The sequence below is a fragment of the Nonomuraea sp. NPDC049695 genome, from assembly GCF_040674955.1.
Lineage (GTDB): Bacteria > Actinomycetota > Actinomycetes > Streptosporangiales > Streptosporangiaceae > Nonomuraea > Nonomuraea helvata.
The window spans coordinates 1-54,985 of sequence record NZ_JBFANV010000042.1 but is presented as its reverse complement, the minus strand read 5'-3'; the positions used below and the strand labels follow the sequence as shown (position 1 = coordinate 54,985).

The window sequence follows — 54,985 nt, the reverse complement described above, 5'->3', positions numbered from 1 at the left end:
TGACGCTGCTGGGAGTGCTGCTGCTGGGTTCGGGGGTGGAGGCGAGCCGGTACGTGGCCGAGCACGCCCCGCCGGGCTGCCCGGGGCCCGCCGTGGCGTGCGGCGATCTGGCGGTGGCGCTCGGGCAGCGCTACGACGCGGTGTACTCGATCTTCGGCTGGATGCCGCTGGTGGCGCCCGCGCTGATCGGGGCATTCTGGGGCGCGCCGCTGCTCGGCCGCGAGTACGAGCGCGGCACCCACCGCCTGGCCTGGACCCAGGCCGTGCCCGTGTGGCGGTGGCTGGCGGTCAAGCTGTCGGTCCTGGGCGCGGCGGTGGTGGCGGGCGGGCTGCTGCTGTCGCTCATGGTGAGCTTGTGGCGGCCGGTGTTCAGGGCGGGGGCCGACTCCACGTTCGGCAATATCGGCGTGTTCAACATGGTCGGGGTGGAGCCGGCGGCGTGGTGGCTGTACGCGTTCGCGCTGGGCACCGTGGCCGGCACCCTGTTCCGGCGTACGCTGCCCGCGATGGCGCTGGTCGTGGCCGGTGTGACGGTGACGATGTTCACCCTGTTCCAGCTGAGCGACTACTACGCCGGGCCGGCGCGTACCGAGCTGTCCGGCACCGTGCTGCTGGACGATCCCGACGCCAGGTTCGTGAGCGCCGCCTGGGTGGAGCCGTCCGGGAGGGAGGTCGCCGAGCCGTCGGTCAGCGGCTGCCCCCGTCGGGTGGACGTGGGGCAGAGCAGCAAGAACGCCGAGGCGTGGCAGGCGTGCCTGTTCGGCAAGGGTTACCGGTACGCGGTGTACTACCACCCGCCGTCCAGGTTCTGGCGCTTCCAGTGGACCGAGGCCGGGATCCTGGCGCTCGCGTCGGCGGCCCTCGGCGGCCTTGCCGTGCGCCGCACCCTCCGCCGCCCCGGCTGACAGGCCGGTCCTGCCAGAAGGCGGTCCACTTGTGCGGGTCCGGGCCCGGCTCGACATGATCCTGAGCCGGGCCGGGTTGTACGTCCGGCTGCTGATCACGCGGCAGCCACTGACACCCGCCTACTGCGATCGCCTGCTCCAGGCGGTCTTCGTCGGCATGGGAGCTCAACCACAACGCCGAGAGAAGCTGTGAGCTAGATCACGGTTGAGGTTGACCTTGGGTCAGGGTGGAAGCTCGTCGCAGCGGCGCGACGCCGACCGGACATAACAGATTTTTAGGAGCAAACCACCATGTCCATCACCCTTTCCGACCAGGACAAGAGCACCCTGCGGACCGCCGCGTACGGCGCCGTGTCGCTGATGGCCGCGGCCGGTGCCGCCGGAAAGCCCCACAAGATCGCCACCAACGGCAGCATCGCGCTGGGCTCGGCCACCGGCCTGGTCGGGCACGTGCTCGCCGAGTACCCCAAGGGCAAAGACCTGGCCGGCACGTCCGTGGCCGAGATCGCCGACCGCGTGCTGCCAGCCCTGACCGCGGCCATGAACCTGCTGAAGAAGCAGGACCCGGCCGAGGCCGAGAACTTCCGCAGCACCGTCCTCGTCGCTGTCGAAACCGCCCAGATGCACCAGGGCCGGCCGAGCCCCACCACGGCCGAGATGGCCCGCAAGATCACCACCGCCCTCGACGCCGCCGGGGTGGCCGCTGCGGACAGCGGGCCCGTGCCGGCGGCTGCTGCTGGGCAGGATCGCCCCGAGCTGCAGAAGGCGATCGAGGAGATCGTCGATTCCGGTTTCGTCGGGGTGTCGCTGCGTGTGAACGACGAGCTGGGGGAGTGGGCCGGCAGCGCCGGGGCGGCCGAGCTGGGCGGGACCGCGAAGCCGCCGACGAACGGGCATGTCCGGATCGGCAGCAACACCAAGACCTTCACCGCGACCGTGGTGCTGCAGCTGGTGGCCGAGGGCAAGGTCGGGCTGGACGCTCCGGCGGCGGACTACCTGCCCGAGCTCGGGCTGGACGAGCGGATCACGGTGCGGATGCTGCTGCAGCACACCAGCGGGGTGTTCAACTTCAGCGGCGAGGTCAACGACGACGGGACGGTCACCCCGGGGATCCCCATCCCCTACAGCACCACGGGCAGAGAGTGGATGGACAACCGGTTCAAGATCTACCGCCCGCAGGAGCTGGTGGAGCTGGCGCTGTCCAAGCCGGCGCGGTTCGAGCCGGGGACGGGCTGGAGCTACTCCAACACCAACTACGTGCTGGCCAGGCTGCTGATCGAGAAGGTCACCGGCCGTTCGGTCGCCGAGGAGATGCAGCGGCTGATCCTGGGGCCGCTCGGGCTGTCGGGCACCGTGGTGCCGGACGCCTCGCCGGAGATCCCCGAGCCGTACGCCCACGCCTATTACCGGTACGAGGACGCCGGCGAGCAGAAGACGATCGACATCACCCGCCAGAACCCCTCCTGGATCTCCAGCGGCGGTGACATGATCTCGACCACCCAGGACCTGCACACGTTCATCTCCGCGCTGATGGGCGGCAAGCTCCTGCCGGCCCCGCTGCTGGCCGAGATGTGCACCCCGCACCCGACGGGCATCCCGAACATGGACTACGGCCTGGGAGTGTTCGTGCTGAACACGGACGGCGGCGGCACCGTCATCTCCCACAACGGCGCCGCCGTGGGCCACGCGGCGTTGATGTACAGCACACCCGACGGCAGCAAGACCCTGACCGCCGCGCTGAACTGCGTGGACGACGCCGACCTGTCGATCGCAACAGCATTCCAGATCGCCCAGCAGAGGCTCGTCAACGAGGTGTTCTGCGGTGGGCAGGCCGATCCGGCTCGGCCGACCGACTGAGCACCTGTGACCCGTACCCCTCGAGGGGCGACCCCTTCCGGTCGTGCATCAGGTAGAACCCGAACCGGGACCACGCCGAGCTCAACGGGCTCGGCGTGGCCCGTCCATATGCTCGGCTTTTGTGTACGTAGTCGCCGAGCTCGAACACAAGGCAGGCTGAGCAGATGAGGAACGGAGTCACGATCGGGCAGGCGGCGGCATTCGTCGGCGTCACCGTGAAGACGGTGCGGCACTACCACAAGCTCGGCCTGGTCAAGGAGCCGGAACGCGACAGCTCCGGCTACCGGCGGTACGGATCGGACGACCTGTTGCGGCTGGTGCAGGTCCGAACGCTGGCCGCCGCCGGGGTGCCGCTGGCCGAGATCGAGCCGCTGCTCGACGCCGATGCCGCGCTGTTCGCCGCCGCGCTCGCCGACGTCGAGCGGCAGCTCACCGAACGGATCGAGGAGTTGATCGTGCGGCGTGACACGCTGCACCGGCTCGCCGATGGTGACCGGGCTCTGCTGCCCGACCGCGCTGTGGCGCTGCTGGAGCGGATGCCCGGCCTCGGATTCTCCGCGGACGAGGTGGCGGCCACCAGAGAGGGCTGGGTGCTGGCCAGGGCCCTGGTCCCAGAAGGCTTCGACGACTACCTCACCCATTTCGAGCACGCCCTCGAAGACACCCGGCTCATCGCCTTGGGCAAGCGCGTAGCCGAAGCCGCGGCCTGGGAACCGGACGACCCCCGCATCGCCGAGCTCGCCACCGCCGCGGCCGACCACTACCTCGCCGACCCCGTACTGCTGAAGACCGTGACCGGCCTGCAAGCCCGCACCGATGCCGCGACGCGGTACACGCTGATCGCCTACCACGGCGAAGAGCAGACGCCGGCCGCGGCGCGGCTGACCGCGCTCTTCGAGACCAAGCTCCGCGCCGCCGGCATCCATATCCCCAGACCAGACTCCCACTGACCGCGCCGCGCTCCGGCCTTTCCGCCCGGCGACCGGCCGGCGGGACGGCCGGCCGCCACGGCTGATCGGTGCACACGACCAAGAGGTCGGAATGCCAGAGGCCGGCCTCGGCGAGCACGAGGAACACCAACGGCAGGTCGACCCCGTAGCACTCGCGCATGACCTCCGGCACGGACAGACTGTGCTCGTACAGCGCGTGCGCCGGACGAAGTAGTGCGGGAAACAACAACGGAGCAGCTGTGCCACTTGAAGACCGTCGGTGCCGCCCCGCGGCCGAAGGATCGGCTCGCGGGGCGAAGGGCGTCTTGGTGGGTGTCAGCCCACGAAGTCGGTGGCGTGGTCGTGAGCCCAGGCGGCGAATGTGCGGGCGGCGTGGCCGGTGAGCTCTTCGACGGTGCGGGTGAGGGGGACCGGACGGCCGTTGTAGGACCACCAGTAGTCGGGGCCGGTCAGGTGGAGGTGCCGGCCTTGATGGGCGAGGCCCAGGCGCGTGCGTTGCCGGCGAAGGAGCCGGGGCGCAGGAGCGTGGTGGTGAGCGCTGAGGTCAGCAGCGCGGTCTCGACGTCGCGATGGGACTTGAACGGCCCGGTCTCGATGTGGCGATGGGACTTGGCCAGTGGGTTGCGGGCCGGGCGGGGTCGGGGGAGGTCTTGGCGGCGTCGGCATCGACGCCACCGTCCTGCCCACCTGGCCCGCCCTTCCGGGCCCCAGCAAAGGGCTGGCCTCAGTCGAGATCACCGCAGGTTGGCACCACTACGGCGGGCGTGTGCCGCCCGCACGGCGGCCGAAGGAACGGCGGTAGGCGGCGGGTGTGGTGTGCACCATCGCCTGGAAACGTCTGCGGAGGTTGACGGCAGAGGACAGGCCGACCCTGGTCGCGATCGTCTCCACAGGGAGGTCTGTTTCTTCCAGAAGGGTCCTGGCCGCCATGATGCGGTGCTGGAGGAGCCATCGGCCAGGGGCGATGCCGAGCTGGTCGGTGAACCTGCGGGCGAGCGTGCGCGGCGAGAGCTTCGCCTGCGCGGCGAGGTCGTCGACCGTGAGGGGCTCGTGCAGTCGTTCGACGGCCCAGTCGAGGAGGGCGGCCAAAGACTCTGGCGGGTGACCGGAGAGGGCGGGAGGGGCGTACTGCAGTTGCCCGCCCTCGCGATGCGGCGGCATGACCATGTGCCGGGCGATCTGCGCGGCGTAGGCGGCGCCTTGGTCGGCGCGGGCCAGATGCAGGCACAGGTCGATTCCTGCCGCGGTGCCAGCGCTGGTGGCGACGTCGCCCAGGTCGATGTACAGCGTGTCCGGCTCGACCTGGATACCGGGGAAGCGAGCGGCGAGCTCCGCGGCCATCCGCCAGTGGGTGGTCGCCCTGCGGTGATCCAGCAGCCCCGCCTCCGCCAGAAGGAAGGCGCCGGAGCAGATGGCGACGATGCGGGCGCCGCGCCGGTGGGCTTGCCGTATGGCGTCGATCACGGCGGGCGAGGCAGGTGGCTCTCGGCGCTGCCAACCGGGGATCACCACAGTGTCGGCGGTCTCGAGCGCGGGCAGCCCCTGGCTGACCACCATGTCGTAGCCCGCCAGGGTCGGCACGGCGCCAGGGTTCTCCGTGCACACGCCGAAGTCGTAACGGCCGGGCAGACCGGGTCGGCGCATCCCGAAGACCTCGGCGGCGCACGCCAGCTCGAACGTGGACTGTGGCGGCAGTACCAGGGCGACCACTCGATGAGCACTCATGGCAGAAAAGTACTCGTAAGCGTCATTCCAGACACTAGGCCGGTACGGTCGGCGCTGCGACGATGTGTCCATGACACACGAGTCCAGTGATGTTCAGATCCTGCACGTTGACGAGGTCGAACCGGTGGAGGTCGTCCCTGGGATCATCCGGCGGCGCCTGCCGGTCACGGAATGGGCGCGCGGGTGGATGTACGACTTCGCTCCGGGAACCGAGTGGCCCGAGGTGGACGTGCACGAGGGAGAGGAACGCTACTACGTGATCTCGGGAGAGTTCATCGACCGAGGGCAACGCCTGGGGCCAGGCAGCTATGTGGTGTTCGCGCCCGGCAGCACACACCGCCCGCGCACCGAGTCGGGCGCGCGCATGCTCGGCATCAGCATTCTCACCCAGTAGCCTTGGCCGGCCCGCCCGGGATTGACCAGACGGGGGAGCTCGCTGACTTCGTCACCGGTCAGCGGGGCCGGCGGCGGGCGAGGGGAGCGCGCGAACTATCCGCAGCAAGGTGTCCTGGTCACCGGCAGCCTCAGCCCAGCCGCCAGCCTGACCCTGGCACGCGGCCGTCGCCACCGCGATCGACCTCAGCATCGTACGCAGGTCGCCCAGGGCCACCTGACAGCCGTGACAGCCTGGGAAACGCCCACACCCTGGGCCTCCTGGTCTGTGGGCACACTGCGCCTCAGGACCCCGCCCGGCACGTCCGATCGAGCACCAGATGGCACGGCTGGTGATGGTTCCGATCGCCGGCAAGCAGATCGCCCGCCGCTCGCCGGAAACGGCCCGGATGATCAAGTTCCTCGGCGGCCCCTACGCGCCCGCCGCCTCCTGGCAGCACCACCTCGCCACGCTGCGCGAGCTGTTGGACGGATTCGCGGCGCTCGGTCTACCCGACGGCGTCGCCGCCGGGCACGCCTACCTCGACCTCGTGAAGGAGACCCTCGACTGACGCCGCTCCGGTCACCGAGTACGCGGCCAGGCCGGCACGCGTGCTTGCGCTCCACGCGTACAGGTGCATGTCGTGCCGGCGGTCGAAGTGGACGGCGGCGCTGCGCTTGCTGTCCTCCAGGCGGAATCCGCATGTGACGGCGACGCGGGCAGGAGGCATTGTTGCGGGTCGAGTGATCCACATGGAGACGGGCGAAAAAGCTCAGCGAATGTCGGCGGGGCCGGTGTCAAGCCCCGTCATTCGAGTTCTCCGATCGCAGCCACGGCGTGCCCGCCTCCGCCCTTGCATGTCCAGAGCGCGGCCCCGCCCGCCTGCTTCGGATGCAGCCCGAGGGAGTGTGCTGGACAGGTCGGCCAGATCTTTCCCTCCTGCTCGCCGATCACTGCCTGGGCGAGATCGGCGATCAGCACGAGGGTGGCAACTGGCTCATGCGCGTCGTCACCACGCAGCCCGAGGCTGGAGTATCGACCCTTGTACTCGACGCGCAGGTAGCCGAGGTCGTCCCACTCGGGGGTATCGAAGCCGAGTCGTCCGGCGAGGCCGGTCGCGTCCATGTCGCGCTGAACGGCGAGCACCGCGCTATCCAGTACCTTTTTGCTGGTCATGTCCGTCATCCTGGCGGAGTTCTGTGAGTTTTTCACCGCCATATCCGTTGTCTGCCGGTCACTGCATGATCGCGGTGGTGCGATGCGGACTAGCAGTGCAGCTTGGTCAGAATCTTCCAGCTTTTCAGGGTGACGACGGCGTGCTCGTCGATGGCGCGGACGCGGGCGTGAGAGCGATCGGCCGCCCGCTGCCGGCCAGACGGCTGGGGCCGGTGCCGGTGGCGGTTGAACGGGGTGCGGATGGTTCCGCCCGCGCCCTGGGATCCCTTGTCGGGGGAAGGGCTGCACTCCTGCCGTGGTCAGGGCATCGATCAGGTCGTGGGACTCGGCCTCGGCGCGTGGCCCCGGTCGGGTCGCGGCAGTAAGTTGGGCCGATGACCGATTCCCTCCCGCCCGGCGGCGCTGTGCTCGATACGGACGAACTGAATGCCCGGTGGGTGGACGCCTGGCGGCCGGAACAGGTCGCGGAGCGGTTGGGTGGAGTCGGCGCACCCTGGTGCATCGCGGCGGGATGGGCGCTGGATCTGTTCCGCGGTGGGCAATCACGGCCGCACGGCGATCTGGAGATCGCCGTGCCCGCGGCGGGCTTCCCGGAGATTCGGGACCGCTTCCCCGAGTACGTGTTTGACGCGGTGGGTTCGGGACGGGTCTGGGCGGGGGCGGGAGCCGAGGCGCTATCGGCCACGCATCAGACCTGGCTGCGGGATCCGGCAAGCGGTCAGTTCCTGTTCGACGTCTTCCGCGAGCCACATGAGGGCGGGACGTGGATCTGCCGACGGGACGAGCGGCTGCGGCTGCCCTACGACGCGATCATCGAGCGGACAGCGGACGGGATTCCGTACCTGGTGCCGGAGTTGGTGCTGCTGTTCAAAGCCAAAGCACGGCGGCCCAAGGATCAGGCGGACTTCGACGGGGTGTTGCCACTGCTGGGCCGAGCACGGCGGGACCTCCTTGGTGAGTGGCTGGAGCGCGTGCACCCCGGGCATCCGTGGCTGGCGGAGCTGGCGGGGTAAGTGCTCGGGCCGTGCCTGGATCGCCCAAGACGATCCGGCTGCCGAGGACTGCGTTGCCGATCCACGTCGTCGGTCGCACCATCGCCACCGACAGTCCGTGACCAGGGTCGGCGACAGAGCCATGATCATCGGCATTCAGGGAACTCGTGGACTGCTCTTGAGATCACTCAGAACAGCCCCTACGGGAAGGGCTCACTCATGCGCACCATCTACGCCGTCACCCATCCGGAGGCGACGCACCACGTCGAGGGGGTTGTCGGCGGCTGGCATGATTCGCAACTGACGCCGGCCGGCCTCAGCGCGGCGGCCTCCATTGCCCAGGCCCTGCGGGCCCAGATCCCGGACGGCGCCGATGTGGAACTGTTCTCCTCGGATCTGCGGCGCACCCGGCAGACGGCCGAGAAGCTTGCCGAGCTGTTCGGCGTGGAACCCATCCTGGACCGCAGACTGCGAGAGAAATCCTACGGAGAGGCGGGGGGAAGGCCACAGGCGTGGCTGGAACAACGATTCATCCCGCCGCCGCCTGCCGGGGAGCGATTGGAACACGACGAAGGGGTGGAGGGTGCCGAGACCAAGGCGGCGGTGGCGCAGCGCGTCTACGCGGCCATGGACGAGATCTTGCAGCGCCCCTGCGAACACCAGATCATCGTGACGCACGGTGGCTCCCTGACATTCGTCGTGGCGTCCTGGATCAAGATGCCGATCAAGGCGGTCGGCCATGTCGCTTTCCGGGTGCGATCCGGGAGCATCACCACGCTGCGCGAAGACGACTTCTTCCACAACCGACAGGTCATGAGCCTCGGTGACACCCGCCATCTCGACTCCGCCAAAGCCGGCTGACCTCTGCCTGGCGCGCTTCGACGGCTGACGAGGCGAGGTGCCACCGCTCGCTGAGCACCATGTTTCTTGGTGTTCGAGACGTCGACAACGGTTGTAAGTGGCATGTTGTTGCGAATATCCGGTTACAGCGATGGCGGTGAGCGGAAATCTGATGGCGCTCGGGTCGGGTGAGACGGGCGTCGGCTCTGTACCGGGATGGGCCTCTGGCAGGCTGATCATGTGACAGGAAGTGCATCGGATACTGGTGACCGGTTCCGAGATCGGCGCGAACGGAAGTACGGGTACGATTTCATCGACGAGGTGTTGGTGCGCTGTCCTCGGTGCGACGGGTGCGCTGTCGTCATTGCGCATCCAGAGACGCTTAAGGACGGCGAAACGGCTCCCACCGGGACCATGAACTTCCGTCGCCGCTTGCGCTGCAGGGAGTGTGGCTACTTCAAGGACGAAACGGTCAGCTCCGCCGTCGTCGGCGGTCCTGTTGATCCCTTCTTTCAGCGGCCGGTGTGGTTGCAGGCGAGTTGCTGCGGACATGTGCTGTGGGCCTATAACGTGCGGCATCTCGACCTGTTGGAGGCCTATGTGGCAGCGAAGCTGCGTGAACGTGGCGACCTTGTGGCGGGGGCTCCAGCAAGTCTGGTAGAGCGCCTGCCCACGTGGCTCAAGACCGCCAAGAACCGTGCCGAGGTCTTGCGGACGATCGGGCGCTTGCGCTTGACCCTGCCTGCTGACGAATAGCGGGGTCACGAGCCACCCACCCCGTCTGGCTGGCTTCTGAGAACGCGCAGGCTCTCCCTCACGGCCGTGAGAGAGAGGAAGGCGCTGTTGCCGCCGAGCTCGTTCGGGGTGGGTCCGGCCAGCGCCGGGGGTGTCGGCGAGACGTTCGGCGAGGGTCGCGACTGCGTCGCGGTCTCCTTCGAGAGCTTCGCGCTCGTCGTCGGTGAGATCGAGTTGCTCCAGCATCTGCTCGATGCCGTCCTTGACGGCCAGGAGCTGTCCCACGTGCGAACGTTTGGGCAGATAGAAGGGGCAGCGGGCGCAAGGCGAGCCGGTGTGGGCATGTGGCGAAGAAGTCGTAGCTGCAGTAGCCGTCGCCCAAGTCGTAGTACTTCCAGGGTTGTCCGTTGGCGGCGGCGCCGTTGCGAATGCTGTCGCGGTCGATGAGGACTTCGATGGTGCGGACGTTACGGGCGAAGTAGTCGGCCTTCTTGCAGGCGGCCTGGCGAACACCGCGACCTCGCCGTCCGAGTCCTCGCGAATCCACCGGCCATCCCCCGAAGGAGTGCAGGAGACGCCGTCCGGGCCCCATTTGAGGCCAGGGTAAGGCGAGCCGCACGCAGCTCTGGGAGTGGAGGCTTGAGAAACGACGGAGGAACATCTGGACATCCACCGCGTATTTGAGCAGATCGCCGTCCCGTCGTCCTCGCCGGTCCACAGCTCGGCTCGTCTGGTGGCGTAGCCCGGTATCTCCGGTGCGAGCGGCGGGATGCCCGACCGCTGCAAGGCCAGGGCCTCCTGCCATTCGTGCAGCGGATCCCGCACCCGGCCCGAGATCACATGCACCGACAGCAGCAGGCCGGTCACCGTGATCGCGATCCACCGATCGGGGACCCATCAGGCTGCCGCCACGTACCCGAGCACTCCAGCGACGACCCATACCCCTGTGGTCCACATCTCGTCGAAGCCGAAGAGGTAGAAGCCGGGGATGACGCCCATCAGCGCCGCAGTGATCGGATGCGTTGTTGCACCGACGGGTGGCCGCCGTCCTGCACTGCCTGGGTCCCGGCTGACCGGCCCGGGCGGCCCAGCCGGTCCAATAAGATCATCCGCATCGTAGCCTTACTCCGGGCCGCCGTCGCCCGCTACCGCTTCGGGCGTCTGGCCGCCGTCGCCGTCGCGCTCTACCTGGCTGCCGCCGCCGTCGCCGCCGGGTACGACGGCGGGCGGTGGTTCGCCGTAGTCGCGACGGCCGATTTCTGGCCGTGGGACGACGGGGCCCGGCTCCTGCCCGCGGCGATCGGCGTGCTCAACGCGTGGGCGCTGTGGCAGATCCTGCGCGGGCCGGCCTCGCCGCGCGCCGGGGCGCTGCCGCGTGATGTGGCGTGGCTGCGGCGCCTGCTCTACGCGGACGTGGCCGGCGACTTGCTGCTCTGGGAACTCCTCGACGACGTGTCCGGCGTCGCGGAGTACGCCGCGAGCTGGGCCGTGTGGACCGCCACCATGTTCCTGCTGGTGCGGGCCCTGGCCGGGGTATCGGCCCGGTTCCGGATCATCGCACTCGGGCTCGGCTTGACCGGGGTCCTGGCCGCGGCGCTGCGGCCGTTCGCCGAGGGCCCGCTGCTGACGGCGTCACTCCTGGTGGCGATGGCGACCCTCGGCTGCAAGGCGATGATCATCGCCGGGCAGGGACGCGACGGGCGGTTCAGCGCCGTCACGGTCGCCATCGGCTGGACCGCCCTCCTCGTTCCGCAGGTCTACTCGCTGCTCCAGGTCGGACGGGTGACGTTCGACAGCCTGTCACTTGCGGTGCACGCTCTCGACGGGCTGATCGTCGTGTGGGCGGCGCGCACCGCGCACGAGCTCGCCGCGACCGGCAAGGGCGTCGCGGTGACCGGAACCGGGCGGACGCCGCGGCTGCTCGCCGCCGTCGTCGGGCTCGTGCTGCCGATGGCCGCGGTCGGCGCCGAGGGGGACGCCCGGCTCACCTACACGGCCGCGGACGAGGGCTGCCGCGACCGGCTTCGGCCCGCGACCGGCCTCGGGCCCGAGGAGCGGCGGCGGTCGTTCCTCTGCCTGGCCAGGGGTGAGACCTTCGCGGCGGACGCGATGTTCCCCGAGGACCTGGCCGACCAGCGCATCCTCGCCTACGGCGCACAGCTGTGCGCGCTGCCCGGCGATCGGGAACGGCACGTGCTGCACAAGCGGGCGGGCGGCACGGCGGACGCCATCGAGCTGGCCGCGGCTCTGGAGTACCTGTGCCCCGGCATCGTCGCCCGGCAGAACGCCGACGCCCATCGCCGGCAGGCCGAGCGCGACCGGCAGGAAGCCGCGTGGAAGGCCGAGGCCAACGCCCGGTGCGCCGACCCGTGGCCCAGGGTGCGGGCCAGGCGGCAGGGCACGGCCGCGTACATGCTGTTTGAAGGAGGTGGCTACGCCGTCTTCGACGACCGCGACGACAGCGCAGGCGATCCTGGGGACATCTACGGCGGCGATGGCGAGGCCGCCGACATCTTCGACGCTATCGAGGACGGGTTCATCGACGCCGCAGGCAGTAGCGCCGCCATCGTGACTGACGAGGAGAACGCGGCGATGTGCCTGACGGTCAAGGCGTTCGACAGCGCCCCTCCGCTCCGGCTCACCGGCTGGGACCAGGTGGTCGAGGTGGGCATCGCCAGCCGCAGCGGCCGCCTGATCGTGCCGACCTACCCCGAGGGCGGTGACAGCGGGGCGGCCGGGCCGCTGCCCGACCTGGCCGTCGCCGGTCCAGGCCACTACCGCCTGCGCGTCCACGCGCGCACGCTGCCATGGGACGAGAACGACCCCGACGCGCCGCTGGAGGAGCACCTGCTCGTCGTCTATCCCGGCCGCTCGACGGACAAGGTCGTCTACCGCCCGCCCGGCTGACCTCGCGGAGCGCGTGCGTTCAGCTCGGCGGCGAAGCGGACCGCACCGCGTTGAATGAGGAGGGCCGGGATCCGACAGCTCAAGCTGAATACGTCCGCACTGACCCTGCGACGGAGAGACCTACCTGTGACCAGGCGCGAGAGGAAACGACATGGCTAACACGAAAGCTCAGGACTACTTCCGCAGGGCGGAAGAGACGCTCAAGGTCGCTAACGCCCGCTCCGGTGCCGTGATGATGGAGCTCCTGGCTCTGGTCCAGGCGTACGCAGCTCTCGCTGTCGCCGCTGAAACACTCGACGTGCAGGACTAAATGGCCGCGAACACCGAGGCACGCGGCGGCGCTGCAGCGTAGCGTCATGAAGCGACCAGCACGTCCCTCAGGCACTACCGCGGCCTTCGTGTGCACGTTGCCGGTCGCGGAAAATGCAGGGTTAGCCCGGACGGCCGCAGGCAACGCGTCCGGACCTGCTTTGTGAGCCGCGGGTCAGAGCGATGACGCGTCGCAAGGTCAGTGCGGTCAAGACAACTGCCGTCCCGTCCGCGCCTCCATCGTTATCTGAGGGTAGCCAAGCGAACTGGCTGGTCCGCCGCTTGAGGGGCGTTCATGCACGTAAGGCAAGTAGGTTGCTCGCGTTCGGCGCGCAGATGGATGGTCGAGAGGTCTATGAGCCGCGTGAAAAGACCCCGCCGGACGTGCCGGACGGGGTCGTGGTGTGCGGTGCATGTCGGCCGCTGGGTCAGCGGTGTCGCCGGTACTGCAGATAGACGATCCCGTTGCTGGAGGCGGTGCTGGAGACAAGGTCGAGCTGGTAGGACTTGGGGACGCCGTCGAACAGCCGGGTGCCCTCGCCCGCGACGTAGGGGAACATGCTCAGGTGGAGCTCGTCGATCAGGTCGAGCCGCATGAGCGACCGCCAGAGCCTGACGCCGCCCCAGACCACGATGTGGCCGTCGCCGCCCAGCCTGAGCTTGTCGATCTCTTCTGCCGTGTCACCAGCGGCGATGGTGGTGTTGGCCCAGTCGGCCGTCTTCAGGGTCCGGGAGAAGACGACCTTGCGTGCGGCGTTCAGGATGTCGGCGAACGGGTGGTCGGTGGAGGTTGTCATGGCCTCGGCGATGCCCTCGTAGGCGGTGCGGCCCATGATGTGCGCGTAGGCGCTCTGGAGAAAGTCGAGGTGTGCCTGGTCGTCGGGCTGACGATTTTCGGGCAGGCTGAAGCAGAACTTCCAGAACTCGGTGCCATCGTCGGCGAGAATGCCGTCGAGGGAGTAGTTGAACACTGTCGCTATCAGCTTCCGCATGATCGTAGCTCCGTGGTCTCGGGTTGTCTGGGGCCTGTGCTTGCCAGGGGACGTGCGTGTTCCGGGCCGTAGCGCTCGCGTGGCCGCGGTGTCTGTGGCCTGTTGCCAGTGTTCAGACGCCAATGCCGCCCGGAAGTCATCGGTGCCCGGTCAATTGATCGATTGCGGTCAGGTACGGGGGCGTCTACTCGCGGCGATGTCGCCAGTCTCGCTGGTTGGCTCGGGGAGGTCCTGCAGGAGGGCGATCACCGGCTCCAGGAACTCCATCGTGGCCTTCGACGTGATGGCGTCGTCGGAGCTGAGATCAAGCGGCCGCTTCGGCGCCGTCGCCGAGATCGGCGATGGCTGGGCGCGATCGGCGGTGAATCGGATCTGCTGCTTGTGCAGCAGCGACAGCGCCCGCGAGGCGGCCATGCGGATCTCGGCCATGGCGACCGGTGCCTGATCCGCGGGTCGAGGGCGGCACCGACGGCAGGATCGCCGAGATCGACATCCTCTCCGCCCCCGGCCGAACGGCCGGCCCGCCTCGACCTGGCCGGCCTGGAGTCGTGACGCCGCCTCGTCCTGGGGGAGTACTCCCGGCGTCGTAGTCCGGGCGGCGGTGGGTCCCGATGTGGTAGTGGCAGATCACTCCGCTTGTACGACGCCTCTGAGCAGTTGCTGGACGACGATTGCGGTCATGAGAACCCCAGTCGGTACACCCGGAAGCGCAGCCATCGAGTCGGGTGCGCGGCCGGGGCTCACCCTCGCCGCGGTGGCCGTCGTGCAGTTCATGGTCTCGCTGGACCTGTCGGTCGTGAACGTCGGACTGCCGCAGATCGCCGCGGGCCTCGGCTTCAGCGCAGTGGGCCTGACCTGGGTGATCCACGCCTACGCGCTCACCTTCGGCGGACTGCTGCTGCTTGGCGGCAAGGCCGCCGACCGGTACGGCCGCAAGCGGATCCTGCTGCTCGGACTCGGCCTGTTCGGCCTGGCCTCACTCGTCGGCGGCTTCGCCCAGGAGCCCGGTCACCTGGTCGCCGCCCGAGCCGTACAGGGCATCGGGGCCGCCGCGCTGGCTCCGGCCGCGCTGGCGCTGCTGACCACGACGTTCCCCACGGGCAGGGCCCGCGTCCGGGCCTTCGGGATCTGGAGCGCGATGAACGCCGCCGGAGGCGCCCTCGGCGTCCTGGTCGGCGGCCTGCTCACCGAGTACGCCGGCTGGCGCTGGGTGATGTTCGTGAACGTGCCGATGGTCGCTTGCGCGCTGGCCATGGTCTGGCGGGGTGTCGCCGTCGCCCCGACCCCGGTTCGCGGCGGCCGTCCGGACATCCTCGGCGCCGTCCTGGCCACGGCGGGCATGACCTTGCTGGTGTTCGGCATCGTACGCACCGACCAGTATGCGTGGACCTCGCCGATCACCCTGACGACCCTGGCAATCGCCGCCGCGCTGCTGGCCGCGTTCGTCCACCTCGAACGGACCACCGCCCGCGAACCGCTGATCCGGCTCGGCCTGTTCGCCAACCGCTCAGTCGCCGGCGCGAACGCCTACAACCTCCTGGTCGGAGCGGCCATGGCCGCCTCCTTCTACTTCGTCTCCCTCTACCTGCAACGCGTACTCGGAACCGGGCCGGCCCTGGCCGGGATCGAGTTCCTGCCGTTCGCCCTCGGTGTGATCGCCGGCTCCGTGCTCGCCGTCAAACTCGGCTACCGCCTTGCGCCTCGGACCCTGCTGGTCATCGGCGGACTGCTGACCGCGACCGGCTTCGCCTGGTTCGGTCTGATCAGTTCGGACGGCTCCTTCGTTGCCGACGTCCTGGGACCGTCGATCGTCGTCGGCGTCGGCTTCGGGCTCTGTCTCGGACCGGTGGTCTCCACCGCCACCGCAGGTGTCGCACCCCATGAGACCGGCACCGCTTCGGGCCTGCTCAACAGCTCACGCCAGATCGGCGCCTCGCTCGGACTCGCCGTGCTCGGCACCGCGGCCCACCACCGCACCGGCCAGATCGCCACGCCCGAGACCCTCAACGACGGATACGCGCTCGGCATGACCCTCGGCGCCGCGCTCCTGGCCGCCGCCGTCCTCATCGCCCTGACCGTTCTGCGCCGGACCAGCCCGCCGTCACCAGCCGAGCAGGTTGAGCAGGCTGAGGAGGCTGCGCAGACCGATGACCGCGATCCGCTCCACGCCAGTTGAAAGATCACCCCTCAGGAAGGTCGTTCCGGCATGACTGTCACCCCGATCGATCTGTTCGCATCCTCGTTCCGGCTTCACCAAGGCGGCGAGATCCACGCCGGAAAGAGACCAACGGGCTCCGACCAGGACGGCTGGCAGGTGAGGGCCTTCCATGCGAAGACCGACGCCGACGTCCACGCCGACCACTGGGAAGTCCACCCCGAGGCCGAGGAGGTCGTGTCCTGCATCATCGGGAAGATACGTCTCTACCTCCGCCCGGAGCGGCCGGGACAGGAGGAGGAAGAGATCAGGCTGACGGCCGGAACCGCCGCCGTCGTCCCGCGCGGGCGATGGCACCGCATCGAACTGGACATCCCCAGCAACATCATGGCCGTCACCCTGCCGCGCGGCAGCCGGCTGGAGAAGCGGACCGAAGCCTAGGCCGGACCGGCGTCGTCAGGGAAGTACAGCAGAACCATCTCGACCAGCGCGGTGACGTCGGCGTCGGACATCGGCTCGCCGGTCATGCCCATCCGGTGGAGCAGGGTTCCGACGACGACGTCGATGAAGAACAGGACCCGGTCCTCCGGCTCGCCGAGCGCGTCCTGGAGCGCGAGCCGGTACGGGTCCTGCAACCGCGCGGACAGGACCTCGCGCAGGGCCGGATCGCTGACGGCGTCACTGAACACGCCGGCGAACGCGTCGCCCACCCCCGGCTCGCCGATCTTCGCCGCGATCCAGCGGATGGCCGAGGACATGAGCTCCGCTCGACCGGCGCCCTCCAGCGGCACCGGGCCGAACGCGTCAAGGAGGCAGTCCACGATCAGCGCGCCCTTCGTCGGCCAGCGGCGGTAGATCGTCGTCTTGGCGATGCCGGCCGCGGCGGCGATGCGGTCGACGGTGGCACGCGCGTAGCCGAGCTCGTGGACCGTGCTCAGCGTCGCGGCGAAGACCACGGCGTTGACGCCGGTACGCGGGCGACCGGGTGGTCTGGCGGAGGTGGTCGCTCGGGTCATGCCCACACGATAACCGATTGCGCTACCACTGGTATCGATACCTTGAGGAGCCCCATGGGCGAGGGGAGCGGTCCGTCGCGCCTGGTGGCGGGCCGGACGATGGTGATGGTGGCGCATCGGCTGCGGACGGTCCGACGCGCCGGTCACATCGCCTTCCTGGGCGAGCCGTCCGGGGTCAGCAGGGGGTTTCGAAGAACTCCGCGTACGACCCGCGCCTGCCCACCCACGACTCATCGCCGACGCAGTTCTCGTACTTGATCCCCACCAGCGTGGTGTGGTCGGAGTCGCTGTAGTAGTACGTCTCGCAGTGGAAGTCGATCCTGCAGGCGCGGGCGTGCGCGGGTGAGCCGATGACGGTGAGGGTGCCGAGGGCGAGCAGGACGGCCAGCGATGCGCGGCGAATCATGAAGATCCTCCCGGGGGGTTGAGAAGCTCTGCTGCCCTCGATGATCGTTCCCCGAAGCGAACAGATCAATAAGGTCAATACCGGTACTCAAAGGGTCATAGCCACTGTCAGAGTGCGGTCCGGGGGAGCGGCACTACTTCGCGATCGCCTCGCGTACGGACGGGACGATCTCCTGGGCCCAGCGGGCCAGGACGGTGAGGTCGGGAGCGCCGTGGTCGGCGGAGAAGAGCGTGAAGCCCGACGCGCCGTGCTCCAGCACGGCTCCGGTCAGCTCCTCGACCCACTGGCCGACGGAGCCGCCGAGCCAGCGGCCGTCTCGGTCGCGGGTGGCGGGCAGCGGCCGGTCGGTGATGCGTCCTGGGAAGTTGAAGACCGTGCGGATCTCGCTCGGGTCGCGACCGACGGACGCCGCCGCCTCGTCGATGATCGGCCGGGAGGCCCGATAGCGTTCGCTGAGCCAGTCGGCGGCGTGGCCGGGGATCCAGCCGTCGGCCACGCGGCCGGTGGCGGCCAGGGATTTCGGGCCGACCGATCCGGTCCACACGGGAGGCGCGGCGACGGGAGCGGGCTCGATCCGGTTCACCTGGTAGTGGTTGCCCTGGTAGGTGACCGGAGGGCCGCCGCCCGACAGCTTCTTGACCAGGACGATCGCCTCCTCGAAGGCGTCCACGGCGTCGCCGGCCGTCAGCCGCGGCACTCCCATGTCGGCAATGCGATCCCACAATCCGCCCGCGCCCATGCCGAGCACGATCCGGCCACCCGACAGCGCCGACAGTGACGTCACCGTCCGGGCCAGCATCGGGGCGGGCCGGGTCGGCAGGTTGGTGACGTTGGCGAAGCCGGCAATGTGCTGGGTACGCCCGAGGATGAAGCCGAGCGCGGCATAGGCGTCCACGCGCCCGCCGATGTAGGGATGGTCCGACAAGGTGAAGATGTCAAGCCCGTCCCGGTCGGCCTGCTGGGCCATGCGCAACAACTCGGGTATGTCGTCAATGTCAGAATGAGCGCCAAAACCGAAGACGACATTATGTGCGGACAATGCTCTGCCTTTCCATATAACTTTTCCTGCAAATCTTCTCGTACGCCTGCCCGGTCCGTGGCGCCGGGTCACGGGGAGCACCTCAGGCGGCGGCGCCGTACTCCTCGGTGAAGCGCCCGGTGAACAGGTCGGCCCCCTTGTACGCCGAGACGGTCTCGGCCGGGACGACGGCCGGGCCGTCGGGGGTGGGCAACTGGCCGACACCGCCGCGCGGGCCGAGCGGGAGCAGGATCATGGGATGGGGGAGCGGCTGGTAGGTGGCCGTCGGCTGCTCGCCGCGCAACTGGGCGATGATGTTCTGGGCCACCACCTCGGCGTGCTGCATCGCGTACCCGGCCATCTTGGTCTCGGCGACGTCGGTGATGTCGCCGATGGCATAGACGTGGTCGTATCCACGGACGTTGAGGGCGTCCGTGACGGGCACCTGTCCCTGCGGCGTACGGGTCGTCAACCGGCCGTCGGCGAGGTAGTCGCTGTTGACACGTACGCCGTGCGCGCGGAACCAGATGTCGGCGGTGATCTTCTCCCCGCCGGTCGTGGTGACGGTGAACGTCGCCGCCTGGCCGGGCTCGGTCGCCGGAGGCGCGGTCAGGCCGGTGCCCAGCCGCAGGTGGACATCCAGCTCGTCGAGCTGGCGGCGCAGCTCCTCGCGCATCTCCGCGGGGAAGGCGGTCAGCAGCTGCTCGGCCGGGTCGACGATGGTCACGTGCTTGTGCGGCCAGACCTCCTTGATCTCGCCGGCCAGCTCCAGACCGACCGGTCCGGCGCCGAGGATCAGCACCCGCTCGGATCCCGCCAGTTCCTTGTGGGTCCGGAGCAGGTCGTCCAGGACCTCGTCCGTGGAGTCGGAGGCGGGCTTGGCCGGGTAGGCATAGCTGGAGCCGGTGGCCAGGACCAGGTAGTCGGCCTCGATCCGCCGGCCTGAGGCCAGGGTGACACCGCCGGGATCCACCGAGGCCGCGCGCTCGCGCACCACCGTGCCGCGCCTGAGCCACTGGTCATAGGGGAAGAACATGTTGTGCGCCCAGTCGGGCTGGGTAAGCGCCCGCAGCGAGCCGGCCGAGTTGACGAACGCGTCACGGGGGTCGATGAGAACGACGTCAACCTCGGGGTCCAGCGCCTTGGCGACCGCTGACCCACCGTAACCTCCGCCGACGACCACGACCGTACGACTCATGATTCACACTCCAACGCGAGAAAGGGTTGAGTTCGTATCCCGAACCATATTAGTTCGTAGCCCGAACCGCAACTCCTCCTCGAGGGGTCGGCGATCGCGCGGTGCGTTCGATCAGGCCAATCCGGCTCACCAGCTCACGGCCGAACTGGAGGAGTTCTTCGCGAAGGTGGACGATGAGCTCTGCCTCTGCCTAGTGATCGCCGCAATGCCCTCCTCGAGGGTCACGTGGGTCAGAGGCTCTTCTCCACTCCGTGTTCGGCGGCGATGCGGGCGATGTCGGACGGGGTGCCGGCCATGATGGTGCGGGCGTGCTCGGTCACCAGGTCGGCGGGCCAGTCCCACCAGGCGGCCCGCAGCAGTCGTTCGACGTCGACGTCGGCGAAGCGGCGGCGGATGGTCCTGGCCGGGTTCCCGCCGACGATCGTGTACGGCGCGACGTCGGCGGTGACCACGGCGCCGGCCGCGATGACGGCGCCGTCGCCGATGGTCACCCCGGGCATGACGGTGGCTTGATAGCCGAACCACACGTCATTGCCGACTACGGTGTCGCCCCGGCTGGGCATGCCGGTGACGATGTCGAGGGTGCGTTCGGCCCACTCGCCGCCGAACATGGCGAACGGGAAGGTGGACACACCCATCGTCGGGTGGTCGGCGCCGGCCATCAGGAAGCGGGTGCCGGAGGCGATCGCGCAGTATTTGCCGATGATCAGTTGCTCCGGCCCGTAGGCGTACAGCACGTTGCGCTGCTCGAAGCCGGTCGCGCCGTCGGGATCGTCGTAGTAGGTGTACTCGCCCACCGTGATCGTTGGCGAGCTGACCAGCGGTTTGAGGAAGACCACTCGCTCGTGGGCGGGCAGTGGGTGCAGGGTCATCGGGTCTGGCGTCAAGAGGAGTTCCTTCCTGGGGGAAGCCGGGCGACGAGGTGGGCGGGCCGGTCGTGGTGGAGGGAGGAGGTGACCGGTGCCGCAGCCGGGCCGGAGTCAGAGATAAGGCCTGATGATCATTTCGATGGCGTGCCCGGTGCGAACTGGAGCAGCACTCCCTCATCCAGCAGGACGTTGGCGAACGGCCCCCAGGTGCAAGGGAGAAGCGACGTGGCGAGTGCGGGCAGCGGCGTGTCGCCCGTGGCCGGATCGGGCGACACGCCTTTGGGACCTTTGCCGTGGGGGCAGGTCAGCGGTGTTCGGGGGCGGCCCATTCGACGAATTGGACGATCACGCCGTTGGGGTCGGTGACCTGGAACAAGGCTTCGCCCCAGGGCTCCTGGCGCAGTGGCATGGTGATCTGCGCCCCGGCGTCGCGCAGCCGCTTTTCCTGCTCGGCCAGGCCGCCGTCGAGGGTGAAGGCGAGGATCAGACCGCCGGCACGCTGGTCGCGCTGCTCGGGCGGCAGCACCTCGATGCCGCGGGCGAGCAGGACGATGTCGACCGCGTCGTCGCGCGACAGGGAGGCGAAGCCGGCGGCGGCGTGCTGGACGGTGTAGCCCAGGTAGGTGGTGAAGAACGCCTGGGAGGCGGCGACGTCGTCGACGGTCAGCGAGACGGTGGAAGCGATGAACTGCAGGGGATTCTCCTCTGGTGCGGCGGGGTGGGGTGGGGTCAGTAGCTGCGGCGCCGGGGGACGATGCGCATGCCCCGGACTTGCTGCGACGCACGGATGCGGTGGTCGGCCGGCGGACGACGCAGTTCGGCACCGTGCAGCGGCGCCCGCTCGGGCTGCTGCGACCCGGGCACACGAAACTCGATCACGGGCGCGGCGGCGTCGTGGGTGTACTTGCCCATGGGCGTCTCCTTTGGACTCGGCGTTCCATCGTCATAAACTTACGACGGAGGTAAAATTAGCCCAGAGCGCCCGAGAGTGTCAACATAAAAATGCTATGAGGGTAAGATTGCGTCATGGCTACCCAGACTCCCGCCCCGGCCGCCGGGCTGCGCGAGACCAAGAAGCACGAGACCAGGCAGCTCATCTCCGACCACGCGACCCGGCTGTTCATCGCCGAGGGCTTCGAGCAGACGACCATCGCCGAGATCGCCGCCGCCGCCCGCGTCGCCAAGAAGACCGTCACCAACTACTTCCCGCGTAAGGAAGACCTGGCCCTGGACCATCAGGAGGAGTTCGCCGCCTCCCTTGCCCGTGCCGTCACCGCACGACGCCCGGGGGAATCAGCGCTGGCCGCGCTGCGCCGCGCGTTCACCGGCGCCGTGGCCGCCCAGGACCCGGTCGCCGGATTCTCCGGCCAGGAGTTCGCCCGCATGATCGCCGACAGCCCCACCCTGACCGCCTGCCTGCGCGGCCTGCACGACCAGCGGGAACACCACCTCGCCCAGGTGCTCGCCGACGTCACTGCCGCCCAGCCCGACGACATCACCGTGCAGACCGCCGCCGCCCTGCTGGGCACCGTCCATCGCGTGCTGTTTCAGCGTATCCAGACCCTCACGCTCGCCGGACACCCCAACGACCAGATCGCGAGCACCATCGCCACCGAAGCCACCCAAGCCTTCGACCTGCTGGAGCCCGCCCTGGCCGACTACGCCTCCGCCTGATGTGAGTCATCGGGCCTGCTGTCCGGGCAGGCCCGGCGCCGCGCCCCGGCGAGGGGTATCCGATCGAGTCGCTGCCGCATCGCCTCGCAGAACTGGTCATATCTGCGAACCACACGAGCTACATCCGGGTCCGCGCGTACGCCTGGAGCGCGTCGCGGACGAACCTCGCCCCGGCGGTGTCGTCGTACATGGCGGCGAATCGGGGGTCGTCGACGTACATGTCCCCGAGGCAGCTCACCATCTCGATCGAGCGCTCCCGGTCGCCCTCGGCCGTGGGCGTGCCCGGGATCAGGCTCAGCCACCGGACGTGCCGGGCGGCCAGTGCCTGAGCGTGTTCCGAGGTCGGAGAGACCCCGGCCTTCGCCGCGGCGACCCACGCTGCGACCAGGTCCTCGGCGGCCTGCTTCCAGGCCCGCTGCTGGTCGAGCGTCTTGCCGTGCCACCAGTCGTTGCTCTCCTGGAACGCGCGCTCGCCCCAGCGTGAGATCACGTCGTCCTTGTAGTGGTCGTTGAACCCCGCCAGCATGACGTCCATCCGCGGTTCCGCCCCCGCCAGCAGGGCGTCGAGCGTGTGACGCACGGACCGGATCTGCCGGTCGATGCGGTCCCGTTCCTCCTCCAGCGCGGCGATGTGGGCGCGCAGCCCGTCACACGTGTCCACCTCCTCGGCCAGGACCTCGGCGATGGCCGGCAGGCCCATGCCGAGCCGGCGCAGGTGCAGGATCCGCTGCAGCCTGAGGACCGCGGTGGAGTCGTAGTAGCGGTACCCGTTCGCGCCCACCCGGGACGGGGCCAGGAGCCCGACGCGGTCGTAGTGCCGCAGGGTGCGGCTGGTGACGCCGGCCCTCGCCGCGAGCTCCTGGATCGTCCACTCCATCGTTCCAGTGTCACCCGCGGCGGAGCGTGGTTGCGATGATCTCCGCGCTGTCGGCGTGCAGGGCCTGCGCCGCCGTCTGCCCGGTCGCCGCCAGGTAGGTGTCGACCAGCCGGTTGCCCGCGGCGTACCCGGCGCCCATCGGCAGCCCCACCGGGGTGACACCGAGGTGCTCGGCGCCGGGGTCGCCGTGCACCCAGGCGGTGAAGTTCTGCATGCCTGTCACGTCGAGCCCGGTGAGCACCTTGTCGAAGATTTCGTCGTCGTGCAGGTGCGGCACGCCGATGCGGGCGTGGCCGAGCTCGTCGCCGTAGAGCTGGCGGGCGAAGGCGTCGGCCAGGCCCTCGCCGACGACGTGCTCGCCGACCGTGACGGTCATCGGGTCCCACACCACCCCGCCCGGGCTCCACCGCAGGTTGTGGTGGAGTTCGTGCACGGCGGTGGCCTCCAGCCGCTCCACGTTCTCGGGGAAGGGCCAGAACGTGATGGCGATGTTGCCCGAGATGCCGCCGAACCCGGTCAATCCTAGGCAGGGACCCATGAAGTGCTTGTCAGCCGGATCGCCGAGGACGAACAGCACGGTGATGTCCGGGGCCTCCAGCCCCGGCGTCGCCTCCAGCAGTACGGCGAGAGCGTCGTCGAGCGCACGTTGCATCCGCTCCCAGGCTCCGGCCGCCGCCAGGGTTTCGAGCGCGTCGAGGCAACGCTCCTCGTCGCGGTCGATGGGGAACCCGGACGCTTGGAGGTGCATGGCCACCAGGTCGATCTCGCCGGGGTAGTAGCGGTACATGCCGCTGTTGGGCTCCAGCATCGAACGCAGCAGCTCAGCGCGCTCCGCGACCGGGGCCAGCAGGATCCGCCGCATGGCGGAGTAGGTGTCAAGAACAGTGATCGACATGGCCTCGATGCTAGAAGTTGACGCAGCGTCAACGTCAAACCAGCCTTCGTCGAGGCACGGCCGGCATGCCGTCACCAGTCCCGCCATGACGAACCCCGCTGAGACCACGACCCCACAGGTCCAGCGCACGTGAAGAACGGTCAGGAATCGAGAAGCGCCGGCCCTCGAGCCGCGCCTAGCGTGATCGCCATGGACATCACCATCCACTGGACCTTCCTCCCGCACGATGGCCCGGACGCCTCCCTGGCCTTCTATCGCGACGCCCTCGGCTTCGAGGTGCGCAAGGACGTCGGGAACGGCGCGATGCGCTGGATCACGGTCGGCCCCACCGGCCAGCCCGGCACGTCCATCGTCCTGCATCCGCCTGGCGTCGAACCGGGCATCACCGAGGACGAGCGCCGCACCATCGCCGAGATGATGGCCAAGGGCACCTACGCCGGCATCGTGCTGGCCACCTCCGAGCTCGACGACGTCTTCGCGCGGCTGAAGGCCGGCGGCGCCGAGGTCGTCCAGGATCCGACAGAGCAGCCGTGGGGCATTCGCGACTGCGCCTTCCGCGATCCGGCGGGCAACATGATCCGCATCAACGAGCTGTCCTGAGCCGTCCGGCCGGCCCGGCGCAGGAGCCGGCGACAAGACCGATCAGGAATCGAGAAGCGCCGTCACCCGAGCCGCGGCTAGCGTGAGCTGGGCCGGGTCAAGACGAACAACCATCCGAGGCGATCGGTTCCTGGACTTCCCGTTCGTCTTCAAGCCCGGCCGATCCTCACCAGATTCAGGACTTCAGGAGCGACCATGACCGGCTCTTCCACCCAGGGAATCAAGACCGTGCTGCACCCCGTCTCCGACGTGGCGAAGGCCAAGGCGGTGTACGCCGCCCTGCTCGGCGTGGAGCCTCAGGCCGACGAGCCCTACTACGTCGGCTTCGAGGTCGAGGGCCAGCACATCGGGCTGGTGCCGGGCGGTGGGCAGCAGGGCATGACCTCGCCCGTGGCCTACTGGCACGTGCCGGACATCGAGGCGAAACTGGCCGAGGTGACCGCCGCGGGGGCCACCGTGAAGGAGCCCGTGCGCGACGTCGGTGGCGGCCGCCTGGTGGCCACCGTCCTCGACCCCGATGGCAACGTTCTCGGGCTGCTCCAGGACCGATAAGAGCGAAAACGGGACAAGTTGCTCGCAACTGGTTAAATCTAGCCACCGACGCCGATGGGGACCGCGAAGGCGGCCTCACGTACAGATGGAGACACGATGAGCACGGCCACGAGGACGGACACGGATCCGCCTGCGGCGCACGTTGCCGACAGCCACGATCTGATCCGCGTGCACGGCGCGCGCGAGAACAACCTCAAGGACGTCAGCATCGAGATCCCGAAGCGCCGCCTGACGGTGTTCACCGGTGTCTCCGGCTCCGGCAAGAGCTCGCTGGTGTTCGACACGATCGCCGCGGAGTCGCAGCGGCTGATCAACGAGACCTACAGCACCTTCGTGCAGGGCTTCATGCCGACGCTGGCGCGGCCCGAGGTCGACGTACTCGAAGGGCTGACGACGGCGATCATCGTCGACCAGCAGCGGATGGGCGCCGACCCCCGCTCCACGGTCGGCACCGCCACCGACGCCAACGCGATGCTGCGCATCCTGTTCAGCCGCCTCGGGCAGCCGCACATCGGCTCGCCCCAGGCTTTCTCCTTCAACGTCCCCACGGTACGGGCGAGCGGCGCGATCACGGTCGAACGCGGCGCGCGCAAGGCCGAGAGAGCGACTTTCACCCGCATCGGCGGCATGTGTACGCGCTGCGAAGGCCGCGGCACGATCTCCGATCTCGACCTCACCCAGCTCTATGACGACTCCAAGTCGCTCTCCGAGGGAGCGTTCACCATCCCCGGCTGGAAGTCCGACAGCTTCTGGACGGTGCGGGTCTACGCCGAGTCGGGCTTCGTCGACCCGAACAAGCCGATCCGCGAGTACACCAAGAAGGAGCTCCAGGACTTCCTCTACAAGGAGCCGACCAAGGTCAAGGTCGACGGCGTCAACCTCACCTACGAGGGTCTGATCCCCAAGATCCAGAAGTCGTTCCTCTCGAAGGACCGGGAGGCGATGCAGCCGCACATCAGGGCATTCGTGGACCGGGCGGTCACGTTCACCACCTGTCCCGAGTGCGACGGCACCCGGCTCAGCGAAGGGGCCCGCTCCTCGAAGATCAAGGGCATCAGCATCGCCGACGCCTGCGCCATGCAGATCAGCGACCTTGCCGAGTGGGTCCGCGGCCTCGACGAGCCGTCCGTGGCGCCGTTGCTGGCCAAGCTGCTGCACTCCCTCGACTCGTTCGTGGAGATCGGGCTGGGCTACCTGTCACTCGAGCGGCCGGCGGGCACGCTGTCGGGCGGTGAGGCGCAGCGCGTCAAGATGATCCGCCACCTCGGCTCCTCGCTCACCGACACCACGTACGTCTTCGACGAGCCCACCATCGGCCTGCACCCCCATGACATCCAGCGGATGAACGACCTGCTGCTGCGGCTGCGGGACAAGGGCAACACGGTGCTCGTCGTGGAGCACAAACCGGAGACGATCGCGATCGCCGACCACGTCGTCGACCTCGGCCCCGGCGCCGGTACGGCGGGCGGCACCGTCTGCTTCGAGGGCACCGTCGAGGGGCTGCGGGGCAGCGGCACCATCACCGGCCGCCATTTCGACGACCGGGCAGCTCTGAAGGAAACGGTGCGGAAGCCCACCGGCATGCTGGAGATCCGCGGCGCCGGCACCAACAACCTGCAGAACGTCGACGTCGACATCCCGCTCGGGGTGCTGGTCGTCGTCACCGGCGTCGCCGGCTCCGGCAAGAGCTCGCTCCTGCACGGGTCGCTCCCCGCCGGCGCGGATGTCGTCTCGGTCGACCAGGGCGCGATCAAGGGCTCGCGACGGAGCAACCCGGCGACGTACACCGGACTGCTCGAGCCGATCCGCAAGGCGTTCGCGAAGGCCAACGGCGTGAAGCCGGCGCTGTTCAGTGCCAACTCCGAGGGCGCCTGCCCCAACTGCAACGGCGCCGGGGTCATCTACACCGACCTGGCGATGATGGCCGGCGTCGCCACCACCTGCGAGGAGTGCGACGGAAAGCGGTTCCAGGCATCGGTGCTGGAGTACCACTTCGGCGGCCGTGACATCAGCGAGGTGCTCGCGATGTCGGTGACCGAGGCCGAGGAGTTCTTCGGCACAGGCGAGGCGCGTACGCCGGCCGCGCACGCCATCCTCGGCCGGCTCGCCGACGTCGGGCTCGGCTACCTCAGCCTGGGTCAGCCGCTCACCACGCTGTCCGGTGGCGAGCGGCAGCGGCTCAAGCTGGCCACCCACATGGCCGACAAGGGCGGCGTCTACGTCCTCGACGAGCCGACCACCGGCCTCCACCTCGCCGACGTCGAGCAGCTGCTCGGCCTGCTCGACGGGCTGGTTGACGCCGGCAAGTCGGTCATCGTCATCGAGCACCACCAGGCGGTCATGGCGCACGCCGACTGGATCATCGACCTCGGCCCCGGCGCCGGTCACGACGGCGGCCGGATCGTCTTCGAGGGCACACCCGCCGACCTCGTCGCCGCCCGCTCGACCCTCACCGGCGAGCACCTCGCGGCCTACGTCGGCGCCTGACCTCGGCATCACGACGAGTACCGGCATCACATGCCGGCATCGGCCGGTCAGCCGGCCGGTGGAACGACCGTACACAACTCCTCGGTCTGGGGGGTCGCTCCTGTGACGTCCGTGAGCAGTGCGGCCGCCCAGAGGAACACCTTGGGGTCGCCGAGACCTGAGTCGGTGAGCCACTGAGCGGCCCGCCGCGCGTCCTGCTCGTCCTGGATCAGCCCCCAGCGTCCCGGCTGGACGCCGGTGGCCCCGTGGACATCGGCGACGAGGCCTCCCAGGCAGGTCCAGGTGTGCCAGCGCCCGCTGTCGAAACCGACCAGTTCGAACCCCAACCGCTGTTTACTGGGGCAGGGAAACCTCTCGTGCCGGGCCAGCCGTTCGGGGAGGGTCCCGGCTGATATGTCCCAGCCGCCATCGGCGATATCGGCCAGCAGCCCGGGAACGTCGGCAGTGGCGAATCCGACCCCGAGCACGTGCAAGCCCGGCTTGTCCGCCCTGTCGCGCGCGACCTCAGCCTCCTGAGGGCCGGCGAACCAGTGATCCCAGCCACCGGGATCTACTGGCACCAGATCCACCACGCAGTCACTCAGCGACACCAGATCAGCACCAGGAAGGCTCACGTCCTGCCAGTCCTGTCGATCAGCGCGTGTGGCGACCAGATAGCCGGCAAGGACGTAGCCGGATTCCATCGCGCTATCGCCTCTCAAGATCAGTATTTGTGGTTTGGCCGGGCGCCCACGAGGTGAGGATGCGCAGCGCGTCGTCCGACGGCGAACCAGGCTCGGCGGTGAGGACCATGAGGCGCTGTCCCGAGCCGTCGGGGCTGCTCCACGTGTCGCAGTCGAGGGTGAGATCGCCGACCAGCCGATGCCGGTAGCGCTTGGTGCCGTAGGCGGCGTTGTTGACGCGATGCTCCGCCCACCAGGTACGGAAGTCGGCGTCCCGCACGGACAGCTCACCGACGAGCCGGGCGAGCTCGGGGTCGCCGGGATTGGCCGCGGACTCCATGCGCAGGGCGGCGACGGCGTCGCGGGCGTCGTGCTCCCACTCAAGGTGCAGGTCCCGGATGATCGGCTCGGTGAACAGCAGATGCAGGTAGTTGTGCCGGTCCGCGGGGAGCTGCGAGAAGTCGGTGTACAAGGCGGCGGCGCCGTCGTTCCACTCCAGGATGTCCAGCCGTTTGCCCAGAACGATGGCAGGGGTTGCGGTGAGCTGGTTGAGCAGGCGCCGCATGGCAGGGCGCACGCGCTGCGTGGGCCGGCGCCTGCGCGGCCGGGCATCGGTCTTGCCGGCCAGTTGGTACAGGTACCGCTGCTGGTCGTCGTCGAGGCGCAGTGCGCGGGCCAGCGTGGCCAGCACCGATGCGGACGCTCGGACACGGCCCTGCTCCAGCCGCGTGTAGTAGTCGACGCTGATCGCGGCGAGCTGGGCGACCTCCTCACGGCGGAGCCCCGCGACCTTGCGCCTCGAGTCCTGCTCAGACAGGCCGAGGTCCTGCGGGGCCAGTTGCGCCCGGCGGGCCTTGAGGAAGGCGCCCAGTTCGCCGGGGCCGGATGTGGTGGTCATGTCGTCCATTGTCGGACCTGGAGTGATGAGGGTGAGGGGGCAGGTCTTTTCCCAGGCAAGAACTCGCCGCTTCTGCCTGCCCACGGTTGCGACGACTGTGGACACGTGCCCGGCACCGCGCCGGGCAAGCTGACCACTGGACGGAGCATCCCATGGCGAAGATCGACATCACCTTCCACAGCGCCGGCATCCCACTCGCCGGCCACCTCCACCTTCCCGACGCGCCGGGCAAGGGGCCGCGTCCGGCGATCGTCGTCGGACACCCCGGCACCGGTGTGAAGGAGCAGGCCGCCGGCCTGTACACCGGTCAGCTGGCCGAAAGGGGATTCGTCGCGCTCGCCTACGATGCGGCCTATCAGGGGGAGAGCGGCGGCGAACCTCGCGGCCTGGAGGACCCCGCGCAGCGCGTCGAGGACCTCAAGGCCGCCGTCTCCTTCCTGACCAGCCGGGGCGAGGTCGATCCGGACCGCATCGGCGTGCTCGGCATCTGCGCCTCCGGCGGCTACGCGCTCTCGGCCACCGCGGGCGACCGCCGCGTCAAGGCCGTCGCCACCGTCAGCGCCGTCGACGTCGCCCGCCAGTTCCGCCTGGGGGCCGACGGCGCCCAGGACCCGGCCGTGTTCCTTGGCATGCTGGACACCGCGGCCCACGCCCGCACCGTTGAGGCCCGGGGCGAGGAGCCGCCGGTGCTGACCCTCTTCCCCGACACCGTCGAGCAGGCCTATGCGCTCGGTGGAGAGCACGGTGCCGAAGGCTTCGAGTACTACCGCACCGAACGTGGCCGGCACCCCCGCTCGGCGGGCTTCCTTACCTGGAACAGCCTCGACAAGATGGCGTCCTTCGACGCCTTCGCACCGATCCCGCTGATCGGGCGCCGGCCGCTGCTCATGATCGTCGGCACCCGCGCCGTCACGTCCTGGATGAGCATCGAAGCCTTCCAGCGCGCCACCGGCCCCAAGGAGCTCCACTGGATCGACGGCGCCAGCCACGTCGACCTCTATGACAAGAAGCAGTACGTGGATCTCGCCGTCGAAAGGATCGCCGGCTTCTTCGGCGAGAACCTGAGCAGGGCAGCCTAGAAGGTTCTCATGCGGCGGCTGTCCAGGCGGCAAGGTCAGTGCGAATGAGCCATTTCGTGAGCCTCTTCGAGGGAACATCCCGCCAGGAACGCCGCGACCCCGCCGGCGAAGTTGGAGCACTCGAAGATGTCCTCGTGCGGGCAGGCCAGACCATGGGCGATGGCGGTGCGTGCCACCTGAGCCCGGGCAATCCGTTGATCCAACTCGGTGAGCTTGCGCTGGTACAGCTCCCGCCAGCCGTCGCCGGCCGGCGAACGAGACGTGATGAACGCTTTGACCTCGCGCAACGTGAAACCGACATCTCGCAGCAACAACACCACACCGACCAGCTCGACCGCCGATGGCGGATAACGCCGTTGGCCTGAGACCCGAGCCGGCGCCGGGAGCAGGCCGAGCTCCTCCCAGTAGCGCAGAGCGGAAGTGGCGACACCCGCAACATCTGGGCGGTGTCGTTGCTGGACGTGCAGCCCACCGACCGGGTGCTCGAGATCGGCTTCGGCCCCGGCGTGGCCATCGCCGAGTTCGCCGGTCGCGCCACCCGCGGCCACGTCTTCGGCATCGACCACTCGCAGGCCATGGTCCGGCGGGCCACCCGCCGCAACGCCGCCGCCGTCCGCGCCCACCGCGTGCACCTCACGCACGCCTCCGTCGAGCAGTTGCCGAGCTTCGGCGATCCGCTCGATGCCATTCTCGCCGTCAACTCCGTGGGGTTCTGGCCCGATCCGGTGGAGCGGCTTCGCGAGCTGCGCCGCCTGCTCCGCCCCGCAGGACGCATCGCGCTCGTCAGCCAGCCCCGCTGCCCCGGCGCCACCCGGGACACCACGGCGCGAGCCGCCCAAGAGCTCCAGGACATGCTCAGCCAGGCCGGCTTCGCCCATCTCCGGGTCGAGACCCTCGAACTCGACCCGCCCGTCGCCTGCGTGCTTGCCGCCAATCCGACCGGCATGCCGTCATGAAGAGGGCGAGGGCGAGGCTCAGATCGGCGGCGTTGCGGGCCAGGCGCCCTACATCGGTGATCTTGGGGGTACGGGCGTGGCCTGGAGATAGGTCAGGACCGCCATGACGCGCCGGTTGTGATCGTCCGACGGAGGGAGGCCGAGCTTGGCGAAGATGTTGTTCGTGTGCTTGCCGACTGCCTTGTCGGTGACCTGGAAGCGGGCGGCGATGGCCAGGTTGGACATCCCCTCCGCCATGAGCGTCAGCACCTCCCGCTCCCGGGGCGTCAGCGCGGCCAGCGGCTCGTCCCTGCCGTGGCGGGTGAGCAGCTGGGAGACCACCTCCGGGTCCATCGCCGTCCCGCCCTCGGCGACCTGGCGTACCGCGTCGACGAAGCGGTCGACGTCGCCCACCCGGTCCTTCAGCAGGTAACCCACCCCGCCGGAGCGGTCGGACAGCAGTTCCCTCGCGTACAGCTGCTCCACGTACTGCGACAGGATCAGCACGGGCAGCCCCGGAACCTGGGCGCGCGCCTCCAGCGCGGCGCGCAGCCCCTCGTCGGTGAAGCCGGGCGGCAGCCGTACGTCGATCACGGACACGTCCGGGCGGTGCCGGACCAGCGCCGCCAGCAGCATGGGGCCGTTGTCCACCGCCTCCACCACGGTGAAACCGTTCGCTGTCAGCAGGCGGACGAGCCCGTCCCGCAGGAGTGCCAGATCTTCGGCTATGACAACGCGCACGGAACCTCCATGGTCAGTTCGGTCGGGCCGCCCGGAGGGCTGCTGATGGTGAGCGAGCCGTCGAACGCGGACAGGCGGTCCTCGATGCCGCGCACGCCGGTGCCCCCGTCGCGGCGTACCGTACCGTGACCGTCGTCGCCCACGGTCAGACGCAGCACGCCGGCGGTGTGCCGCAGCCGCACCCATGCACGGGAGGCGCCGCTGTGCTTGGCCACGTTGGCCAGTGCCTCGGCTGCGGCGAAGTACACGGCGGACTCCACAGGCGGCTGCGGGCGGCCGGGCAGGTGGAGGTCGAGATCGACCGGCATCGGGCAGAGCAGCGCGGACGCCTCGATGGCGCCGTCCAGGCCCCGGTCGGTCAGCACCGGGGGATGAATGCCGCGCACAAGGTCGCGCAGGTCCGTCAGAGCCTGACCGGCGACTTCCCTCGCCTCGTCGATCATTCGCACCATCTCGTCGGGGTCGCGGGAGCCGCGGGCCAGCCCCAGGTGCAGGCGGATGGCGATCAGCTTGGCCTGCGCGCCGTCGTGCAGGTCGCGTTCGATACGGCGTAACTCGGCCGCGCGCGCGTCGACCACCGCGGCCCGGGACGCGGTCAGCTCCCGAATCCGCGCATCCGGTGCGGGGCCGGCGTCCAGCAGCCGTCGCGTCAGCCGTGCCTGGCCGCTACGGAGCAGGGGGATGGCGATGAGAACGACCACCGCGATGGCCACGATGGACAAGCTGAGGGCGAAGGTGTTCAGCCTGCTCGTCTCCATCGGACGCAGCCGGAACCAGACGTAGTTCAGGGCGGACAGCATCGCCCACACCGCCACCACGGGGGCGGGGCCCGTGACGCCGTGCAGGGCCAGCCAGGCCAGCTCGCGCAACGTGCCGGGGTTGCGCAGCGCCGACGCCAGACCGGCCCGCCGCCTCCTGCCGGTCTCGCGCGAGCAGCCGGGGTCGCCGGCCATGGCGCTGTCCATGGCGCTGTCCAGGCCGAGCACCTGGCCCGCCCACCGGCGCTGGAATCCGGCCAGGCGGCGGACGAGGACGAGCACGCGGGCGAGCGGTGCGAGCCCGAGACCGGTCACCGGCACCAGGGCAACGCTCGCCAGCACCAGAACGAGCAGCACCAGCGCCGCCAGACCGGTGACCGCGTTCAGCGCCAGGCCGGTCACCCCGTTCAGTGCGTACGCCGCCAGACCGGTCACCGCCTTCCGCGTCGGCCCGCCGGTCGCGGGTCGTATCCCCATCACAGATGCAGTCTGCCCTGCCGGTGAGGAGAAAGGCGGTGGGGCCGGCCCTACCCCCGGGAGTGGCAATTTCCCACCCGGCCGGTGGTGCCGCACCCATGGAGGCCGAGGCTGCGGACCGCGAGGCTGGCCAGGCTCGACCAGACAAGCGAATGAGGGTGAGACGTGATCGAAGTGAGGGGACTGACCATGCGGTACGGCCGCACACTCGCCGTGGACGACCTGACTTTCACCGTGAAACCGGGCCTGGTGACTGGATTCCTGGGCCCGAACGGCGCCGGCAAGTCCACGACCATGCGGGCGGTACTCGGGCTGGAGATCCCCGCCGCGGGCGCGGCGCTGGTGGACGGGCGCCCCTACGCGTCGCTGCGCCGGCCCATGCACACGATGGGGGCGCTGCTCGATGCCGGGGCGGTGCACGGCGGCCGCACGGCCCAGGCCCATCTCGGCTGCCTGGCACGGAGCAACGGCATCGGCCCTCGGCGGGTGGCCGCGGTCCTCGACCAGGTCGGCCTGGAAGAGGTCGCGAACCGGCGGATCGGCGGATTCTCCCTCGGCATGAAGCAGCGGCTGGGCATCGCGGCAGCGCTGCTCGGCGACCCGGCGGTGCTGATGTTCGACGAGCCGCTGAACGGGCTGGACCCGGAGGGCATCCGCTGGATCCGCGACCTGCTGCGCTCGCTCGCGGCCGAGGACCGCACCGTCCTGCTGTCCAGCCATCTGATGAACGAGCTGGCGCTCACCGCCGACCACGTCGTCGTCATCGGACGCGGCCGGCTGATCTCCGACACGACCACGGACGCGCTCGCCGCCCGCTTCCAGCGTGACGTGCTGGTGCGCGCGACGCGTCCCGAGCGGCTGGTAGAGATCCTGCGCGAGCACGGCGCGACCGTGACGGCCGAACACGCGGACCCGACGACGCCCGACAGGCCCGCGCCCGACAGACCCGAGGAGGGCCTGTCCGTGCGGGGCATGGACGCCGCCGGGATCGGCGACCTGGCGCTGCGGGCCGGAATCGCGCTACGGGAGCTGACGCCGCGCAGCGCCTCACTGGAGGAGGCGTTCATGGAGCTCACCGCGGACAGCGTCGAGTACGGCACCCGCCCGGCCACCGCGGAGGTGGCCCGATGATGGACGCTGTCGCCTCCGAGTGGCACAAGCTCCGCTCGCTGCGTTCGAACGCCTACCTGCTGGCCGTCTCCCTGCTCGCCGTGCTGGCCTGCGCGGGGGTGGCGTACCTGATGGGCCAGGGGTTCGACCATCAGACGGCGGAGGAGCGGCTCCGTTTCACCAGCAACGGGAACGGGCTGGGCACCGGGCTGCCGGTCGCCTACTTCGTGTTCGGCACGCTGGGCGCGCTGACGATCACCTCCGAGTATTCCACCGGGATGATCCGCACGAGCCTGGTGGCGGTGCCGCGGCGGCAGCTGTTCCTGTTCGCCAAGATCCCCGGTCTGGCCGCCGTCGCCTTGCTCGCCGGTCAGCTGCTGGCGTTCGCCATGCACCTGGCCGCCGAGGCCGTGCTCGGCGAGCGTGCCGGTCAGTTGCTGCTCGACGGGCAGACTCTGGGCACCCCGCTCTCGGACCCCGGGGTGTTCGCCTCGGTGGTGGTCGCCGGGCTGTCCATGGCGGCTGCGGCGCTGATCGGGTTGGGGGTGGGCGCGGCGCTCCGCTCCACTCCCGGGAGTCTGGTCGCGCTCGTCATGATCTTCTTGGTGCTCCCGGTCGTCGCCCGGGCCCTGCCGGTGCCGCTGCGGGCGCAGGCCGGCTCGTACATGATCGAGAATCTGCCGGCTCAGATCGCCGGGGTGGGCGGCGGCCTGCTGCCGCCACCGGCGGCGGCCGCGCTGCTCGCTGCCTACGTCGCCGCCGCGCTGACGGCGGGTGCGGCGGTCACCGCACTGAAGGGACGCAAGGTCAAGGTCATGGTCGTCGGCGTCGCCGCGACGCTCCTGGCGGGCGTGGTGGCGGTGCCCGCCGCCGGCGACTCGGCGGACAGCGGCCCGTCCTCGCTGACCTGGCGGCCGTGCGACGACAAGGACGCCCCTCGGGACATGCGGTGCACCTCCGTCCAGGTGCCCCTCGACTGGAAGACGCCGGGAGGACGGAAGATCACCATCCCGGTCGGGATGCTGCCCGCCTCCGGCACCGAACGCCGGATCGGCACGGTCTTCTCTGTCCCCGGCGGCCCCGGCGCGTCGGGCATCGACGATCTGAAGCAGTTCCACGGCAGGTTCGCCCAGCTGCGTGACCGCTTCGACGTGATCAGCTTCGCCCCGCGCAACACCGTCAAGCCCGGCGGCGTGCTGCCGTACGAGTGCCTCGCCACCGGTCCGTCGATCACCCTACCGGCCAACCGCGCCGAGTACGCCGCGCTCGGGCGGGCGAACCGCGCGCACGCGCAGCGGTGCCGCGCCGCTGACCAGGAGTTCTTCGACCACATGGACTCGGCCTCCGTCGCCCGGGACATCGAGGCCGTCCGCGTCGCCCTGGGCGAGCAGCGGCTGAGCTTCCTCGCCAACTCCTACGGTGGAGCGCCCGCAGCGGCCTACGCCCGTCTGTTCCCCTCCCGCATCCGCGCCATGGTCATGGACGGCACCATCGGCCACATCGAGGAGACCGCCACCGGCGAGCCCCGCATGTATGCGCGGATTGAGCAGCAGATGGAGCGGTTCGCCGCCTGGTGCCGTTCGGCCACGGCCTGCGCCCTGCACGGCCGCGACGCCGGCCAGGTGTGGCGCAGGCTGGTGACCGCCGCGGACCGCTCACCGGTGCCGGTGAAGAACGATCCATCCGGAGCCGCTTACACCGGGTTCGACCTGAAAGTCGCCGCTGCGCCCAGTTTCGCCGCGCCCGGCCAGGAACCTGACGTCCCGCGCTGGGTCCAGCTGGCCGACGCGATCAAGAAGGCCGTCGATGGCGACGCCTCCGGGTTCGCCGACTACGTCAGGCAGGCCTCGGGCAGCCCCAAGGTTCCCTCGCTCGTCGGGCAGAACATGACGCACTGCCTGGACGGCATGGGGTACGGGAGCTACGCCGCCTACCGCGAGGCGCTGCGGAGGGCGGAAGAGCTGTCCCCGAACTTCGCCGGGCAGCGGGCGTGGTGGCCGCTGGCCTGCGTCGGCTGGCCCGCTCCCGTCACCAACCCGCCGGCGCCGCTGCCCACCCGTGGGCTGGTGCCGTTCCTGGGGGTCGGGAGCTGGACGGACCACGCCATAGTCGCCGACATCATCCGCCATGTGCCGGGCTCGTCGAGCGTCCGGTACGAGGGGCACGGCCACATGCTCTACATCTACGGCAAGGGCGGCTGCGTCACTGCCCACGTCAACCGCTACCTGACGAGCCTGAGGCTCCCGCCGCCGGGCACCACCTGCCAGGCCACCGGGTGACCACCGGCCGCGCGGCCCCGTTTCCGGCCGGTGGACGGCTCATGGAGCCTTGGCTCCTGGGCGCTCGTCCTGCGCGGCCGGGCCGCCGACTCCCTCCTGGACACCTACGAACAGGAGCGACGGCCCCACACCAACGCCATCACCCAGGTGTCGTTGATGGTGGGCGCGACTGGCTCTGCCTGCCCCCGTCCGGGACGGCCACCGCCACGGTCGTCCTGTGGGGCGGGCTGAGCGGCTGGGGCGCGAGCTACCTACACGCCGCCGACGCGCTCACCGCACGCGGCCTGGCCTGCCTGCCGGCCGAGGGGCCCGGCCAGGGCGAACCGCGACTGGAGCACGATCTCCACATTGACGAGGACGCCGTGGACGGCTGCGCCCGGTTCCTCGACGTCGTCACCGCCGACCCCAGGCTCGGCAACGCCATCGGAGTGCAGGGCAACAGCTTCGGCGGACTGTTCGCCGTGCACCTCGCGGCGCGCGACCCGCGGGTCGGCGCCTGCGTGGTCAACTGCACACCCACCGGATCTCGCCCGCCGCAACCGGCGCCGCCCACGTCACCCGCCGCGCCGTCGGCGCCCGCTGTCTCGCCGGCCGCCGTCCAGATGGCCGCCGCGATCGGCACCGACAGCGCGGAGCAGGTGGCCGCCGTGCTGGGCGCGTTGCGGTTCGACCCGGCCCGCCATCGAATCGGCTGCCCCCTCCTGGCCCTGCACGGAGGGGCCGACCCGTTCGCCCCCCGCCCTGCGGCCCTGGCGCCCTTCGTTGAGGCGGCCGGTGCGGGGGGAGTGCTGCGTACCTGGCCCGACGGAGAGCACACGCTCTATAACCACGCGGCCGAGCGGGACGCGCTGGTCGCCGACTGGTTCGCCGACCACCTCATCTCGAGGTCGTAAGGGCCCGCAGGTGGGCGTCCACGGGCTGCCTCCTGTCTACGCACGGCGGCTGAGGGGTCACAAACGGGAGGGTTGTGAGAGAGGTGGTGAGACAGCGACCGAGGCGAACGCGGCGATGATCATGCGGCATGCTGGCCCTCGCACAGCTCCCTTCACGGCAACGGCCGCCGTCAACCCGCACAACACGAGAGGTACAGCACGATGGTGAACCGCGACGGCGAGGTCGCCGCGCTCGACGACCCGGTGGGTGCATCACTGCGCGGTCACCACGCACACCTCGCCCGCCGGCTTGGGCGGGCTGCCACCTACCTGCCGGAAGTGGCGACCTTCTCCGCGGTGACCGCCGACCCTGGTCCGCAGGAGTGGGCCGACCTCGCCCGGCTGCTGGGGCGAGGCGAGTTCGCCGACATGTTCAGCTGCACGGCCACGCCGCCGTCGGACTGGGAGCCGGTCTTCGTCCTCGAAGGCCGTCAGATGATCTGGCCCGTCGGCAGCCGACCTGATCATCCGCAGGGCGAGACCATCACCGATGTGGTCGAACTGGGCGCGGACAGCGTGCCCGAGATGCTCGACCTCGTCGCGCGGGCACAGCCTGGACCGTTCTGGCCGCGCACCCACGAACTCGGCACCTATCTCGGCATCCGCGACAACGGCACGCTGGTGGCGATGGCGGGCGAACGACTTCGGCCACCGGGATGGACTGAGATCAGCGCCGTCTGCACCGCTCCGGAGGCGCTCGGGCGAGGCCACGCGGCCCGCCTGGTCACTACGCTCGTCGCCCGTATCGCGGCCCGCGACGAAGGCGCCTTTCTCCACGTGGCGGAGGCCAACACCGGCGCGATCGCCCTCTACGAGCGGCTCGGCTTCGAGACCCGCAAGCACGTGACCTTTCGGGGGTTTCGCACGCCGTGACGGCGTGCTCTGCATGGCTGGCCTGCATGGCCGGCTCATTTTGAGACATTAGTATCTCATAATGAGTCGAACGTATTCAGCGACCGTGTACTATGGCGACTAACTGTTAGCTGACTAGCAGTTGCCTCTCCGACAACGGTGTCCGCCCCGGCGTACACGGATGTGAAAGGAGGACGGGGAAACGGGCCCGGCAAGGGCACCGAACCCCTGACGATCTATGCGAGCGATCTGGTTGACCGAGTTCGGGGCTCCGTCTGTGCTGGTTCCCGGTGATGCCCCTGATCCGGAGCCCGGTGACGGTCAGGTTCTGGTGGACGTCGAAGCGGCGAGCGTGCTGTTCGCGGAGACCCAGGCGCGGGCCGGACGCCCCCCAGTCGCCGGGTTCCCGCTGCCCACCCCGCCCTACGTGCCCGGCAACGGCGTCGGCGGGGTGATCAGTGCGGTCGGCCCGCACGTCGACCCGGCCCTGCTGGGTCAGCGGGTGATCGCCCCGACCGGTGGTACGGGGGGTTACGCGCAGAAGGCGGTGGCCGCCGCCGGCCAAGTGATCCCGATCCCGGCGGCGGTGTCCACCACCGACGCGGTGGCGTTGCTCGACGACGGCCGGACGGCGGTCGGTATGTTCCGGCTGGTCGCCCCGAAGCCGGACGAGTGGGTGCTGGTCGAGGCCGCGGCCGGCGGCCTGGGCAGCCTTCTGGTGCAACTCGGTGTGAGCGTCGGCGCCAAGGTGATCGGTGCCGTCGGTAGCGATGCCAAGCTGTCGGCTGTGCGTGCGGCGGGCGCGCAGGCGGTGAACTACGCGCAGTCCGGCTGGACCGAGCGGGTTCGCGACCTGACCGGCGGCGCCGCCGTTGACGTGGTGTTCGACGGTGTGGGCGGCGAGATCGGCGCGGCGGCGACGTCTCTCGTCGAGCCCGGTGGGCGGTTTGTGGTGCACGGCGCCGCCAGCGGCGGGTACACGGACCCCTCGGCGGTTGCGGCGCGGGGTGTCACCGTGATCGGCCTGCCGCAGATGATGGGCGAACTCGGTCCGATCATGCACGAACTTGGGGCCGCCACGCTTGAGGAGGCCGCGGCAGGGCGACTGCGGCCGGTGGTCGGGCAGACGTTCCCGCTGGAACGTGCCGCCGACGCCCACGCCGCCATGGAGGCCAGGACGGCGATCGGTAAGACGCTCCTGCTGATGTGAGCGGCGATGGGCGGGTGGTCGGAGCCCCGACGCTGTGGTGCGCGACGCAGTACCTGGGCGGGCAGAGATCCGCGGCCGGCCCAACCAACGGTCAGTGGACTTTCAGTCTCACACGATCATGAGGATGGGTGACAGACGATAATGAAAGCGCCGGAATTGCCGCTGGAGATGCGGCGCAACGGGTTCGACCCGGTCGAGGAAATCGGCCGGGTACGAGATGACCAGGGTGTGCTGCGGCAGATGACGCCGTTCGGGGTGCCCGCATATCTGATCTTGCGTTACGAGGACGTCCGCGAGGTGTTCTCGGATGCGACCCGGTTCAGCAGCGCTCTTACCCCGTTTCCCGACGGGGCCGAGTTGAGCAAGGAGGAGCAGGCGAAGCTGCGGGCCGGGAACCTGATCGCGTTCGACCCGCCGGAGCACACGCGGCTCCGGCGGATGCTGACCCCGGAGTTCACGGTGCGCCGGATGCGCCGGCTGGAGCCGCGCATCGCCGAGATCGTCGAGTCGGCGCTGGATGATCTGGAACGGGCGGGCAAGCCGGCCGATCTGGTGTCGCATTTCGCGCTGCCGGTGCCGTCGATGGTGATCTGCGAGTTGCTGGGCGTGCCCTACGCCGACCGGGACGAGTTCCAGGACCGGGCCGCGCGCCAGTTGGATCTGTCCGCGCCGGCCGAGGAGCGGAACGCGGCGCGGCGGGAGGAGCGCGCCTACATGGCCGGCCTGGTCGCCCGCGCGCAGGCGAACCCGGGCGAGGACATGCTCGGCATGCTGGTGCGCGAGCACGGCGACGACCTGTCCACCGACGAACTGATCGGCATCGCGAGCCTGTTGCTGCTGGCCGGGCATGAGACGACCTCCAACATGCTCGGCCTGGGAACCCTGGCGCTGCTGCGGCACCCGGATCAGCTGGCGATGATCCGTGACGACCCGGCGCGGGTCGAGCCCGCCGTCGAGGAGTTGTTGCGCTGGTTGTCCATCGTGCCCTCGCTGGTGCGTACGACCACGACCGAGGTGGAGATCGCCGGTCACACCATCCCCGCCGGCTCGGTCGTGGCCCCCTCGCCGCTGGCCGCGAACCGCGATCCCCATCTCATTGACCGTCCCGACACGCTCGACATCACCCGGGGAGCCGCCGGTCACATTACGTTCGGCCATGGAGTGCACCACTGTCTGGGGGCGCCGCTGGCGCGGATGGAGATGCGCATCGCGTTTCCGGCCCTGCTCAAGCGCTTCCCCGGCCTCGCGCTGAGCGCACCGGACGCCGAACCCGATTTCCGGCTCTTCAGCGGCGTCTTCGGGGTGCACTCGCTGCACGTGACCTGGTGACACGACGATGACGGGGCGGGAGCGGGGACTGCGGGCCGATGCTGCCCGCAACTACGAGCGGATCGTCGGCGCCGCGGTCGCGACGTTCGAGGACATCGGGCCGGAAGCGACGCTGGAGGAGATCGCCGAGCGGGCGGAGGTGAGCGTGATGACGCTGTACCGTCGCTTCCGCAATCGCGACCAGCTCATCCGAGCCGTCTTCGACCATGTCCTGGCCACCGAGATCGAGCCCATGACGACGGTGCACACCGACGATCCGTGGCGCGATCTCGTCGGCGCGCTCGAGACCGCTATCGAGGTACTCGTCCGACGGCGGGCGATTCACTCGCTCGCTCTCGAATTCCGGGCGTTCGCCGCCGAAACCGGTCAGCGCTTCTTGGGCTCCCTGGAGCCGCTGCTGCGCCGCGCCATCGACGCGAACATGGTGCGCCAGGAGTTGGAGCTGCGGGACGTGGTGGCGGTCATCATCATGACCATGGCGACTGTACATTCCGAGGATCTGGCGGGGGCCGGCCGCAGACGCTACTTCGCCCTGCTCGCCGAGGGGTTGCGCCCGTCTGCGATCACTCTTCCCCCGCTGCCGCCGGCCGAGCCCGAGGGGGCTACCCGGGCTTGCGCGCGCCGTCGAGGAAGATCGTGACGGCAGTCTCGGTGGCTTCCTCGGGCGTCATGGCCTGGCCGACAGTCAGCCAGAGGGCGCGTTCCACGATCGCGGAGAACATGGCGAGCACGGCGTCGGGGCGCAGGTCGTCGCGGAGCACCTTGTCGCGGATGCCGCGAGTGATGACTTCGCGGATGGGCCTGGTTGTGCTCTCGATGACGGCAGGGTCGCAGAACTCGTCGGCCTGGCTGATCACCGCCGCATATTTGGCGCCGTTACGCAGGAACACGGCGATGATCCTGGTGATCGCCCGGTCGGCCGGGAGCTCGTCAAGGTTGGCGGCCGCGAAGGCCTCCACGAGTTCGGCCATCCCGACTTCGGCCACACCGCGCAGCAGTGACTCCCGGGTGGGGTAATGCCGGTAGAGCGTCGCGCGTCCTACCCCGGCCTCGTCCGCGATCTCCGCCATCGCCGCGTCTGACCGCCGGCCCAGCACCCGGGCGGCGGCATCGAGGATCGCCGACCGAGTCCGCTGCATCCCAGCATCCGATTTCACCACTCGACCATGCTAACGCCCCATGACGATACGTTCATGTCTCGTTATGACATACGGCCCTACGCGAAGGCTCGGGCGTACCGAAATCCTCATCTCAGATTTGGTGCCGGTGCCGTGGTGGCGGGCGTGGTCAGACTATGCGGGTACAGAGGGTGCGGCCTCGGACCTCCCAGTGGACCCTTCTGCCGCCCGGTGGGCAGGCACCGCTGATGAACGCGGTGATACGGAGGACGAAGTCGTACTCCCCTGGAGCGGAGCCGGCCCCGCACCGCCACGACGTCATCAGATCCGCGTTGTTGACGGCGACCGAGTTCTCGTTCTCACCCTTTGTGGCCAGGAAACAGTCACCCGTGCGGAACTGCCGCTGCACGCAGAGGGCGATCTCGTTCGCGTCCTCGCCGTAGCTCCACCACAGTTCCCCGTCCAGATCGGCACCGCGCCCGAGGCACTCGGAGGAGTCGTCGACCACCTTGAGCACCTTCAGGTAGGCGTCGGAGCGGCCGCAGCCGCCCGAGCGGGGCTTGCTCCTGCTCCACTCGCCGGACGGACGCGCGTAGGCGTCCAGGCAGTCGCCCGCCGAGATCTTCTCGAACGCCAGCAGGACGCCCACGACCGCGGCCGCGGCCACCGGGAGCTTCATTCGTCCGAGCGGCGGAAACCGTCGGCCGTTCCCCGGCGCGTCCTGCGGCGGGGGCGCCAGCACCTCGGTCTCCGCCACCCGCGTGGCGATCATCGTGCTGACGGGCTCCGGCAGCGGAGCGTCCCCGCCCTCGGCGAGCGCGGAGCAACGTTCGAGGAACGCGTCGAGGCCGGGCCGGTCTTTCGGATCCTTCTCCAGGGCGGACGCGATCAGCGGGAGCAGCGGCTCCGGCACGCCGGTCAAGTCGGGTTCCTCGTTGACGAGGCGGTAGCCGAGGGCCTCGATCGGGCCCTCGCCGAAGGGCCGCCGGCCGGTGGCGGCGAAGGCCAGCACGGCAGCCAGGCAGAACACGTCACTGGCCGGCCCGACCTCGCGGCCCCGAAGCTGCTCGGGCGACATGAACCCGGGCGTGCCGACCACGCTGGTGCGGGTGGTCTGCGAGGTGGCGTCGAGCGCGCGTGCGATGCCGAAGTCGATGATGCGGGGCCCGTCCTGGGCGAGCAGCACGTTGCCGGGCTTGAGGTCCCGATGGACGACGCCCCGCTCGTGGATCGCCATCAGCCCTTCGGCCAGGCCCGCACCGAGCCCCGCGACCGCCGCCGCCGAGAACGCGCCGTGCTCGCCGACAGCCTCGTGCAGCGACGGCCCCGCGACGTACTCGGTCACGAGCCAGGGCGGATCGGCGTCGGCGCGGGCGTCCACCACCTGCACGGTGTGGTTCCATGCCTCGTTAGACCTTCAGGTGGCACCCCGAGGGAACAGCAACCGCGCGGATAGTGACTTTGTGTAGCTGTCTGATTACTTTGAGTGGGCAGGCATACTCCGGATCACCACCGCCGTCCTCGCACTGGCCGCCGCGGGCACTCTCACCGCGACCGGCCCCGCCAGCGCCCACGTCCAGCAGCGGGCACACCGGGTCACGTGCCCCGACGATTCCATCTGCTTCTGGCCGCAACCGTACTTCAGAGGACAAAGCGCCGTCGTACAGCACCCCACGTCCACCGACTGCGCCGTGATCCCGGGCAGGCTCGCGCAGTCGGTGATCAACAACACCGATCTCGACTGGGTGCTCTACTACGGGCCGGGATGTACCGGCGACTCCACAGTGATCGGTCCCCACGACAACGACCCTTACCTCCGCACGGTGTACTCGTTCTCCGGATAACCGCAACGCGCACCCGGCCACCGGCCCACGGCGCACCCGGAACCCGTCCGGCCCGCACACGGGCACCTGGTACAGGTCGAAGTCGACGCCCTGGTGCCCGACGACCCCCACCGCCTCTTCGACACGGCCCGCGGTCGCCGGCCGGGAGCGGTTGCGGGGCGGCCGGGCGGCGCCTCCTCGGGCGCCTATTCGGTGGTAACCGTTCAGAATCCTCATTCTGTTCAATACGGGCAACGCGCTGAACTGCGGAAACGCGATCGGGAAGCTTGGCGCTGCATACCCCCCCACGAAGGTCGTCAGCCATGCTTGCGGGCATGTCCGAGGGCGGTCACCACGGCCTCGACGTCGTCCTCGGTGGTGCGATGGCTGGTCAGGCAGAGGCGGATGGCGGGACGCCCGGCCAGCTGTACGGTGCTGACCCACGCCTGACCGCTGCTGACCACGTGATGGACGGCGGCGGCGTGCCAGGCTGTGCTGTGCTCCCGGCCGGCCGCCTCGGCCTCGGGATCGGCGACGCACACCACGGGCAGGGGAGTGTCGTTGACCCGGGTCCAGCCCTCCTCGGCGAGGCGGCGCGCGAGCAGCTCCCCGAGCCGCACATCTCGCTCGAGCTGCGCGGCGTAGGCCGGCCGACCGGCGATGGCCAGCGCGAGGAACACCTTCAGCCCCGCGAAGCGGCGCGACCACTGCACGCTGGTGACGTACGGATCGGGAAGCTCATCGCTCTCCGCCGGCATGTAGGAGGTGGCCACCCGGAAGCTCTCCGACAGCGCCCGTGCGTGCGGGGTGAGGAACATGCCCGCCCCCATCGGCGCCGACAGCCACTTGTGCGCGTCCACGGTGACGCTGTCGGCAAGCTCCACCCCGGCCAGCAGCGGGCGCAAGCGGTCGGAGAGCGCGACCGCGCCCGCCCATGCGGCGTCGACGTGGAAGTGCACGCCCCACTGTCGGGCCAGGGCGGCCAGTTCGGGCAGCGGGTCGAGCGCGCCGCCCGCCGTCGTGCCCGCGGTGCCGACCAGCAGGAAAGGCTCCAGGCCCGCGGCGAGGTCGGCCTCGTACATCGCGCGCAATCTCCGCGTGTCGAGCCGATGCGCCCCATTCACCGGCACGAGTCGTACGGCTTCGCGGCCGAGCCCCGTCATGTGCGCGATCTTGAGCCAGGCGAGGTGACTCTCGGCGGAGGCGTACAGCACCGGCCGTCGTGGCAGGCCCCGCACCCCGGTCTGCGGGTACGTCTCGAAACGGCGGGTCAGGGCGACGATGACCGCGCTCAGGTTGGCCTCGGCCCCGCCCACGGTGAAGGTGCCCTCTGTGGTGGCGGGCAGACCGAGACGGCCGGCCATGAAGCGCAGCACGTGCCGTTCCATCTCGACGGCGGCCGGCGCGTGACTGTAGGCGGCCAGCTGTGGGTTGACCCCGGCGGCGATGAGCTCGCCCGCGATTCCCCACCACGTGGGGGTGGGGTTGAACAGCCCGAAGTAGCGCGGGTGCGTCGTGTGGACTCCCCACCGCCGCAGCGCCTCCATCACCTCCGGCAGCACGTGCTCGGGCTGCTGGGCAACGTCGAAGTCCTGGTCGGCCAGCCACTGCCGGATCGCCCCGGTGCCCAGCTCCTCCGGCGCGACGGGCCCGTCACCCACCTGCCTCGCGTGCCGGACGACCAGGTTCACGGCGGCGGTCAGCAACCGCGCCCCTTCTTCTGCGCCCACATCCAGTGGTCCTGTCCGATCCATGGCCCTCACTCTCGAGGAGCGAGCATCTCCGCCACTAGTGGCAGAAAAGTCGTGTTCCACTAGATTTTCGCCATGACCCGGATTCAAGTGGCTGTTCCGGTGCTGGAGGAGTGCCCGCTCTTTGAACTGGCCGTACCCTGCGAGGTCTTCGGCCGGGACCGCCGTGACCTGACCCCCGACTGGTACGAACTGACCCTGTGCCGGAGCGCCGACGGCGCACAGAAGTCGCTCAACGGACTGCTGCTGCGCGCGCCGCACGGATTGGAGGCGATGCGTTCCGCGGACCTCATCGTGGTGCCCGCCTGCTTGGACGCCACCTACCAGCCGCCTGCGGAACTTCTGAGCACGCTGGTCGAGGCGCACAGCAGGGGGGCGCGGATCGCCGCGCTGTGCTCCGGCGCCTTCGTCCTGGCGGCCGCGGGCCTTCTCGACGGCCGCAGGGCCGCCACGCACTGGATGCACGCGGACGAACTGCAGAAACGCTATCCGCAGGTCAGTGTCGACCAGCGGGCACTCTACGTCGATGAGGGAGACATCCTCACCAGCGCGGGGACCGCCGCGGGCATCGACCTGTGCCTGCACATCGTCCGCCGGGATTTCGGCGCCGCCGTGGCCGCCGAGGCGGGCCGCCGGATGGTCATCTCGCCGCACCGGGAGGGGGATCAGGAGCAGTACGTGTCGCCCACCCCGCCGGTCCCGGCCAGGGACACGGGCCTGGCACCGGTGCTGGACTGGGCGCTGGAACGCCTGCACGAGCCTCTCACCATCCCGCTGCTCGCCGAGCGGGCCCGGATGAGCACCAGAACCTTCGCCCGCCGCTTCCAGCAGGAGATGGGGCTCACTCCCATCCGATGGCTCACCCAGCAGCGCATTGCCAGGGCGCGCGAGCTTCTGGAGACCACCCGCCTGCCCGTGGACGCCGTCGCCGAACGCGCGGGATTCGGTACGGGAAACGGGCTGCGCCGGCATTTCACCAAGCTCGTCGGCACCACCCCCGCCGCCTATCGGCGCACTTTCCAAGGCGGCGGATCTGCGCCATCGCGTACCAGGCCGTGAGGGCGAGGTCGTCTGGGCGCATATCGGGACTTCCGGCAGGGGGTGATATGGGGTGACTTATCCCCGCCGGTCGCGTCAGAGCGGGGCGGTGGTACACAATGAGGGTCCGTTTTGGGAGCAGATCGGGGGAGAGCCGTGGGCTTACGGGTGGCTGTCGTGGGTGGGGGACTCGGCGGGCTGGCGGCGGCGATTCACCTGCGCCGGGCCGGCGTGGACGCCGTCGTGTACGAGCAGGCGCCGGTGCTGCGCGAGGTCGGTGCCGGGGTGATGATCGCGCCGAACATGGTCCGGCTGATCAACCGGCTCGGTCTGGGCGACGCTCTCGCCCGGTGCGCGGTCTGGCTGGAGGCGGCGTGGGAGTACCGGCGGTGGGAGGACGGAGAGGTCCTCTTCTCGCAGCCGTTGGGAGAGGCGTGCGAGCAGATGTACGGCGCCAACCTGCACACCGCGCACCGTGCGGACCTGCATGCCATGTTCCAGAGCGCGCTGCCCCCTGAGGTCGTCCACCTCGATCACCGCCTGGTGGCGCTCGATCAGGACGACGCGGAGGTGGAGCTGACCTTCACGCATCGGACGGGCGGCGAGACCAAGGTGCGCGCCGACGTGGTGATCGGAGCCGACGGCATCCATTCGACCGTCAGACCGTTGATCGTGACCGAGGTGGAGCCGCACTTCTGCCAGCTGAGCGCCTTCCGCGCGCTGATACCCGTCGAGAAGGCGCCCGAGTACGCACGGCGGCCGGTTCAGTCGCTCTGGCTCGGCCCTGGGCGGCACCTCGTCCACTATCCCGTGTCGGGCGGGAAGCTGGTGAACGTCGTCGCCGTCGTGCCGTCCGGAGAGTGGCTGCTCGAGTCATGGACGGCGGACGGGGATCTGTCCGACTTCGCCGCCGAGTTCGAGACCTGGGACGAGAACGTACGACAGTTGATCGCCGCCGCTCCGAGCACGAAACGGTGGGCGCTCTACGACCGCAGCCCGCTCGAGCGGTGGACGAGCGGCCGCGTCACCCTGCTCGGCGACGCCGCGCACGCGATGCTGCCGTTCTTCGCCCAGGGGGCCGGGCAGGCGATCGAGGACGGCGCCGTCCTCGCCCGCTGCCTGCGCGAGGCCGACCGCGACTCGGTGCCGAAGGCACTGCTGTCGTACGAGGCGACCCGCCGGCCGCGCGCCAGCCGGGTGCAGCTGATGAGCCGGGGCCGGGCGGAGTACAACCACATGCCGGACGGGCCCGCGCAACGTGAGCGCGACGCCGGGCTGCGCGACGGGGACTTCCTCCGGCACAGCGCCTGGCTCTACACGTACGACGTGGACACCGAGCCCCTGCTGAGCTGAACGACGGACGTCATGGTGTGTCCTCGGGAACGGTGACCTCGTCGAGCACGCGCAGCGCGTTCAGCGTGCGCGGGTAACCGATGAACGGGATGAGCTGGGTCAGCACCTCGATCAGCCGGACACGGTCGTTGCCGACGTTGAGGTTCGCGGCCACGTGCCCCTTGACCTGCGGCTCGCATCCACCGAGCGAGACGAGCACGGCGAACGTCAGCAGCTCGCGCATCGGCACGTCGAGGCCGTCGCGGGTGAGGTGGTCGCCGAAGCAGTGGGCCGACAGGTAACGCTGGATGTGCTGCTCGTCCTCCGGCGCGGAGGCGTGGAGCGCCTCGACCCTGGCGGCCCCGACGATCTGCTTCTGCACCGCCAGGCCCCGCTCCAGGCGCGTGTCTGGCGTGGTGGTGGACTGTCCGGGCAGGGGCAGCTCGACGCCCCGCTCGGTCAGGACGTCGTTGGTGGCGTGCAGGAAGTCGAAGACCTTGGCCATGCCGACGTACGGCACCGCCTGGTACACGATCTCCTTGACCTCGACCGGGGTGACGCCCGCGGTCAGTGCCGCTCCGAGCATGACCCGGTACTCGTTCACCGCCTGGCAGGCGATCATGGAGGCGAGCTGGACCATGAGCCGGGTCCGGGTGTCGAGGCTCCCGTGACGCAGGACCTCGTCGAAGGCGAAATTGTCGAAGACCTCGACCAGCTCCGGGTCGGTCCGGGCGAGCGTCGAGACGTGACCGGGGAACAGCTCGTCATGGTGGCGTCGTGCCGCGTCGCTGATGGCCATGCGTCCTCCTGATGCTTGTCGGGATCGGGTGCGACACGGTGTCACGGCCGGATGAGCACCTTGAGCGCGCTGCGGTCGGCCATCGCCCGGTAGCCGTCGGGTACCTGCTCCATGCCGACGGTGCGGTCGAACACCCGGCCCGGCTCGACCGTGCCGTCCAGCACGTCGGGCAGGAGTTCCTCGATGTAGGCGCGCACCGGGGCGGGGCCGCCGGTCAAGGTGATGTTGGGGCCGAACAGGCTGCCGAACCCGATCGGCGCGTCCTCGTACTGCGGCACGCCGACCCGGCTGATCACGCCGCCGGGGCGGACGATGCCGAATGCCGTCTCGTAGGCGTTCATGTAGCCGACCGCCTCCAGCACCGCGTGGACGCCCTGCCCGCCGGTCAGCTCCCGTACCCGCTCGATGCCCTCGCTGCCGCGCTCGGGCACGACGTCGGTCGCGCCGAAGTCGATGCCGAGCTTGGTGCGCTCGTCGTGGCGGCCCATCAGGATGATGCGCTCCGCGCCGAGCCGGCGGGCCGACAGCACCGCCATCAACCCGACCGCGCCGTCCCCGATGACCGCCACCGTGGTACGCGCATTGACGTGGGCCTGCTTGGCGGCGTGGTGGCCGGTGCCGTACACGTCGGCCAGGGTCAGCAGCGACGGCAGCAGCTCCGAATCCTCGCCCACGGGCAGCTTGACCAGCGTGCCCTGGGCCTGCGGAACGCGGATCGCCTCGGCCTGGCCGCCGCCCACCCCGTCGCGGGCCCAGAAGCCGCCGTTGAGGCAGGAGGTGTGCAGACCCTCCCGGCAGAAGACGCACGTGCTGTCGGACCAGGCGAACGGCGCCACCACCAGATCACCCCGCTTGAGCCCGGACACCTCGGAGCCGAGGTCCTCGATGACGCCGAGGAATTCGTGGCCCATCGGGGTGCCCTGCTCCGAGGCCGGCAGGGAGTGGTACGGGTGCAGGTCGCTGCCGCAGACGCACGAGCGCACGATGCGTACGACCGCGTCGGTGGGCTGCTGCAGCACCGGGTCCGGCACGCTCTCCACGCGCACGTCGCCGGCGCCGTACATATAGGTGGCTCGCATCGATCTTCCCTCGTTGAGGACTGACGTTTTCGCTGGTCAAGCTCCATCAAACAGGCGCGTTCGGACATGCGGCAGGACCTGCTGGTACAGGTAATGGCAGAACCCCCCCAGCCAGAGATCCGCCGGTCAGGTCAGGAGGGCTCGATTCGAGGTTGTCAGCGGGGCATTCGCGGACGGGGCAGTGCGGGAGCAGCGACGTCCAGGCTGAGACGAGCGATGTTGGGGTTGTGACGCGAACCGAGCATTCCCAGGCTGGTCACGAGGAGCCCGTCGTCGATGACGGCGATCGCGCTCGGTCCGTCGAGGCCGTCGGCCTCGGTCGCGAGGATGGTCATGGCGCCGTCCGGGGTGATGCGCAGAACGGTGTTGCGCGGGTGGACGGCAAGGTACAGCGTGCCTGAGCTGTCGAAGGCGAAGTCGTCGGCGGGTATGCCGGTGTGCGTCTGTTCCACCTCGCCTGGGCGCCCCGCGTCGATGCCGATACGCAGGACGGTGCCCTGGGCCGTATTGGTCGCCCACAGGGCGCCGTCCCAGACCTTGAGCCCGTTCACGCCCGTGGACGACACCGCATCGTCCGGTGACACCGGTGCCAGGCGCTCGTCGGCGAGCCAGAGCCGCAGTGTGTCATCGCCAGGGGCGCAGCAGAGGATTTCGCCGTGGACGGAGTCCGCCGCGAACAGCGTGCCGTCATCGGCGAAGGTGATGCCGTTGAGCCCCGCCCGGGTTTCCGAGGCGGCGAATCGCACCCAACGACGGGGCGCCTCGCGCCGCCAGATTCCCGCAACGGTGCCGGTCGCGCTCCGCACGGCGGCGTACAGCCGGTCCTCGGCGTCCGAAGCGAGGCCGACCACGAGCGCGTCGGCCGGCTCCGGGACCACTCGTTCCGGCTCACTGCTGGACAACCAGACGGCACCCGCCATCAGCAGCGTCGCACAGATCGTGCCGTCCGCGAGTACCACGATGTTCTCCGGCATCTCGCCGGCGCTGTGATCAAAGGCTTTGAGGATCAGCATGCCGCTAAGATATCAATCTCCTTATTTTGATATATTAGAAGGGTGCCCGATATCCATCCCGTGATCAGAGGGATGTCTCACCTCCCCGCGCTGCTGCTGGTCGGCACGGAAGAAGCCAACCTCGACCGCACCAGCCAGGCCTACCGGGCGATCAGGCGCCGGATCATCGACCTGACGCTGCCGCCCGGCAGCAGCTTCAGCGAGGCGTCGCTCGCGCAGCAATGGAGCATCAGCAAGACACCAGTGCGGGAGGCGCTCGCGCGGTTGAGACGTGATGGGCTCGTGGATGCGCTTCCGCGCGCGGGCTACGTCGTCAGCCCGATCACGCTTCAGGACACCGACGACCTCTGTGCCTTGCGGACGCTGCTGTCCGGCGAGGCCGCTGCCGCCGCCGCGCGCCGAGGCGTCGAGGCGCCGGCGCTCGAGCGGCTCGACGTGCTGTCCAAGGTGCCCTTGGCGCTCGCAGCGGGGGAAGCGGGACTCGAGGAGTCGCTGCGGGCCGGGATCGAGTTCGAGGCCATCATCGCCAACTCCAGCGGCAACAACCGTTTCGGCAAGGCGATCGTCGACGTGCTCGACGAGTTGGAGCGGGTCCTGCGGATGGCCTTGTTGATCGCTCCCGAGGCCGCGAGCCCACCCGGAGAACTGGCGGCCATCTGCGAGCGACTGCGTGCGCGGGATGCGGACGGCACCCACGAGGCCATGCGCAGGAGGTGCGAGCGCGTGCGTCGCGACGTGCTCCAGGTCCTGGCGATGAGCGTCTCCGTCAGCAGGGCGCACATCGAGATGCCGGCGCCGTCGCTCCCGCCGGCCTAACTAGGCGATGGCCACGCCTCGACCGAGACGACGCAGCTGGCTCGAATCATAGGTTGACATATACCCCTGCCCAGTATAGAACACTCCCAAGCACATACCCCCAAGGGGTATAGAGGCCGGTGTTTGATGGTGACTGCGGTTGCCCGGGAGGAGACGGACATGGGATTGTTCGCAATTCGCGACTACCGGCGGCTGTTCAGCGCTCAAGTCATCGCGTTGTTCGGTACCGGTTTGGCTACCGTCGCGCTGGGGCTGCTCGCGTACGAGCTCGCAGGTCCGCGTGCCGGTGCGGTTCTCGCCACCGCGCTGACGATCAAGATGGTCGCGTATGTGGTCGTTGCACCGCTCGCGGCCGCGTACGTCGATCGGCTGCCCAGACGTTGGTTTCTCACGATCCTCGACGCGGTGCGCGCTCTGGTGGTGATCGCGCTGCCGTTCGTCACCGAGGTCTGGCACATCTACGTCCTGATCGGGGTTCTCCAGACCGCGTCAGCGGCATTCACCCCGACGTTTCAGGCGGTCATCCCCGACATCGTGACCAAGGAGGCCGACTACACCCGCGCCCTGTCCGCATCGCAGGTGGCCTACACCATGGAGAGCCTGTTGAGCCCCGTGCTCGCGGCTGTGGCGCTCACCTTCATGTCGTTCAACCTGCTGTTCATCGGCACCTCCGTCGGGTTCGCCGGGTCCGCGCTGCTGGTCCTGTCCACGCGCATCCCCAACGCGCGCCCCAGTTCGCACACGAACGCCTGGGACCGGGCCGTGGCGGGGATCCGCACTTTCGCGGCCACCCCGAGCCTGCGCGGCGTCATGGCACTGAACCTCGTGGTCGCCGCCGTCGGCTCCATCGTGGTCGTCAACACCGTGAACTACGTCCGCGACGTGCTCGGCGGAACCCAATCCGACGTGGCCTGGGTGCTCGCCGCGTCCGGAACGGGGACACTGCTGGTGGCCCTCGTCCTCCCGCGCGTCCTGGACCGGGTGGCGGACCGGTTCGTGATGCTGATCGGTGCCGCCGTGCTGGTATTCGCGGTCGGCGCGGCGGTCACGATGTCCGCGGCGAACGTCGCCGCATCACTGCCGACCGGGCTGATCTGGGTGGCGATCGGCGGCGGGATGGCGCTGATCATCACGCCGACCGGGCGGGTGCTTCGCCGGGCGGTCGATCCCACCGGAATTCCCGAGGTCTTCGCCGCCCAGTTCTCGCTGTCCCACCTGGCCTGGCTGGTCACCTATCCCATCGCCGGATGGGTCGCCACGAACGCGGGCTTCACGATCACCTGGACCGTGCTGGCGGGCCTGGCGGCAATCGGAGCTGTCACGGCACTGGCGGTCTGGCCGCGCGATGAGAAGGCCGAGGTCGGAGGGCGTACGGCAGTGGTGGTCCAGCCGCGCATCAGGAAGACCGAGGCCGGAGGCCGCGCCGCAGCGGTGGTTGCTTCCGCCAGGACCGAAGTGGCCACGCGGGAAGCCGCAGAGGCTGCGGAGGGCACTCTCGCCGCATGCCAGTGCGCCTGCGTTCGCACCGTCTGAGTTCGCCGACCACCACCGCGTAGACAACGACGCATGGCAGATCTAACGGATGCTGAGATGCGTGACCTTGGCTCGTGGCAGGTACTGCTCTCGCGCGCGCTGCGGGACGTCACCAGGTGCGAGAAGACCTACGTGATGCAGTTCGCCGAGATGGAGGGCTTCAGCCACGTCCACTTTCACATCGTCCCGCGGGCCTCGGATCTGAGCGCCGACCTTCGCGGCCCTCGGGTGTTCGGGCTCATGGGCGGCGACCATCCCAACGTCTTGACCTCCGATGAGACGGACGTGATCTCCACGAAGCTCAGTCAGGCGCTATCCGATGTACGGCAGAGCCATCCCGGCTAGGTAGTGCTCGATCCGCATCCGCATCTACCGATCCATCTGCAGGCCGATCACCAGATCGCGGGGGGACCCAGCGAACTTCACGCGACTCGTCGCTCGGCGTCGGTTGACCGACGACGGCGCGGCCGGTGAGGACAAGAGAGAACTCCTGGCGAGCCTCGCCATCGGACGCGTAGAGGATGACGTGCCGGGGCGCGGCGTTGGCGTACGTCCGTTCGCGTGCTGCGCCGTGCCGAGCACGGCGTGTGGGTGTCTCTGCCATGGCGCTGAAGACCGTCCCGACGCCGGGCAGGCGGAACTGCCCGTCATTTGACGACTTTGCCCCGTCGCTACGATACGCGGCGTGAGTGATGACTCTTCTGTGATGAGCACCGGGCGCCTGGAGGCGTTCAGCGACGGCGTGTTCGCCATCGCGATCACCCTCCTGGTGCTCGAGATCCGGTTGCCTGAAGGCTGGGAGAAGGACCTCGGGGGTGCGCTGCTCGGCCTGTGGCCGTCGTACCTCGCCTACGTGGTGACGTTCCTGCTGGTGGGGATGATCTGGATGAACCACCATCGGATGTTCCACTTCATCCACCGGACCGACGGCCTGCTGCTGGCTTTCAACGTGCTCCTCCTGATGGATGTCGCCTTCCTGCCGTTTCCCACGCATGTGCTGGCCGAGGCGCTGCACGCCGATCACGGCACCCAGATGGCCGCCGTCTTCTACGGACTTGTGCTGGTGATCGGCGGCATCTTCTACAACGCCGTGTGGTGGTACTCCTCGTCGGGGCACCGCCACCTTGGCGGGCACATCACCCCGGCCGAGGCGCGCTCGTTGCGATTTCGCTGGGGCATGGGGCCGGTGCTCTATCTCGTCGCGACCGTCATCGGCGCGTTCAGCGCGATAGGAGCGCTCGTGTTCTACGTGGTGCTGCTCGTCATCTACATGTTCGACATGCGCCCCAGGCGACAGTCCGTGCAGCATCCCACGATGACTACCGGAGGGTGAAAGGCAGGCTTCTCAGGTTCACCGTCGGGATGAGGATCTCTTCGGCCCGTGCGCCCGTCCCGTACGGAGCAAATTGCCCATAATCCGTTGAACGGAGTATGGTCACCCATATGCTCAAGAGATCAACTTTTGCTGTGGCCGTACCGTGCGCTGCCACACTCGTCGCGGGGGTCCCGCAACCCAAGCCCGGGACAGACATCGACAAGGCCCGCCATCACGAGGGACGACGACCCTGACACCCCGATCGGGGAGTCGCTGAACGCCTCCAGGGGCCCGGTGCATCTGCTCGCACAGTATCCCCAGCCCCGTTCGTCCGCGCTTGGTGCGTTGAGCGTGCGGATCATCGGCGGGCACTTCCGCGAGGACCCGTGCCTGTCCGAGGGCGCGGCGGCGTGGAGCACCGTTCCGGCCCCGAGTTCGATCAAAGATCAAAATCTCCGACGATTGGATGCAGTGTGCGGAGACATATCGCACTTCTTGCTTCTTTATTCGCCCTCGCCGCCTCAGTAGCGCCCATGACGCCGGCGGCGGCGGCCAGTACGGCCTCGATCTCATGGCAGCCATGTACGGAAGACGCAAC

Annotated in this window: 58 protein-coding genes and 2 pseudogenes (1 of these 60 cut by a window edge); 34 read left to right on the top strand and 26 right to left on the bottom strand. The window is 69.5% G+C overall.

All coding sequences use genetic code 11. The features are described 5' to 3' along the window. From AB0J64_RS31235 to AB0J64_RS31220, 4 genes are all read left to right on the top strand, one after another. Window positions 1-905: the 3' portion of a hypothetical protein gene (locus AB0J64_RS31235; protein ID WP_364034611.1), read on the top strand. It extends 58 nt beyond the left edge of the window; 905 of the gene's 963 nt are visible here — the last part of the coding sequence; the start codon falls outside the window, past its left edge; it ends in the stop codon at window positions 903-905. A gap of 31 nt (window positions 906-936) precedes the next feature. After that, a complete protein-coding gene (locus tag AB0J64_RS31230) occupies window positions 937-1,098 on the top strand; it encodes a hypothetical protein (RefSeq protein ID WP_364034608.1) in 162 nt (53 codons plus the stop codon). Window positions 1,099-1,196: 98 nt separating this feature from the next. After that, entirely contained in the window at window positions 1,197-2,762 is a 1,566-nt protein-coding gene (locus tag AB0J64_RS31225; RefSeq protein WP_364034605.1) for a serine hydrolase domain-containing protein, read from the top strand. A 164-nt stretch (window positions 2,763-2,926) separates the two neighbouring features. Continuing rightward, window positions 2,927-3,712, top strand: coding sequence for a MerR family transcriptional regulator (locus tag AB0J64_RS31220; RefSeq protein ID WP_364034602.1), 786 nt, complete (start codon window positions 2,927-2,929; stop codon window positions 3,710-3,712). Between the two features lie 753 nt (window positions 3,713-4,465). On the opposite strand, the gene AB0J64_RS31215 is transcribed toward AB0J64_RS31220, so the two are convergent. Then, a complete protein-coding gene (locus tag AB0J64_RS31215) occupies window positions 4,466-5,437 on the bottom strand; it encodes a helix-turn-helix domain-containing protein (RefSeq protein WP_364034599.1) in 972 nt (323 codons plus the stop codon). A gap of 70 nt (window positions 5,438-5,507) precedes the next feature. Here AB0J64_RS31215 and AB0J64_RS31210 point away from each other — a divergent pair, with 70 nt between their 5' ends. After that, on the top strand, window positions 5,508-5,831 hold the full coding sequence (locus AB0J64_RS31210; protein ID WP_364034596.1) for a cupin domain-containing protein: 324 nt from the start codon (window positions 5,508-5,510) through the stop codon (window positions 5,829-5,831). A gap of 319 nt (window positions 5,832-6,150) precedes the next feature. Continuing rightward, window positions 6,151-6,381, top strand: a complete 231-nt coding sequence (locus AB0J64_RS31205; RefSeq protein WP_364034594.1) for a hypothetical protein — start codon at window positions 6,151-6,153, stop codon at window positions 6,379-6,381. A gap of 236 nt (window positions 6,382-6,617) precedes the next feature. Here AB0J64_RS31205 and AB0J64_RS31200 read toward each other — a convergent pair whose 3' ends face one another. Next, entirely contained in the window at window positions 6,618-6,986 is a 369-nt protein-coding gene (locus tag AB0J64_RS31200) for a hypothetical protein (protein ID WP_364034591.1), read from the bottom strand. Between the two features lie 58 nt (window positions 6,987-7,044). Further along, window positions 7,045-7,301 (bottom strand): annotated as a pseudogene (locus AB0J64_RS31195) (IS5/IS1182 family transposase); the annotation flags it as partial. Window positions 7,302-7,360: 59 nt separating this feature from the next. Here AB0J64_RS31195 and AB0J64_RS31190 point away from each other — a divergent pair. The 5 genes from AB0J64_RS31190 (at window position 7,361) to AB0J64_RS31170 (ending at window position 12,770) form a co-directional block, all read left to right on the top strand. Further along, window positions 7,361-7,999, top strand: coding sequence for a hypothetical protein (locus AB0J64_RS31190; RefSeq protein WP_364034745.1), 639 nt, complete (start codon window positions 7,361-7,363; stop codon window positions 7,997-7,999). Window positions 8,000-8,197: 198 nt separating this feature from the next. Then, entirely contained in the window at window positions 8,198-8,839 is a 642-nt protein-coding gene (locus AB0J64_RS31185; RefSeq protein ID WP_364034588.1) for a histidine phosphatase family protein, read from the top strand. A 195-nt stretch (window positions 8,840-9,034) separates the two neighbouring features. Further along, complete coding sequence (locus AB0J64_RS31180) at window positions 9,035-9,574, top strand: hypothetical protein (protein WP_364034585.1); 540 nt, start codon at window positions 9,035-9,037, stop codon at window positions 9,572-9,574. A gap of 996 nt (window positions 9,575-10,570) precedes the next feature. Continuing rightward, window positions 10,571-12,460: a hypothetical protein gene (locus AB0J64_RS31175; protein ID WP_364034582.1), complete on the top strand. Its 1,890-nt coding sequence runs from the start codon at window positions 10,571-10,573 to the stop codon at window positions 12,458-12,460. 151 nt (window positions 12,461-12,611) lie between these two features. Further along, complete coding sequence (locus AB0J64_RS31170) at window positions 12,612-12,770, top strand: hypothetical protein (RefSeq protein ID WP_364034579.1); 159 nt, start codon at window positions 12,612-12,614, stop codon at window positions 12,768-12,770. Between the two features lie 427 nt (window positions 12,771-13,197). Here AB0J64_RS31170 and AB0J64_RS31165 read toward each other — a convergent pair whose 3' ends face one another. Together AB0J64_RS31165 and AB0J64_RS31160 are read right to left on the bottom strand one after the other, a co-directional pair. Next, window positions 13,198-13,761, bottom strand: coding sequence for a dihydrofolate reductase family protein (locus AB0J64_RS31165; protein WP_364034576.1), 564 nt, complete (start codon window positions 13,759-13,761; stop codon window positions 13,198-13,200). A 168-nt stretch (window positions 13,762-13,929) separates the two neighbouring features. After that, complete coding sequence (locus tag AB0J64_RS31160) at window positions 13,930-14,190, bottom strand: hypothetical protein (RefSeq protein WP_364034573.1); 261 nt, start codon at window positions 14,188-14,190, stop codon at window positions 13,930-13,932. A gap of 250 nt (window positions 14,191-14,440) precedes the next feature. Between AB0J64_RS31160 and AB0J64_RS31155 the strand changes: the two genes are divergently transcribed. Together AB0J64_RS31155 and AB0J64_RS31150 are read left to right on the top strand one after the other, a co-directional pair. Continuing rightward, window positions 14,441-15,937 carry an MFS transporter gene (locus tag AB0J64_RS31155; RefSeq protein WP_364034570.1) on the top strand — a complete coding sequence of 499 codons (1,497 nt, stop codon included), beginning with the start codon at window positions 14,441-14,443 and terminating at the stop codon, window positions 15,935-15,937. A gap of 30 nt (window positions 15,938-15,967) precedes the next feature. Then, window positions 15,968-16,357, top strand: a complete 390-nt coding sequence (locus AB0J64_RS31150; RefSeq protein ID WP_345003092.1) for a cupin — start codon at window positions 15,968-15,970, stop codon at window positions 16,355-16,357. On the opposite strand, the gene AB0J64_RS31145 is transcribed toward AB0J64_RS31150, so the two are convergent. The 7 genes from AB0J64_RS31145 to AB0J64_RS31115 form a co-directional block, all read right to left on the bottom strand. Continuing rightward, window positions 16,354-16,932 (bottom strand): TetR/AcrR family transcriptional regulator, encoded by a 579-nt coding sequence (locus tag AB0J64_RS31145; protein WP_364034567.1) that lies wholly within the window; start codon window positions 16,930-16,932, stop codon window positions 16,354-16,356. The two genes, AB0J64_RS31150 and AB0J64_RS31145, sit on opposite strands and share 4 nt — an antisense overlap. Window positions 16,933-17,107: 175 nt before the next feature. Continuing rightward, complete coding sequence (locus AB0J64_RS31140; RefSeq protein WP_364034564.1) at window positions 17,108-17,338, bottom strand: DUF6289 family protein; 231 nt, start codon at window positions 17,336-17,338, stop codon at window positions 17,108-17,110. Between the two features lie 133 nt (window positions 17,339-17,471). Further along, complete coding sequence (locus AB0J64_RS31135) at window positions 17,472-18,377, bottom strand: LLM class flavin-dependent oxidoreductase (protein WP_364034561.1); 906 nt, start codon at window positions 18,375-18,377, stop codon at window positions 17,472-17,474. A gap of 82 nt (window positions 18,378-18,459) precedes the next feature. Continuing rightward, window positions 18,460-19,554 (bottom strand): FAD-dependent oxidoreductase, encoded by a 1,095-nt coding sequence (locus tag AB0J64_RS31130; RefSeq protein ID WP_364034558.1) that lies wholly within the window; start codon window positions 19,552-19,554, stop codon window positions 18,460-18,462. 230 nt (window positions 19,555-19,784) lie between these two features. Beyond that, window positions 19,785-20,441 (bottom strand): CatB-related O-acetyltransferase, encoded by a 657-nt coding sequence (locus AB0J64_RS31125; RefSeq protein WP_364034555.1) that lies wholly within the window; start codon window positions 20,439-20,441, stop codon window positions 19,785-19,787. Between the two features lie 286 nt (window positions 20,442-20,727). After that, window positions 20,728-21,090, bottom strand: coding sequence for a VOC family protein (locus AB0J64_RS31120; protein WP_364034739.1), 363 nt, complete (start codon window positions 21,088-21,090; stop codon window positions 20,728-20,730). Between the two features lie 62 nt (window positions 21,091-21,152). Continuing rightward, entirely contained in the window at window positions 21,153-21,335 is a 183-nt protein-coding gene (locus tag AB0J64_RS31115; protein WP_364034552.1) for a hypothetical protein, read from the bottom strand. Window positions 21,336-21,449: 114 nt separating this feature from the next. Between AB0J64_RS31115 and AB0J64_RS31110 the strand changes: the two genes are divergently transcribed. Next, window positions 21,450-22,097, top strand: a complete 648-nt coding sequence (locus AB0J64_RS31110) for a TetR/AcrR family transcriptional regulator (protein ID WP_364034550.1) — start codon at window positions 21,450-21,452, stop codon at window positions 22,095-22,097. Window positions 22,098-22,215: 118 nt separating this feature from the next. Here AB0J64_RS31110 and AB0J64_RS31105 read toward each other — a convergent pair whose 3' ends face one another. Both AB0J64_RS31105 and AB0J64_RS31100 read right to left on the bottom strand, forming a co-directional pair. Continuing rightward, window positions 22,216-22,974, bottom strand: coding sequence for a MerR family transcriptional regulator (locus tag AB0J64_RS31105; protein ID WP_364034547.1), 759 nt, complete (start codon window positions 22,972-22,974; stop codon window positions 22,216-22,218). Window positions 22,975-22,984: 10 nt separating this feature from the next. After that, window positions 22,985-23,869, bottom strand: a complete 885-nt coding sequence (locus AB0J64_RS31100; RefSeq protein ID WP_364034544.1) for a DUF2268 domain-containing putative Zn-dependent protease — start codon at window positions 23,867-23,869, stop codon at window positions 22,985-22,987. A 189-nt stretch (window positions 23,870-24,058) separates the two neighbouring features. Between AB0J64_RS31100 and AB0J64_RS31095 the strand changes: the two genes are divergently transcribed. The 3 genes from AB0J64_RS31095 (at window position 24,059) to AB0J64_RS31085 (ending at window position 27,508) form a co-directional block, all read left to right on the top strand. Next, window positions 24,059-24,469, top strand: coding sequence for a VOC family protein (locus AB0J64_RS31095; protein WP_364034541.1), 411 nt, complete (start codon window positions 24,059-24,061; stop codon window positions 24,467-24,469). Between the two features lie 195 nt (window positions 24,470-24,664). Beyond that, a complete protein-coding gene (locus tag AB0J64_RS31090; protein WP_364034538.1) occupies window positions 24,665-25,021 on the top strand; it encodes a VOC family protein in 357 nt (118 codons plus the stop codon). Between the two features lie 96 nt (window positions 25,022-25,117). Then, window positions 25,118-27,508 (top strand): excinuclease ABC subunit UvrA, encoded by a 2,391-nt coding sequence (locus tag AB0J64_RS31085; protein WP_364034535.1) that lies wholly within the window; start codon window positions 25,118-25,120, stop codon window positions 27,506-27,508. Window positions 27,509-27,555: 47 nt separating this feature from the next. Here the strand turns inward: AB0J64_RS31085 and AB0J64_RS31080 are convergent, their stop codons facing one another. Both AB0J64_RS31080 and AB0J64_RS31075 read right to left on the bottom strand, forming a co-directional pair. Beyond that, complete coding sequence (locus AB0J64_RS31080) at window positions 27,556-28,191, bottom strand: hypothetical protein (RefSeq protein WP_364034532.1); 636 nt, start codon at window positions 28,189-28,191, stop codon at window positions 27,556-27,558. A 4-nt stretch (window positions 28,192-28,195) separates the two neighbouring features. After that, window positions 28,196-29,068 (bottom strand): helix-turn-helix transcriptional regulator, encoded by an 873-nt coding sequence (locus AB0J64_RS31075; RefSeq protein WP_364034529.1) that lies wholly within the window; start codon window positions 29,066-29,068, stop codon window positions 28,196-28,198. Between the two features lie 152 nt (window positions 29,069-29,220). On the opposite strand from AB0J64_RS31075, the gene AB0J64_RS31070 reads away from it, so the two are divergent. After that, window positions 29,221-30,147 carry an alpha/beta hydrolase gene (locus tag AB0J64_RS31070; protein WP_364034526.1) on the top strand — a complete coding sequence of 309 codons (927 nt, stop codon included), beginning with the start codon at window positions 29,221-29,223 and terminating at the stop codon, window positions 30,145-30,147. Window positions 30,148-30,182: 35 nt separating this feature from the next. On the opposite strand, the gene AB0J64_RS31065 is transcribed toward AB0J64_RS31070, so the two are convergent. Together AB0J64_RS31065 and AB0J64_RS31060 are read right to left on the bottom strand one after the other, a co-directional pair. Beyond that, window positions 30,183-30,467, bottom strand: a complete 285-nt coding sequence (locus AB0J64_RS31065) for a MerR family DNA-binding protein (RefSeq protein ID WP_364034736.1) — start codon at window positions 30,465-30,467, stop codon at window positions 30,183-30,185. 3 nt (window positions 30,468-30,470) lie between these two features. Then, a pseudogene (locus tag AB0J64_RS31060) lies at window positions 30,471-30,695 on the bottom strand (MerR family DNA-binding transcriptional regulator); the annotation flags it as partial. On the opposite strand from AB0J64_RS31060, the gene AB0J64_RS31055 reads away from it, so the two are divergent. Continuing rightward, the gene (locus AB0J64_RS31055; RefSeq protein ID WP_364034523.1) at window positions 30,594-31,103 is read left to right on the top strand and encodes a class I SAM-dependent methyltransferase; all 510 of its coding nucleotides are present in this window, start codon (window positions 30,594-30,596) and stop codon (window positions 31,101-31,103) included. The pseudogene AB0J64_RS31060 and the gene AB0J64_RS31055 overlap by 102 nt on opposite strands. Before the next feature lie 48 nt (window positions 31,104-31,151). On the opposite strand, the gene AB0J64_RS31050 is transcribed toward AB0J64_RS31055, so the two are convergent. Beyond that, complete coding sequence (locus AB0J64_RS31050; protein WP_364034520.1) at window positions 31,152-31,823, bottom strand: response regulator transcription factor; 672 nt, start codon at window positions 31,821-31,823, stop codon at window positions 31,152-31,154. Further along, entirely contained in the window at window positions 31,808-33,058 is a 1,251-nt protein-coding gene (locus AB0J64_RS31045) for a sensor domain-containing protein (RefSeq protein ID WP_364034733.1), read from the bottom strand. Before AB0J64_RS31045 ends, AB0J64_RS31050 begins: the two co-directional genes overlap by 16 nt. Before the next feature lie 165 nt (window positions 33,059-33,223). Here AB0J64_RS31045 and AB0J64_RS31040 point away from each other — a divergent pair, with 165 nt between their 5' ends. From AB0J64_RS31040 to AB0J64_RS31005, 8 genes are all read left to right on the top strand, one after another. Then, entirely contained in the window at window positions 33,224-34,189 is a 966-nt protein-coding gene (locus AB0J64_RS31040) for an ATP-binding cassette domain-containing protein (protein ID WP_364034517.1), read from the top strand. Continuing rightward, on the top strand, window positions 34,186-36,447 hold the full coding sequence (locus tag AB0J64_RS31035) for an alpha/beta fold hydrolase (RefSeq protein ID WP_364034514.1): 2,262 nt from the start codon (window positions 34,186-34,188) through the stop codon (window positions 36,445-36,447). The genes AB0J64_RS31040 and AB0J64_RS31035 overlap by 4 nt, the downstream gene beginning before the upstream one ends. Window positions 36,448-36,477: 30 nt before the next feature. Then, window positions 36,478-36,678, top strand: coding sequence for an FAD-dependent monooxygenase (locus tag AB0J64_RS31030; RefSeq protein ID WP_364034511.1), 201 nt, complete (start codon window positions 36,478-36,480; stop codon window positions 36,676-36,678). After that, window positions 36,627-37,340, top strand: a complete 714-nt coding sequence (locus AB0J64_RS31025) for an alpha/beta hydrolase (protein WP_364034730.1) — start codon at window positions 36,627-36,629, stop codon at window positions 37,338-37,340. Before AB0J64_RS31030 ends, AB0J64_RS31025 begins: the two co-directional genes overlap by 52 nt. Before the next feature lie 201 nt (window positions 37,341-37,541). Next, window positions 37,542-38,252: a GNAT family N-acetyltransferase gene (locus tag AB0J64_RS31020; RefSeq protein WP_364034508.1), complete on the top strand. Its 711-nt coding sequence runs from the start codon at window positions 37,542-37,544 to the stop codon at window positions 38,250-38,252. A 310-nt stretch (window positions 38,253-38,562) separates the two neighbouring features. Next, window positions 38,563-39,441 carry a zinc-binding dehydrogenase gene (locus AB0J64_RS31015; RefSeq protein ID WP_364034505.1) on the top strand — a complete coding sequence of 293 codons (879 nt, stop codon included), beginning with the start codon at window positions 38,563-38,565 and terminating at the stop codon, window positions 39,439-39,441. Between the two features lie 141 nt (window positions 39,442-39,582). Continuing rightward, the gene (locus AB0J64_RS31010) at window positions 39,583-40,770 is read left to right on the top strand and encodes a cytochrome P450 (protein WP_364034502.1); all 1,188 of its coding nucleotides are present in this window, start codon (window positions 39,583-39,585) and stop codon (window positions 40,768-40,770) included. Between the two features lie 7 nt (window positions 40,771-40,777). After that, entirely contained in the window at window positions 40,778-41,410 is a 633-nt protein-coding gene (locus AB0J64_RS31005; RefSeq protein ID WP_364034499.1) for a helix-turn-helix domain-containing protein, read from the top strand. Here AB0J64_RS31005 and AB0J64_RS31000 read toward each other — a convergent pair. Beyond that, window positions 41,373-41,909 carry a TetR/AcrR family transcriptional regulator gene (locus tag AB0J64_RS31000; RefSeq protein WP_364034496.1) on the bottom strand — a complete coding sequence of 179 codons (537 nt, stop codon included), beginning with the start codon at window positions 41,907-41,909 and terminating at the stop codon, window positions 41,373-41,375. The two genes, AB0J64_RS31005 and AB0J64_RS31000, sit on opposite strands and share 38 nt — an antisense overlap. Window positions 41,910-42,057: 148 nt before the next feature. Further along, window positions 42,058-43,278 carry a serine/threonine-protein kinase gene (locus AB0J64_RS30995; protein ID WP_364034493.1) on the bottom strand — a complete coding sequence of 407 codons (1,221 nt, stop codon included), beginning with the start codon at window positions 43,276-43,278 and terminating at the stop codon, window positions 42,058-42,060. Between the two features lie 79 nt (window positions 43,279-43,357). Between AB0J64_RS30995 and AB0J64_RS30990 the strand changes: the two genes are divergently transcribed. Then, window positions 43,358-43,732: a peptidase inhibitor family I36 protein gene (locus AB0J64_RS30990; protein ID WP_364034727.1), complete on the top strand. Its 375-nt coding sequence runs from the start codon at window positions 43,358-43,360 to the stop codon at window positions 43,730-43,732. Between the two features lie 296 nt (window positions 43,733-44,028). Here the strand turns inward: AB0J64_RS30990 and AB0J64_RS30985 are convergent, their stop codons facing one another. Then, entirely contained in the window at window positions 44,029-45,441 is a 1,413-nt protein-coding gene (locus AB0J64_RS30985; RefSeq protein WP_364034490.1) for a pyridoxal-dependent decarboxylase, read from the bottom strand. Window positions 45,442-45,537: 96 nt separating this feature from the next. Here AB0J64_RS30985 and AB0J64_RS30980 point away from each other — a divergent pair, with 96 nt between their 5' ends. After that, window positions 45,538-46,521, top strand: coding sequence for a helix-turn-helix domain-containing protein (locus AB0J64_RS30980; protein WP_364034487.1), 984 nt, complete (start codon window positions 45,538-45,540; stop codon window positions 46,519-46,521). A gap of 156 nt (window positions 46,522-46,677) precedes the next feature. Beyond that, a complete protein-coding gene (locus AB0J64_RS30975) occupies window positions 46,678-47,853 on the top strand; it encodes an FAD-dependent monooxygenase (protein WP_364034484.1) in 1,176 nt (391 codons plus the stop codon). Between the two features lie 10 nt (window positions 47,854-47,863). Here the strand turns inward: AB0J64_RS30975 and AB0J64_RS30970 are convergent, their stop codons facing one another. From AB0J64_RS30970 to AB0J64_RS30960, 3 genes are all read right to left on the bottom strand, one after another. After that, entirely contained in the window at window positions 47,864-48,631 is a 768-nt protein-coding gene (locus AB0J64_RS30970) for a carboxymuconolactone decarboxylase family protein (protein ID WP_364034481.1), read from the bottom strand. Window positions 48,632-48,672: 41 nt separating this feature from the next. Further along, entirely contained in the window at window positions 48,673-49,710 is a 1,038-nt protein-coding gene (locus AB0J64_RS30965) for a zinc-dependent alcohol dehydrogenase family protein (RefSeq protein ID WP_364034478.1), read from the bottom strand. 155 nt (window positions 49,711-49,865) lie between these two features. Continuing rightward, complete coding sequence (locus AB0J64_RS30960; protein ID WP_364034475.1) at window positions 49,866-50,723, bottom strand: hypothetical protein; 858 nt, start codon at window positions 50,721-50,723, stop codon at window positions 49,866-49,868. Between the two features lie 72 nt (window positions 50,724-50,795). On the opposite strand from AB0J64_RS30960, the gene AB0J64_RS30955 reads away from it, so the two are divergent. The 4 genes from AB0J64_RS30955 to AB0J64_RS30940 all read left to right on the top strand — a co-directional run bounded on the left by AB0J64_RS30955 (window position 50,796) and on the right by AB0J64_RS30940 (window position 54,405). Beyond that, window positions 50,796-51,539 carry a GntR family transcriptional regulator gene (locus AB0J64_RS30955; RefSeq protein ID WP_364034472.1) on the top strand — a complete coding sequence of 248 codons (744 nt, stop codon included), beginning with the start codon at window positions 50,796-50,798 and terminating at the stop codon, window positions 51,537-51,539. 159 nt (window positions 51,540-51,698) lie between these two features. Next, window positions 51,699-53,072: an MFS transporter gene (locus tag AB0J64_RS30950; protein ID WP_364034469.1), complete on the top strand. Its 1,374-nt coding sequence runs from the start codon at window positions 51,699-51,701 to the stop codon at window positions 53,070-53,072. A gap of 57 nt (window positions 53,073-53,129) precedes the next feature. Beyond that, window positions 53,130-53,417 carry a hypothetical protein gene (locus tag AB0J64_RS30945; protein ID WP_364034467.1) on the top strand — a complete coding sequence of 96 codons (288 nt, stop codon included), beginning with the start codon at window positions 53,130-53,132 and terminating at the stop codon, window positions 53,415-53,417. A 340-nt stretch (window positions 53,418-53,757) separates the two neighbouring features. After that, window positions 53,758-54,405 (top strand): TMEM175 family protein, encoded by a 648-nt coding sequence (locus tag AB0J64_RS30940; protein WP_364034464.1) that lies wholly within the window; start codon window positions 53,758-53,760, stop codon window positions 54,403-54,405. Window positions 54,406-54,985: the final 580 nt, after the last annotated feature.

Bases quoted from the DNA above. Each gene is read 5' to 3' on its own strand.
- AB0J64_RS31225 (WP_364034605.1), top strand. From the start codon at position 1,197: ATGTCCATCACCCTTTCCGACCAGGACAAGAGCACCCTGCGGACCGCC.
- AB0J64_RS31220 (WP_364034602.1), top strand. From the start codon at position 2,927: ATGAGGAACGGAGTCACGATCGGGCAGGCGGCGGCATTCGTCGGCGTC.
- AB0J64_RS31215 (WP_364034599.1), bottom strand. From the start codon at position 5,437: ATGAGTGCTCATCGAGTGGTCGCCCTGGTACTGCCGCCACAGTCCACG.
- AB0J64_RS31210 (WP_364034596.1), top strand. From the start codon at position 5,508: ATGACACACGAGTCCAGTGATGTTCAGATCCTGCACGTTGACGAGGTC.
- AB0J64_RS31205 (WP_364034594.1), top strand. From the start codon at position 6,151: ATGGCACGGCTGGTGATGGTTCCGATCGCCGGCAAGCAGATCGCCCGC.
- AB0J64_RS31200 (WP_364034591.1), bottom strand. From the start codon at position 6,986: ATGACCAGCAAAAAGGTACTGGATAGCGCGGTGCTCGCCGTTCAGCGC.
- AB0J64_RS31190 (WP_364034745.1), top strand. From the start codon at position 7,361: ATGACCGATTCCCTCCCGCCCGGCGGCGCTGTGCTCGATACGGACGAA.
- AB0J64_RS31185 (WP_364034588.1), top strand. From the start codon at position 8,198: ATGCGCACCATCTACGCCGTCACCCATCCGGAGGCGACGCACCACGTC.
- AB0J64_RS31180 (WP_364034585.1), top strand. From the start codon at position 9,035: ATGGGCCTCTGGCAGGCTGATCATGTGACAGGAAGTGCATCGGATACT.
- AB0J64_RS31175 (WP_364034582.1), top strand. From the start codon at position 10,571: ATGCGTTGTTGCACCGACGGGTGGCCGCCGTCCTGCACTGCCTGGGTC.
- AB0J64_RS31170 (WP_364034579.1), top strand. From the start codon at position 12,612: ATGGCTAACACGAAAGCTCAGGACTACTTCCGCAGGGCGGAAGAGACG.
- AB0J64_RS31165 (WP_364034576.1), bottom strand. From the start codon at position 13,761: ATGCGGAAGCTGATAGCGACAGTGTTCAACTACTCCCTCGACGGCATT.
- AB0J64_RS31160 (WP_364034573.1), bottom strand. From the start codon at position 14,190: ATGGCCGAGATCCGCATGGCCGCCTCGCGGGCGCTGTCGCTGCTGCAC.
- AB0J64_RS31155 (WP_364034570.1), top strand. From the start codon at position 14,441: ATGAGAACCCCAGTCGGTACACCCGGAAGCGCAGCCATCGAGTCGGGT.
- AB0J64_RS31150 (WP_345003092.1), top strand. From the start codon at position 15,968: ATGACTGTCACCCCGATCGATCTGTTCGCATCCTCGTTCCGGCTTCAC.
- AB0J64_RS31145 (WP_364034567.1), bottom strand. From the start codon at position 16,932: ATGACCCGAGCGACCACCTCCGCCAGACCACCCGGTCGCCCGCGTACC.
- AB0J64_RS31140 (WP_364034564.1), bottom strand. From the start codon at position 17,338: ATGATTCGCCGCGCATCGCTGGCCGTCCTGCTCGCCCTCGGCACCCTC.
- AB0J64_RS31130 (WP_364034558.1), bottom strand. From the start codon at position 19,554: ATGAGTCGTACGGTCGTGGTCGTCGGCGGAGGTTACGGTGGGTCAGCG.
- AB0J64_RS31115 (WP_364034552.1), bottom strand. From the start codon at position 21,335: ATGGGCAAGTACACCCACGACGCCGCCGCGCCCGTGATCGAGTTTCGT.
- AB0J64_RS31110 (WP_364034550.1), top strand. From the start codon at position 21,450: ATGGCTACCCAGACTCCCGCCCCGGCCGCCGGGCTGCGCGAGACCAAG.
- AB0J64_RS31105 (WP_364034547.1), bottom strand. From the start codon at position 22,974: ATGGAGTGGACGATCCAGGAGCTCGCGGCGAGGGCCGGCGTCACCAGC.
- AB0J64_RS31100 (WP_364034544.1), bottom strand. From the start codon at position 23,869: ATGTCGATCACTGTTCTTGACACCTACTCCGCCATGCGGCGGATCCTG.
- AB0J64_RS31095 (WP_364034541.1), top strand. From the start codon at position 24,059: ATGGACATCACCATCCACTGGACCTTCCTCCCGCACGATGGCCCGGAC.
- AB0J64_RS31090 (WP_364034538.1), top strand. From the start codon at position 24,665: ATGACCGGCTCTTCCACCCAGGGAATCAAGACCGTGCTGCACCCCGTC.
- AB0J64_RS31085 (WP_364034535.1), top strand. From the start codon at position 25,118: ATGAGCACGGCCACGAGGACGGACACGGATCCGCCTGCGGCGCACGTT.
- AB0J64_RS31080 (WP_364034532.1), bottom strand. From the start codon at position 28,191: ATGGAATCCGGCTACGTCCTTGCCGGCTATCTGGTCGCCACACGCGCT.
- AB0J64_RS31075 (WP_364034529.1), bottom strand. From the start codon at position 29,068: ATGACCACCACATCCGGCCCCGGCGAACTGGGCGCCTTCCTCAAGGCC.
- AB0J64_RS31070 (WP_364034526.1), top strand. From the start codon at position 29,221: ATGGCGAAGATCGACATCACCTTCCACAGCGCCGGCATCCCACTCGCC.
- AB0J64_RS31045 (WP_364034733.1), bottom strand. From the start codon at position 33,058: ATGGGGATACGACCCGCGACCGGCGGGCCGACGCGGAAGGCGGTGACC.
- AB0J64_RS31035 (WP_364034514.1), top strand. From the start codon at position 34,186: ATGATGGACGCTGTCGCCTCCGAGTGGCACAAGCTCCGCTCGCTGCGT.
- AB0J64_RS31020 (WP_364034508.1), top strand. From the start codon at position 37,542: ATGGTGAACCGCGACGGCGAGGTCGCCGCGCTCGACGACCCGGTGGGT.
- AB0J64_RS31010 (WP_364034502.1), top strand. From the start codon at position 39,583: ATGAAAGCGCCGGAATTGCCGCTGGAGATGCGGCGCAACGGGTTCGAC.
- AB0J64_RS31005 (WP_364034499.1), top strand. From the start codon at position 40,778: ATGACGGGGCGGGAGCGGGGACTGCGGGCCGATGCTGCCCGCAACTAC.
- AB0J64_RS31000 (WP_364034496.1), bottom strand. From the start codon at position 41,909: ATGCAGCGGACTCGGTCGGCGATCCTCGATGCCGCCGCCCGGGTGCTG.
- AB0J64_RS30980 (WP_364034487.1), top strand. From the start codon at position 45,538: ATGACCCGGATTCAAGTGGCTGTTCCGGTGCTGGAGGAGTGCCCGCTC.
- AB0J64_RS30970 (WP_364034481.1), bottom strand. From the start codon at position 48,631: ATGGCCATCAGCGACGCGGCACGACGCCACCATGACGAGCTGTTCCCC.
- AB0J64_RS30965 (WP_364034478.1), bottom strand. From the start codon at position 49,710: ATGCGAGCCACCTATATGTACGGCGCCGGCGACGTGCGCGTGGAGAGC.
- AB0J64_RS30960 (WP_364034475.1), bottom strand. From the start codon at position 50,723: ATGCTGATCCTCAAAGCCTTTGATCACAGCGCCGGCGAGATGCCGGAG.
- AB0J64_RS30955 (WP_364034472.1), top strand. From the start codon at position 50,796: ATGTCTCACCTCCCCGCGCTGCTGCTGGTCGGCACGGAAGAAGCCAAC.
- AB0J64_RS30950 (WP_364034469.1), top strand. From the start codon at position 51,699: ATGGGATTGTTCGCAATTCGCGACTACCGGCGGCTGTTCAGCGCTCAA.
- AB0J64_RS30945 (WP_364034467.1), top strand. From the start codon at position 53,130: ATGCGTGACCTTGGCTCGTGGCAGGTACTGCTCTCGCGCGCGCTGCGG.